38 protein-coding genes (1 of these 38 cut by a window edge) are annotated in these 54,837 nt (G+C 73.9%); 23 read left to right on the top strand and 15 right to left on the bottom strand.

From position 1 onward, the window contains the following. Window positions 1–888: 888 nt before the first annotated feature. The 9 genes from WMF26_RS51085 to WMF26_RS51045 all read left to right on the top strand — a co-directional run bounded on the left by WMF26_RS51085 (window position 889) and on the right by WMF26_RS51045 (window position 10,173). A complete protein-coding gene (locus WMF26_RS51085) occupies window positions 889–1,914 on the top strand; it encodes a hypothetical protein (RefSeq protein ID WP_437998617.1) in 1,026 nt (341 codons plus the stop codon). Between the two features lie 105 nt (window positions 1,915–2,019). Further along, window positions 2,020–2,616 (top strand): tRNA isopentenyl-2-thiomethyl-A-37 hydroxylase MiaE, encoded by a 597-nt coding sequence (gene miaE / locus WMF26_RS51080; protein ID WP_061623067.1) that lies wholly within the window; start codon window positions 2,020–2,022, stop codon window positions 2,614–2,616. 9 nt (window positions 2,617–2,625) lie between these two features. Beyond that, window positions 2,626–4,089, top strand: a complete 1,464-nt coding sequence (locus WMF26_RS51075; protein ID WP_437998616.1) for a hypothetical protein — start codon at window positions 2,626–2,628, stop codon at window positions 4,087–4,089. Between the two features lie 249 nt (window positions 4,090–4,338). After that, on the top strand, window positions 4,339–4,821 hold the full coding sequence (locus WMF26_RS51070) for an ATP synthase F0 subunit B (RefSeq protein ID WP_437998615.1): 483 nt from the start codon (window positions 4,339–4,341) through the stop codon (window positions 4,819–4,821). Next, window positions 4,818–5,840, top strand: a complete 1,023-nt coding sequence (locus tag WMF26_RS51065; protein ID WP_437998614.1) for a F0F1 ATP synthase subunit B family protein — start codon at window positions 4,818–4,820, stop codon at window positions 5,838–5,840. Before WMF26_RS51070 ends, WMF26_RS51065 begins: the two co-directional genes overlap by 4 nt. Then, window positions 5,837–6,379, top strand: a complete 543-nt coding sequence (gene atpH / locus WMF26_RS51060) for an ATP synthase F1 subunit delta (RefSeq protein ID WP_437998613.1) — start codon at window positions 5,837–5,839, stop codon at window positions 6,377–6,379. Before WMF26_RS51065 ends, atpH begins: the two co-directional genes overlap by 4 nt. Window positions 6,380–6,495: 116 nt before the next feature. After that, on the top strand, window positions 6,496–8,397 hold the full coding sequence (gene atpA, locus WMF26_RS51055) for a F0F1 ATP synthase subunit alpha (protein WP_437998612.1): 1,902 nt from the start codon (window positions 6,496–6,498) through the stop codon (window positions 8,395–8,397). Window positions 8,398–8,403: 6 nt separating this feature from the next. After that, the gene (atpG, locus tag WMF26_RS51050; protein ID WP_061625193.1) at window positions 8,404–9,372 is read left to right on the top strand and encodes an ATP synthase F1 subunit gamma; all 969 of its coding nucleotides are present in this window, start codon (window positions 8,404–8,406) and stop codon (window positions 9,370–9,372) included. A gap of 195 nt (window positions 9,373–9,567) precedes the next feature. Beyond that, window positions 9,568–10,173 (top strand): L-threonylcarbamoyladenylate synthase, encoded by a 606-nt coding sequence (locus WMF26_RS51045; RefSeq protein ID WP_063823771.1) that lies wholly within the window; start codon window positions 9,568–9,570, stop codon window positions 10,171–10,173. Between the two features lie 523 nt (window positions 10,174–10,696). Here WMF26_RS51045 and WMF26_RS51040 read toward each other — a convergent pair. Both WMF26_RS51040 and WMF26_RS51035 read right to left on the bottom strand, forming a co-directional pair. Next, a complete protein-coding gene (locus WMF26_RS51040) occupies window positions 10,697–11,632 on the bottom strand; it encodes a DNA-methyltransferase (RefSeq protein ID WP_437998611.1) in 936 nt (311 codons plus the stop codon). After that, entirely contained in the window at window positions 11,629–12,537 is a 909-nt protein-coding gene (locus WMF26_RS51035) for a penicillin-insensitive murein endopeptidase (protein ID WP_437998610.1), read from the bottom strand. Before WMF26_RS51035 ends, WMF26_RS51040 begins: the two co-directional genes overlap by 4 nt. A 304-nt stretch (window positions 12,538–12,841) precedes the next feature. Between WMF26_RS51035 and WMF26_RS51030 the strand changes: the two genes are divergently transcribed. Next, on the top strand, window positions 12,842–14,419 hold the full coding sequence (locus WMF26_RS51030) for a hypothetical protein (RefSeq protein WP_437998609.1): 1,578 nt from the start codon (window positions 12,842–12,844) through the stop codon (window positions 14,417–14,419). A 217-nt stretch (window positions 14,420–14,636) separates the two neighbouring features. Here WMF26_RS51030 and WMF26_RS51025 read toward each other — a convergent pair whose 3' ends face one another. Further along, entirely contained in the window at window positions 14,637–15,638 is a 1,002-nt protein-coding gene (locus WMF26_RS51025; RefSeq protein WP_437998608.1) for a hypothetical protein, read from the bottom strand. Between WMF26_RS51025 and WMF26_RS51020 the strand changes: the two genes are divergently transcribed. From WMF26_RS51020 to WMF26_RS51010, 3 genes are all read left to right on the top strand, one after another. Beyond that, entirely contained in the window at window positions 15,598–21,252 is a 5,655-nt protein-coding gene (locus WMF26_RS51020; protein ID WP_437998607.1) for a cellulose synthase, read from the top strand. The genes WMF26_RS51025 and WMF26_RS51020 overlap by 41 nt on opposite strands. 163 nt (window positions 21,253–21,415) lie before the next feature. Then, entirely contained in the window at window positions 21,416–22,861 is a 1,446-nt protein-coding gene (locus WMF26_RS51015; RefSeq protein ID WP_437998606.1) for a serine/threonine-protein kinase, read from the top strand. Between the two features lie 141 nt (window positions 22,862–23,002). Continuing rightward, complete coding sequence (locus WMF26_RS51010) at window positions 23,003–25,411, top strand: hypothetical protein (RefSeq protein ID WP_437998605.1); 2,409 nt, start codon at window positions 23,003–23,005, stop codon at window positions 25,409–25,411. A 138-nt stretch (window positions 25,412–25,549) separates the two neighbouring features. Here the strand turns inward: WMF26_RS51010 and WMF26_RS51005 are convergent, their stop codons facing one another. Next, on the bottom strand, window positions 25,550–26,692 hold the full coding sequence (locus WMF26_RS51005; RefSeq protein WP_437317179.1) for a Gfo/Idh/MocA family protein: 1,143 nt from the start codon (window positions 26,690–26,692) through the stop codon (window positions 25,550–25,552). A 160-nt stretch (window positions 26,693–26,852) separates the two neighbouring features. Continuing rightward, the gene (locus WMF26_RS51000) at window positions 26,853–28,094 is read right to left on the bottom strand and encodes a sugar phosphate isomerase/epimerase family protein (RefSeq protein ID WP_437998604.1); all 1,242 of its coding nucleotides are present in this window, start codon (window positions 28,092–28,094) and stop codon (window positions 26,853–26,855) included. 441 nt (window positions 28,095–28,535) lie between these two features. Between WMF26_RS51000 and WMF26_RS50995 the strand changes: the two genes are divergently transcribed. From WMF26_RS50995 to WMF26_RS50980, 4 genes are read left to right on the top strand one after another with little or no spacing between them, the layout of a single operon-like run. After that, window positions 28,536–30,617, top strand: a complete 2,082-nt coding sequence (locus WMF26_RS50995) for a serine/threonine-protein kinase (RefSeq protein ID WP_437998603.1) — start codon at window positions 28,536–28,538, stop codon at window positions 30,615–30,617. 58 nt (window positions 30,618–30,675) lie between these two features. Next, the gene (locus WMF26_RS50990; RefSeq protein WP_437998602.1) at window positions 30,676–31,779 is read left to right on the top strand and encodes a serine/threonine-protein kinase; all 1,104 of its coding nucleotides are present in this window, start codon (window positions 30,676–30,678) and stop codon (window positions 31,777–31,779) included. A 7-nt stretch (window positions 31,780–31,786) separates the two neighbouring features. After that, window positions 31,787–32,461 carry a hypothetical protein gene (locus WMF26_RS50985; RefSeq protein WP_437998601.1) on the top strand — a complete coding sequence of 225 codons (675 nt, stop codon included), beginning with the start codon at window positions 31,787–31,789 and terminating at the stop codon, window positions 32,459–32,461. An 8-nt stretch (window positions 32,462–32,469) separates the two neighbouring features. After that, window positions 32,470–33,471: an MBL fold metallo-hydrolase gene (locus WMF26_RS50980; protein ID WP_437998600.1), complete on the top strand. Its 1,002-nt coding sequence runs from the start codon at window positions 32,470–32,472 to the stop codon at window positions 33,469–33,471. A gap of 43 nt (window positions 33,472–33,514) precedes the next feature. On the opposite strand, the gene WMF26_RS50975 is transcribed toward WMF26_RS50980, so the two are convergent. Next, window positions 33,515–34,375 carry a Uma2 family endonuclease gene (locus WMF26_RS50975; RefSeq protein WP_437998599.1) on the bottom strand — a complete coding sequence of 287 codons (861 nt, stop codon included), beginning with the start codon at window positions 34,373–34,375 and terminating at the stop codon, window positions 33,515–33,517. A gap of 45 nt (window positions 34,376–34,420) precedes the next feature. Beyond that, entirely contained in the window at window positions 34,421–35,137 is a 717-nt protein-coding gene (gene mobA, locus WMF26_RS50970; protein ID WP_437998598.1) for a molybdenum cofactor guanylyltransferase, read from the bottom strand. Between the two features lie 173 nt (window positions 35,138–35,310). Here mobA and WMF26_RS50965 point away from each other — a divergent pair, with 173 nt between their 5' ends. Next, window positions 35,311–36,576 carry a CapA family protein gene (locus WMF26_RS50965; protein WP_437998597.1) on the top strand — a complete coding sequence of 422 codons (1,266 nt, stop codon included), beginning with the start codon at window positions 35,311–35,313 and terminating at the stop codon, window positions 36,574–36,576. Window positions 36,577–36,653: 77 nt separating this feature from the next. On the opposite strand, the gene WMF26_RS50960 is transcribed toward WMF26_RS50965, so the two are convergent. Then, a complete protein-coding gene (locus tag WMF26_RS50960) occupies window positions 36,654–37,145 on the bottom strand; it encodes an N-acetyltransferase family protein (protein WP_437998596.1) in 492 nt (163 codons plus the stop codon). Between the two features lie 107 nt (window positions 37,146–37,252). Further along, window positions 37,253–38,218 (bottom strand): NAD(P)-dependent alcohol dehydrogenase, encoded by a 966-nt coding sequence (locus WMF26_RS50955; RefSeq protein WP_437998595.1) that lies wholly within the window; start codon window positions 38,216–38,218, stop codon window positions 37,253–37,255. A gap of 133 nt (window positions 38,219–38,351) precedes the next feature. On the opposite strand from WMF26_RS50955, the gene WMF26_RS50950 reads away from it, so the two are divergent. From WMF26_RS50950 to WMF26_RS50930, 5 genes are all read left to right on the top strand, one after another. Continuing rightward, on the top strand, window positions 38,352–39,911 hold the full coding sequence (locus WMF26_RS50950; RefSeq protein ID WP_437998594.1) for an MYXO-CTERM sorting domain-containing protein: 1,560 nt from the start codon (window positions 38,352–38,354) through the stop codon (window positions 39,909–39,911). Between the two features lie 110 nt (window positions 39,912–40,021). Next, window positions 40,022–40,711 (top strand): helix-turn-helix domain-containing protein, encoded by a 690-nt coding sequence (locus WMF26_RS50945; RefSeq protein WP_437998593.1) that lies wholly within the window; start codon window positions 40,022–40,024, stop codon window positions 40,709–40,711. Between the two features lie 121 nt (window positions 40,712–40,832). Further along, window positions 40,833–41,993, top strand: coding sequence for an epoxide hydrolase family protein (locus tag WMF26_RS50940; protein ID WP_437998592.1), 1,161 nt, complete (start codon window positions 40,833–40,835; stop codon window positions 41,991–41,993). An 87-nt stretch (window positions 41,994–42,080) separates the two neighbouring features. Beyond that, window positions 42,081–42,701 (top strand): TetR/AcrR family transcriptional regulator, encoded by a 621-nt coding sequence (locus WMF26_RS50935; protein ID WP_061624763.1) that lies wholly within the window; start codon window positions 42,081–42,083, stop codon window positions 42,699–42,701. After that, a complete protein-coding gene (locus WMF26_RS50930) occupies window positions 42,698–43,183 on the top strand; it encodes an SRPBCC family protein (RefSeq protein ID WP_437998591.1) in 486 nt (161 codons plus the stop codon). Before WMF26_RS50935 ends, WMF26_RS50930 begins: the two co-directional genes overlap by 4 nt. On the opposite strand, the gene WMF26_RS50925 is transcribed toward WMF26_RS50930, so the two are convergent. The 6 genes from WMF26_RS50925 to WMF26_RS50900 form a co-directional block, all read right to left on the bottom strand. Then, window positions 43,172–44,041: a hypothetical protein gene (locus WMF26_RS50925; protein WP_437998590.1), complete on the bottom strand. Its 870-nt coding sequence runs from the start codon at window positions 44,039–44,041 to the stop codon at window positions 43,172–43,174. The genes WMF26_RS50930 and WMF26_RS50925 overlap by 12 nt on opposite strands. Window positions 44,042–44,106: 65 nt before the next feature. Then, window positions 44,107–45,942, bottom strand: coding sequence for a vWA domain-containing protein (locus WMF26_RS50920; protein ID WP_437998589.1), 1,836 nt, complete (start codon window positions 45,940–45,942; stop codon window positions 44,107–44,109). Window positions 45,943–46,183: 241 nt separating this feature from the next. Further along, complete coding sequence (locus WMF26_RS50915) at window positions 46,184–47,881, bottom strand: serine/threonine-protein kinase (RefSeq protein WP_437998588.1); 1,698 nt, start codon at window positions 47,879–47,881, stop codon at window positions 46,184–46,186. Window positions 47,882–48,028: 147 nt separating this feature from the next. Continuing rightward, window positions 48,029–52,108, bottom strand: a complete 4,080-nt coding sequence (locus WMF26_RS50910; RefSeq protein ID WP_437998587.1) for a kelch repeat-containing protein — start codon at window positions 52,106–52,108, stop codon at window positions 48,029–48,031. Beyond that, a complete protein-coding gene (locus WMF26_RS50905) occupies window positions 52,108–54,387 on the bottom strand; it encodes a Kelch repeat-containing protein (RefSeq protein ID WP_437998586.1) in 2,280 nt (759 codons plus the stop codon). Before WMF26_RS50905 ends, WMF26_RS50910 begins: the two co-directional genes overlap by 1 nt. A gap of 66 nt (window positions 54,388–54,453) precedes the next feature. Further along, window positions 54,454–54,837: the end of a kelch repeat-containing protein gene (locus WMF26_RS50900; protein ID WP_437998585.1), read on the bottom strand. It continues 1,893 nt past the right edge of the window; the window shows 384 of its 2,277 coding nt (coding positions 1,894–2,277); the start codon falls outside the window, past its right edge; the stop codon is at window positions 54,454–54,456.

The raw sequence follows: 54,837 nt of genomic DNA, 5'->3' as shown, positions 1-54,837 counted from the left end.
CGCTGCTCTGAAGTCCGCTCCACGAAAATAGGTTTCGGGGGCGACCGAAGAAACCGTCGCCCCCAACTTATCCACAGGTCTCCCAGCGAGGACTCGCCTCTAACTTCTGGAGATCACTGTGTTATTCTGAATGTAATCGAACGGCGTGTCGACTTTTCAACAGTCCGCCCACGTCCGCTTCGCCCTCGGGAAATCGTCCGCATGCCTCCATGGAATGCGGGGGGATGGTACGGCCCCACTGCACCGGCGCTCGGCTCGGCATCCGCCGAGCACACCGATCGAGGTGGGGGTGCAACCGTCGCGTCGAGGTCCATTGCATTGGAAGACAGATCGGCACAGCCGTCCCCCATACCGCCTCACAGAGCTCGGTAGCCCGCAGCGCCCCTTTCGGGGCCACCCTTTGGAGGACCCGGTGCGGCGCAGGACCGCCCCGAGGACGAATCCGAGGTAGCACCGGGTGAGTCCGGGCGTCTATGCCCAACTGCGAAACCTGACTCAAGTATCGAACTTCATTGGCTTAATTTCAGTCCCCGGCGCACTGCGAAAACAGCTTCGCGGCCCCCGCGCTCTGCCCTCCGGACACCAGGCGCCAAAACTCCCGACGCGGGTCGGTGATTTTCACGACGCGCTCACGATTGCAGAGCAAAACCCGCTCATCTCGTCGTCAAGAGGCTAAAGGTAGCTGATTTTCCAGCTTTTTTGGGAACGCGGAGGTCGTCCAGCACAGACCGACCGGCGCGAGGCGTTCTCGGGGGGCCGAGAATTTGTCCCCAGGGCCTCGGTCTGAGGTATGGCGAAGCGATGCGGTCGGGGATCCGGTTGACAAGGGGGGCCCTCCTGGCGCAGCGGCCGTCGCGCCGGGCGGCGTCGACGACCGCCGCGCGGGCCATGGCCTTCTCCGCTGCGGGCGCGCTCGCGCTGGCGGCGGCCGCGGGGCCGGCGGCGGCCGAGGAGCTGCCGCCGCAGCTCGCCTACGCCTACGGAGAGAACGAGACGCCCCGCGCCGCGGCCCTCGGCGGCGCGCTGCGCGCCCTCGGGAACGGGACGTCGGCCATCTTCCTGAACCCGTCCGCCATGGTGGAGACCCGCGTCTACCACCTCCAGGCGCTCTTCCAGGGCAGCCCGGAGGCCGAACGCCACGCCTACGGCGGCGTCGTCGTCGACTCGGTCACGGGGAACCTCGCGGGCGCGCTCTCCTTCGTCGGGGGCTACGTCGACATGGGCGAGGGCGGGCTCAGGCGCTCCTACCTCGACGCTCGGGCGGCCCTCGCCTACCCGATCACCGATCGCATCTTCGTCGGGGTCACCGGCCGCTACGCCAAGATCACGCAGGACGGCACCCTCGGCGGGCGGTGGCTCGACGCCGGCCCGGTCTCCGGCGGCCTGCGCGACAAGGACGACGCCGTCGTGAGGACGAACGCGGCCGGCGAGGCCGAGAGCGTCCCGGTGGGGCGCCACTCCTTCGTCAACGAGTTCACGTTCGACGCCGCGCTCACCGTCAAGGCGACCGACAACCTCTACATCGCCGCCGTCGGGCAGAACCTCACCTTCCCGGACCACGGGCTGCTCCCCACGACCGTCGGCGGCGGCGTCGGGTTCGGCACCAACGACTTCTCGATCGAGGTCGACGGGCTCGCCGACCTCCACTCCTACCGCGAGACCTCGTACCGCCTCATGGCGGGCGGCGAGTACCTCGTGGCCGATCGCTTCCCGCTCCGCGCCGGCTACCGCTTCGACCAGGGCGCGGGCCAGCACGCGCTGTCGCTCGGCGCCGGCTACGTGGGCACCCAGTTCGCCGTCGAGGGCACCGTGCGGCGGGCGCTCGCCAGCGGAGGACCCACCACGTTCGTGGTCGGGCTCTCGTACCACCTCGAGTCGAGCGGGCTGACCCGCGCGCAGTCCGAGGGCCTGTAGCCCGCCTCCGTCGCGAGGGCGCCGCGCCGGTGCGCGACGGCTGGCCGCCGCCGCCGCCCGCCTCCCCCTTCTCGCCGCGCCGCGCCTGCTCTAGGTCGGCCCTGCGTGCTGTGCCTGACCCTACCGACCGATCCACGCTGGGCTGACGTGGCGCTCGCCGACCTGCCGGCGCTCCTGACCGACCACGCCCACTGCGAGATGAAGGCGGCGTCGAACGCGCTGTCCCTCGCCGCGCGCTGGCCGTCGATGCCGCGCCTCGCGCGCGCGCTCGTCGACCTCGCCGAGGAGGAGCTCCGGCACTTCCGCGCGCTGCTCGACGTGATCGAGCAGCGCGGCCTCGCGCTCGGCAAGCCGGAGACCGACGTCTACGCGAGCGAGCTGCGCAAGGCGGCCTCCACCACCTGCGCGCGCAACGCGAAGGCCGCCCTGGTCGATCGGCTGCTCGTCGGCGCCATCATCGAGGCCCGCTCCTGCGAGCGCTTCCGCCTGCTCGCCGACGGGCTCGCCGCGCGCGCGCACGAGCTCGCGCCGCTCTACGAGGAGCTCTTCGCGTCCGAGGCGCGGCACTACCGGACCCTCGTCGATCTCGCCGTCGAGGTCGCCGGCGACGAGGTCGCGACGCGGGCGCGGCTGGCCGAGCTCGCGCGCGCCGAGGGCGAGATCGCCGGGCGGCTCGGCACGGCACCCGCGGTGCACGGGTAACGGGGGTAGATGCGCATGGAGATCGATCTGCTCCGCCTCGATCGGGACGTCGCTCGAGCGGCGCGCGCGCTCCGCGCGGCGCTCGGCGACATCACCCGGCGCGGTACGGCCCCGCCCGCCGAGGACGAGGGCGGCCCGAGCGCCGCCGAGGCGCGGGCCCGGCTCGAGAACCCGCTCGAGCCGTTCCGGCGCGCCAGCGCGCGGTCGACCTACCTCGAGCTCACCGGCAAGACCCCCGGCCTCGGCGCGGAGCTCGGGCTCGCGAGCCCGACGGCGGCCGCCGCGCCGGACCCGACCGGCCTCGCGTCCCCGCTCGCCGACTGGGTCTACACGCTCACGCTGGAGCGGGTCGTCTGGCCCGACCGCGTCCGGCTCGCCGCCGCCTGGCACGCGGCGTCGCTCACGATCGATCTGCCCGAGCCGGCGCGGGTGTCGCCGCGCGAGGCGCGGCTCCGGCTGCTCGCCGATCCGACCGACGCCGGACGGCAGACCTTCGCGGAGGTGCTCGCCCGCGGATCTGGCGCGGTCGCCGACGCCGCGCGCATCCTCGTCGAGCGGCGGCACGAGGCGGCGCGGCTGCTCGCGGAGGAGGGCCTGCGCGCCATCGAGATCCCCTGCGACCCCCCGGACGCCGCGATCGCCGCCGCCGAGGCGCTGCTGCGCCGGACCGAGTCGATGATGGAGCGCGCGCCGACCTGGTACGGCGCGCTCGGGCGCGCCGTCGGCCGCGACGCGGCGTCGGGGTGGCCGGCGCGGCTCGGCCCGCGGTGGATCGAGGAGCTGTTCCGCGCGACGAAGCTCACCGAGGGCCTCGCGATCGATCTCGGGCCGCTGCCGCGCCCGCTCGGCGCCGCCTCGTTCGCGCGCGCGCTCGCCCGCTTCGGCGCGGCGCTCGCGCGAGCGTCGGGGCGCGGGCCGTTCGCGCTCGCCCGCGCGCCGTTCGATCTCCGCGAGGCGCGCCGTGCCGCGCTGTTCGGCGGCCTCGTCGCCGATCCCGTCTTCTGCGCCCGCGCGCTCGGGCTCGGCCGGGGCCGCGCGCTCGATCAGGCGCGCGCGACCGCGCGGAGCCTCCTCCTCTCGCTCCGCCTCGACGCCGCGACCGTGGCGCTCGTGTTCCGCTCCGGCCAGGACGGAGGCGGGCACGTGCTGCTCCGGGGCGCGCGGGACCGCAGGGATCGCTTCGAGGAGGTGACCGCGCGCGCGCTCGGCGCGCCGATCCCGGGAGCGCTCGCCGGGGTCCTGCCGGCGCTCGATCCCGGCGCGGCCGCCCGCCTCGCCGGGGCGGTCCTGGCCGCGCGCGATCGCCGCGATCTGATCGAGCGCTTCGACGAGGACTGGTTCCGCAACCCGCGCGCGGCCGAGGCCCTCCGCGACGACGACGGCGCGCCGAGGTCGACGGCGTCGCGGCGCGCGAGCGAAGCCGATCTCGAGGCGGGCCTCGGCGAGCTCGCGCGCGCGCTCGCGAGCCTCTAGCGTCCGGTCCAGCGCGCAAAAAACGCGCGCTCGGAGCGGCCCGATCGCGCCGGCGAGCGGGCGCATCGAGCGGCGAACGCGAGCGGCGCGCAAGCGCTGCGCGCCGCGAAGAGGCGGGCCGGCGGCCCTGCCGAGAGCCCTTCCAGCTTTGACTGACACGTGCTAGGTGCCGGCTCGCGAAATCGCCCCCCTCCGGGGCGCGCGGCGAGCAGCTCCCGCTGCGCCGCCCTCGTCGCCGAACAAGCACCCGTGAATCCGAACGCAATGCACCCTCTCCTCGCGTCCGGCGCCAGCGCCATCTCCGTCGACTTCGATCTGACGTTCCTGGCGCAGGTCGTCCTGTTCTCGACGTTCGTCGTCGTGCTCAAGCCGCTGCTGTTCGATCCGCTGCTCCGCGTCTTCGAGGAGCGCGAGCGGCGCACCGACGGCGCCAAGCGGGAGGCGCGCGAGATGGACGAGCGCGCGGGCGAGCTGCTCACCCGCTACGAGGCCGAGATCGAGAAGGTCCGGCGCGAGGCCGGGGTCGAGCGCGAGCGGCTCCGCGCCGAGACCGCGAAGATCGAGGCGCAGATCATGGCCGAGGCCCGCGCCGAGACGGCGCGCATCCTCGAGGACGGCAAGGCGAAGATCTCGGCCGAGGTCGCCCGCATGCGCGGCGAGCTCGCCGCCGCCCAGCCCGCGCTCGCGGCGGAGATCGCCGCCAGCATGCTCGGCCGCGAGGTGCGCCAGTGAAAAAGACGCTCCGCCGCTCATCGCTCGCGCTCGGCCTGGCCGCGGCGCTCACCGCGGGCACGGCGCTCGCGCAGCAGCCGGCCGCGCAGCCGCAGCCCGCCGCCCAGCCCGGGCTGCCGCCCGGGCACCCGCCCGTCGGCGCGCAGCCGGCGCAGCCCGGCGCGGCGCAGCCCGGCGCGGCCCAGCCGACGCCCCGCCCGCGCGAGGCGCAGCCCGGCCGGCCGCTCGGCCCGGGCGGGCGCCCGCTCGTCCCGGGCCACGGGCTCCGGCCGCAGCCGGGCATGCAGCGCGCGCGCACCGCGCCGCCGGAGACCACGGAGCACGCCTCGCACGGCGAGGAGCACTGCCCCGGCCACGGCCCGACCGATCCGCCGCCCCACGTCAACTGGTGGCACGGCCTCATCGGCGTGAACAACGAGGCGGCCGCGAAGGGCGGCATCAACGCGCTGCTCTGGCGCTACCACAACGAGCAGAACCCCTGCGATCCGAAGAACGAGCCGCCGCCGTTCCTCGCCTCGGTCCTCAACGTCAGCCTCCTCGCGTTCATCATCTACCGCTTCGGGCGGAAGCCGATCGCCGAGGCGCTGAAGAAGCGCAAGCAGACGATCACGCAGGAGCTCGACAACGCCTCGCGCCTCAAGGAGGAGGCCGAGACGCGGCTCGACGAGTACGAGGACAAGCTCACGCGGCTCGAGGAGACGCTCGCGGAGCTCAAGGCCGAGCACGCGGCGCAGGCCGAGCGCGAGAAGGCCCACGTGCTCGCCGAGGCGGAGCAGCGCCGCGTCCGGATGCGGCGCGACGCCGAGTTCCGCATCGAGCAGGAGCTCAAGGCGGCGCGCGTCCTGCTCCTCCAGGAGGCGGTGCAGAGCGCCGTGGCCGCGGCCGAGGAGCTGCTCCGGCAGCGCGTCGGCCGGGAGGACCTCGAGCGGGCCAACGAAGAGTACCTGAAGGCCATCCCCGCGGCCGTCTCCGCCGGCGCGACCCGCCGCGGGGCCCAGACCACCGGAGCAGCGATATGAGCTACGAGGCCGTCGCCCGACGCTACGGGCGCGCGATCTTCGAGATCGGCAAGGAAACCGGCACCCTCGCGGCCCTCGCCAGGGAGATCGGCGACGCCAGCGCGACCTACGGGGCGAGCGAGGAGCTCCGCCTGGTCCTCGACAACCCGCTCATCCCCGAGGCGCAGCGCGAGGAGCTGCTCCGCGAGATCGGCGCCCGCGCCGGCTTCTCGGAGGTGACCAAGAACACGCTGCTGCTGCTCGCGCGCAGGCGGCGGCTCGCGGCGCTGCCCGAGATCTCCCGGCAGCTCGCGCTGCTCGTCGATCAGGAGCAGAACGTCGCCCGGGCCGTGGTCACGAGCGCGGGCCCGCTGACCGGCGATTACCTCGACCGCCTCCGGGCCGAGCTCGAGAGGGCGACCGGCCGGAAGATCTCGATCACCCACAAGCAGGATCCCTCGCTCATCGCGGGCGTGGTCACCCAGATCGACGATCAGGTGATCGACGGCAGCCTCCGGACCCGGCTGTCGGCGTTCCGTGAAAACCTGCTCCGAACCTGAGGGGACGCGAACACGCACCCCTGTTTCCCACGAGGTCGGGGCTCGGCGTTCGCCGACCCCTTGACCTTGACGACGTTGACTCCGAAGCCCAAGCGTCTCCGGACAGAGGACTCCGCATGCAGCTCCGCGCCGAAGAGATCTCTCAGATCATCAAGAAGCAAATCCAGAACATCGACAAGGCCGCCCAGGTCACCGAGACGGGCACCGTGCTCACGGTGGGCGACGGCATCGCCCGCGTGCACGGCCTGAGCCGCGCCATGGCCGGCGAGCTCGTTGAGTTCACCGGCTCGGAGGGCGCCAGCCTGATGGGGCTCGTGCTGAACCTCGAGCAGGACAACGTGGGCGCCGCCATCTTCGGCGATACGAGCCTCATCAAGGAGGGCGACGCCGTGAAGCGCACCGGGCGCATCATGGAGGTGCCCGTCGGCGAGGCGACCCTCGGGCGCGTCGTCAACGCGCTCGGCATGCCGATCGACGGCAAGGGGCCGCTCGAGACGAAGGAGCGCCGCCGCGTCGAGGTGAAGGCGCCCGGCATCATCCAGCGCCAGCCGGTCACCGAGCCGATGCAGACCGGCATCAAGGCGATCGACGCGATGATCCCGGTCGGCCGCGGCCAGCGCGAGCTCATCATCGGCGACCGGCAGGTCGGCAAGACCGCCGTCGCGGTCGACGCGATCATCAACCAGAAGGGCAAGGGCGTCATCTGCGTCTACGTCGCGATCGGCCAGAAGCTGTCGACGGTGCGCCAGGTCGTGGACAAGCTCGATGCGCACGGCGCGCTCGAGTACACGATCATCGTCGCCGCGACGGCGAGCGAGACCGCGCCGCTCCAGTTCATCGCGCCGTACACCGGCGTGACCATCGGCGAGTACTTCCGCGACAGCGGGCGCCACGCGCTGTGCATCTACGACGACCTGTCGAAGCAGGCGGTCGCGTACCGCCAGCTCTCGCTCCTGCTCCGCCGCCCGCCGGGCCGCGAGGCGTACCCGGGCGACGTCTTCTACCTCCACTCCCGGCTCCTCGAGCGCGCGGCGAAGATGGCCGACATCTTCTACGTCGTCACGAAGGGCACGAAGATCGAGGGCGGCGACCCGGCGTACCGCGGCGTCGACGGCAAGTCCCACGTCGGGGCGCACGGGATGCACTCGGCGAAGGACTCGCTCTGGAAGACGGTCGACGCGGCCCTCTTCGAGAAGCTCGAGCAGGCGCGCAAGGAAGAGAAGAAGGACGAGATCAAGAAGCTCGAGCAGCAGCTCTCGGACAAGGCGAAGGCGAGCGACTACGAGATCGTCCGCGATCCGAAGTCGGGCGGCTCGCTCACGGCGCTGCCGGTCATCGAGACGCAGGCCGGCGACGTGTCGGCGTACATCCCGACGAACGTCATCAGCATCACGGACGGGCAGATCTTCCTCGAGGCCGACCTCTTCTACTCCGGCGTCCGCCCGGCCATCAACGTCGGCATCTCGGTCAGCCGGGTCGGCGGCAACGCGCAGATCAAGGCGATGAAGTCGATCGCCGGCACGCTCCGCCTCGACCTCGCGCAGTACCGCGCCATGGCGGCGTTCTCGCAGTTCGCCTCGGACCTCGACGCGAAGACCCGCGCGCAGCTCGAGCGCGGCGCGCGCCTCACCGAGATCCTGAAGCAGGGCCAGTACGTGCCGCTCGCCGTCGAGAAGCAGATCCTCATCATCTACGCCGGCACGCAGGGGCTGCTCGACGACCTGCCGGTGAGCTCGCTCGCGCGCTTCGAGGACGAGCTCTACAAGTTCGTCGAGGGCAAGCACCCGCAGATCTTCGCGGACATCCGGGAGAAGAAGGCGCTCGACGACGACCTCAAGTCCCGGATGACGAAGGCGATCGAGGCCTACAAGAAGCGGTTCGTGGTGGACGCGCGCGGCGCCTCGGCCGGGGCCGCCGCGGAGGCCGCGGACGACGCGGGCGACGAGGACGAGGAGGCGCCGGCGCCCAAGGCGAAGTCGAAGAACGGGAAGAGCGCCTCGAAGGCCAAGGAAAAGTAGGCAGCCGTGCCCAGCCTCAAGTCCATTCGCAAGCGGATCTCGAGCGTCAAGTCGACGCAGAAGATCACCCGCGCCATGAAGATGGTCGCGGGCGCCAAGCTCAACAAGGCGCAGCAGCGCATCACCGAGCTCCGGCCCTACGCCGTGAAGGTGCAGGAGGTGCTCTGGCAGATCACGCGCGATGCGGTCGCGGCCTCCGCGGCGGAAGCGGCCGCGGCGGCGGGGACCGGGGCGGAAGGCGAGGCGGGCGCGCTCGCCGGGCGGGAGGGGGCGGCGCATCCGCTGCTCGTGACCCGCCCGGAGCGGCGCGTGCTGCTCCTCGTGCTGACGAGCGACCGCGGGCTCTGCGGCGCCTTCAACACGAACATCAACAAGCGCGCCGAGCGCGAGTGGAAGAGCCGGACCGAGGCCGGCCAGGAGGTCCAGCTCGCGATCATCGGCCGCAAGGGGCGCGACTACTTCAACCGCCGCAACGCGCCCATCCTCGAGTACCTGCCCGGCGTCTGGGACAAGCTCAGCCTGGAGACGGCGCAGGCGGTCGGCGCGAAGATCCTCGCCCCTTTCAACAAGGGCGAGATCGACGCGATCTACCTCGTTTACAACGAGTTCAAGAGCGCGATCACGCAGACCGTCGTCGTCGAAAAGCTCCTGCCTGCCGGCGGGGCGGCGCAGGAGCAGGCGGACGCGGGCGATCACGCCTCGCCCGGGGCGGCCGCGGAGTTCCTCTACGAGCCGGACAAGGGCGCGCTCCTGGAGCGGCTCGTCCCGATGTACGTGGACATCTCGATCCTGCGCGCGCTCTACGAGTCGATGGCCAGCGAGCTCGGCGCGAAGCTCACGGCGATGGACGCCGCGAACAAGAACGCCAAGGAGATGATCGACACCCTGACGCTCGAGTACAACAAGGCGCGTCAGGCGGCGATCACCAAGGAGCTCATGGAGATCATCGGCGGCAGCGAGGCGCTCAAGGAGTAGCGCCGCGCGTCCGCCGGGCCTGCCGGGCCCGGGACGGCTGCCTCGCGGCCGTCGCCGGCCTGCGGCCGGCTCGCCTCTCGGGGCGTCGCCCCGCCCTCTTCCGTCTCAGCAACCGCTCGTCGGCCCGGCAGCGCTGGTCGCTCCTCGCGGCCAGCACTGGCCGAACCGCCCGGGCGACCCCATGGTGTCGGTCCCGTGCTCCAGCCCATCAACCCCGATCATCCGGAGCCGCGCAAGATCGCGCGCGCAGTCGACCTGCTGAACAAGGGGGAGGTCATCGGCTACCCGACCGACACCGTGTACGGGCTCGGGTGCGACCTGATGAACAAGCAGGCGATCGAGCGCGTGTACCAGATCAAGGGGATGCGCCAGAACAAGAACCTCGCGTTCATCTGCCCCGATCTGAGCGACATCGCGCGCTACGCGATCGTCGAGAACCAGGCGTACCGGCTCCTCAAGCGCTACCTGCCGGGGCCGTACACGTTCATCCTGCCCGCGACGCGCGAGGTGCCGAAGTACGTGCACCTCAAGCAGAAGACGGTCGGCATCCGGGTGCCGAACCACCCGGTCGCGCTCGCGCTGGTCCGCGCGCTCGGGCGGCCGCTCATCAGCACCACCGCGGCGCCGCCGGGCGAGGATCCGATCATCGATCCGGGCGAGATCGACGACCGGTTCCCGGGGCTCGCGCTCGTGCTGGACGCCGGGACCGGCGGGTCGGTGCCGACCACCGTGATCGACCTGAGCCAGGGCGACGTGCAGGTCGTCCGCGAGGGGGCGGGGCCGACGGACGAGCTCGTCTGAGGCGGAGCCAGGGGGCGCGCGGGGATCCGAGCGGATCGGCCCCCTGGGAGGGAGGCGGTCGCGCGGCACGGCGCGGGGGCCCCGCCGAACTCGCCTGGAACCTCATCCGTCCGGCGCGAGCGCCGGACGAATGAGGTTCCAGGCTCAGACATCGGCCCATCCCCCGCGCCGTGCCGCGCGACCGCCTCCCTCCCAGGGGGCCTGCGGTCCTAGGGGGGAAGCCGGGCGAGGCGGTTGCAAGGGTTGATGCAAGCGTTGAAACGGGCTTCTCGGTGGGCGAGTTGGCCATTTCAAGCCTTGAGATGGGTCACTGGGCGGCCGAGTTGGCCATTTCAAGCCTTGAGATGGGTCACTGGGCGGCCGAGTTGGCCATTTCAAACCTTGAGATGGGTCACTGGGCGGCCGAGACGGCACTTCAAGCGTTGAAAGAGGCGGCTGCGCCTTGAGGCGCGGCCTTGCAAAGGGGCGACGCCGCGGCTGAGCGCGATCCGTGCGTCGCGCCAGGACCTCCCGACACGCGGAGCTACGGCTCAGCCCCATCGCGAAGCGCTTCGGGCACCTCGAGCAGGCTGTACGCGATCCCCTCCCGGTCGAGCCGCTCGCGCGCCGTCGCGAACGCGAGCTGGCTGCGGTCGCCGCCGACGAAGCGGCGGCCGAGCCGCGCCGCCGCGACGAGCGTGGTGCCGCTGCCGCACATGAGGTCCGCGACCGTCGCGCCAGGCGCGGACGAGGCGCGGACGATGCGCTCCAGGAGCCGCTCCGGCTTCTGCGTGGGGTAGCCGGTGCCCTCGCGGCGCAGCGGGGTGTTGGCGACCATCCCGGGGATGTCGGTCCACACGCTCCCGAGCCGGCGACCCTCGTCGGCATAGTACCGGTACGCCTTCCCGCCGAGGACCCGCTCGCGGTAGAGCCGGCCGTCCTCGTCGCGGTGCTTGAAATGCATCGCGAGGCTCGTCTCGGCGAACGGCTCGCGGAGCATCGGATCCGCGGCGTTGTAGACCACCTGGCCGCGCTCGCTCGCCGCGCGGGCATAGAGGAGGATCGTCTGGTGCGTGACCGAGAACCCGCGCGCGCCACGGCCGCCGTTGCCCGGCGCCCAGATGATCTCGCCGAGGAACGCGCCGCGGCCGAAGAGGCGATCGCACGCGACCTTCGCGTCGTGGACCGCGCGGTGATCGAGGTGCAAGTAGAGCGTCGCGCCCTCGGACATGCGATCGCGGATGGCCTCGAGGCGCGGGGCGAGCGTCGCGACGAGCGCCTCGGCGCCGGCGCGATCGTCGTAGGCGTCCGGGCCGCTCTCCGGCCGGCGACGCCCGCGCGCCTGCCCGCGCGCCGCCCGCGCGGCCATCGTCGTGCCGACGCCGAAGGGAGGGTCGAGGTAGACGAGATCGAACCGCACGTCGGCAGGGAGCGCCGCGCAGACGTCGGCCGCGTCGCCCAGGGCGAGGAGGTGGCTCACAGCGCGCTGTCGGGGGCGGCCACGCGGGAGCCCGCAGCGGCGCCCCCGGGCAGGAGGTCGTCGAGGATCGCAGCGGCGAGGTCGACGTCCGGCGGCGGGACGAGCTGCGGTACCGCAGGCAGCCACGGCCAGTACGGGCCGCCGCCGAGACAGCCGGAGAGGAACGCGTCCGGCGTGCACGCGACGCGGAGGTGGAGGTGATCGGCGTGCGCCGTGCTGTCGCCCGGCTGGAGCAGCACGCTCTCGGCGACCCAGACGAGCTCCGGGTCCTCGCCGAGCGCGCGGGCGTACTCGATGATCAGCGCCTCGAGCCAGCGGGCCACGAAGAGCCACTGGACGTGCGCGTCGGGCGAGCGGACGAGCGACTTCACGAGCAGCCACTCGCGCTCGACGTCGAGGCGGACGTACTCGTCCGCGCCGGACGACGCGGACGACATCGGCGCCTCGCCGCCGCCGATCCGCGCGAGCCCGTCCGGCCCGAAGTCGATGAAGCCGGGCGAGCGCACCGGGCGGCCGTCCGGGGTGAGCGCGTAGAGCAAGAGGTCCGCGTCGCGCCCGGTGCGGTGCGACCGGTGCCCACGGGCGGCGCCGCCGTAGCGCGCGGAGAGATCGCCGACGAGGAGCGGCTCGCCGCCCGGCCGCGCCCGCGCCACCTCGGCGGCGGCGCGCTGGACGGCGGCGACCAGCCCGGCCGTCCCCCACCGGACGCCGTTGCTGCGGAGCAGCCGGTAGCCCTCGCCCTGCCTCGGGAGCTCGACGGCGTCGGTGATGACGCCGTGGTGCGGCACGCCGATGGAGCCGCGGAGCGCAGGGGCGAGCGGCGTGGGAGACGCGCCGACGCAGGCCGCGCAAGAGAGCGCGACGAGCGACAGCAGGAACAGGGTGAGGAGGGCACGGCTTCGCATGACGAGACGACGATCGGACGCGCCGCCGGCCCCCGCCGCGCCGGCCCGCGCTTGCGGCCCGCGGCGACGCCCCGGCGTCGCTCCTGCCGCGATACCCTCGCCGGCGCCGGAGGGAAAGTTCTCGAGGACGCGGCCCCGCCCGCCGCGCCCGCGCGCTCCGGGCCGGCAGCAGGGGCGGGGCCGGACCCGCGCCGCAGCAGGGGCGGCGCCGGACCCGCGCCGCAGCAGGGGCGGCGCCCGTCCGGCGCGCGCCCCCTCGCGCCCCCTGCCCTCACGCCGCGATCAGCGCTAACACCCACCGCCCATGGAGCCCAACCACCGCGCCCCCCAGGGGAACACGAGCGCGGATCGACGCCCGCCCACGCAGGATCGACGCCCGCCCACGCCGACGGGGGATCGGCGGCCGGACGCGGAGGAAGAGCCCGAGGGCGTCGCCTGGAAAGGGGCGCTCGCCGTCGCGCTCGTCGTCGGTGGCCTCGTCGTGTGGCGCGCCTGCTCCACCCCGGATCGCGCCGCGAGCGACGCCGCCGCGCGGCCCGGCGCGAGCGCCGCGGCGCCCGCGGCGAGCGATCCGGCCGACCCCGCGGCGGCGCCGCAGCCGTCTTCGCCGCGCTGCGCGGCCGCGGGCGCGGCGCCGTTCGTCATCGGCGACGCGCCGCCGGCCCCGCGCGCGCCCGACGGCGCGGGGGGCGGCGAGGCGGAGGGCGCCGAGGACCTCGCGCCGTTCGCCGTCGAGGTCGGCCGCGGGACGACGTTCTCCGGCGGGTTCGCCGTGGGCGCGCAGCGGGAGGCGGAGGGCGGGACCGTCGCGATGGTGGCCACGCTGTCGGCCGACGGCGCGCAGGGGAAGCTCGTCCGGCTCGCGCGATCGCGCGGCGACATGGATCCGCCGGTCGTCACCGGCGCGGGCGGCGCGATCCTCGCCGCGATGCTCGAGCCGAACGCCGGCGGGCGCGCCATCAAGGTCGCCAGGATCGAAGGGGAGCACGTCACCTGGGGGGCCGAGCTCGCCGAGGGGCGCGACGAGTCGCTCGCGCTCGACATCGCGGCGTCCGGCGAGCGCGCGGTCATCGTCTGGGACGACGTGACCCGCGACGGCAAGCGGTCGCGGATCATGCTCGCCTCCGCCGACGTGGGCACGCTGCGCTCGGTCACCTCGGCCCGCCCCGTCTCGCAGCCGAGCACCGACGCCGAGATGCCGCGCGTGATCGGCCGGCCCGGCGGCTACTGGCTCGCGTACGTCGCGCGCGCCGAGGAGCCGGCGCGAAAGGCCGCGGAGAAGCCGACCGACGGCAACGAGGACACCGAGGCGGCGGGCGAGACGATCACCCACCAGTGGCTCGAGGTGGTCCCGCTCGACGAGGCCGGCGCGCTCACGTCCACGCCGCGCGCGATCACGCCCAAGGACGGGCACGTGCTCGCGTACGACCTGACGCTCGCCGGCGACGACGGCCTCCTCCTGGCCTTCCGCGACGACGACACCCCGAGCGGCTCGATCGGCGGGCGCATCAGCGCCGTGCTGGCGCGGCTCGGCGGCGCCAGCGAGCCGCGCGTGCTCGTCGGCGGCGATCGCGAGCAGGACGCCCCGCCGGAGGCGGCGCTGGGCGTGGGCGCCGGGGTCCCGGCGCTCCTCCCCGGCGTCCGGGGGCAGGGCGACGGCGCCGCCGCGTGGCTCGCGATCGCGAACGCCTCGGGGCCGACGCTGCTCGCGGCGCTCACCGCGCGGGGCGAGCTCGCCGGCGGGCTGCACGCGGAGCCGGCGCTCGGGCGCGGCGAGCCCATCGCGGCCTCCCAGGAGGCGCTGCTCGTGGCGCACCCGGCCGGAAAGGCGATGAAGCTCGGGCTGCTGCGCTGCGGCTCGACAGCCCCATCCAACAAGTAAACCCGCGCCGGATCGGGGAGCGCGCCGGCGCTCGAAAGAGGAGCGCGCGTGGCTCGCGCAGGCACCTGGACTGTGGATTGAGGGCGCGTGGATGTGTAGCATCCGCGACGGTGGCCCACGGGGACGATCCGCAAGAGGGAGCGTCGCGCCGGCCTGGCTTGCCCAGCTTGCCCGGAATGCCGGACCAAGCTGGCTGGGAAGCCAACGCCGACAACGCTCAAATGACGCGCGCGAGCGCGCAACCTTTGTCCGGCGCGAAGACGCTGCTCGTCGGCACAGGCACGCCGAAGCTCGGCGCGCTGCCGAACGCGAACGCGCCGCCGGGCGGTGAGCCGTCGCCGGGCGCGAGCGCGCCGGCGACGGCGACGCCGCTGCCGAACGCCAGCGCGCCCGCGACGGCGACGCCGCTGCCGAGCGCGAACGCGCCCGCGACGGCGACCCCGCTGCCGAACGCCAGCGCACCCGCGGCCGCGAGCCCGCTGCCGAGCGCGAACGCGCCGGCGACCGCGACCCCGCTGCCGAGCGCGAACGCGCCGGCGACCGCGACCCCGCTGCCGAGCGCGAACGCGCCGGCGACCGCGACCCCGCTGCCGAACGCCAGCGCGCCCGCGACCGCGAGCCCGCTGCCGAACGCGAACGCGCCGGCGACGGCGACCCCGCTGCCGAACGCGAACGCGAGCGCGCCCGCGACCGCGAGCCCGCTGCCGAACGCGGGCGCGGGCGCGCTGCCGCCGCCGAACCCGCTGCCGCCGCCGAGCGTGCCGCCGCCGGGACCGAACCGGACGCCGGTCCCGAGCGCGCCCCCGCCCGTACCGAGCCGGCCGCCGCCGCTGATCCGCCGCAAGGACGGCAGCGTCGCGACCGGCCCGCTGCCGCCGCCGCTGGCGCCGCCGTCGAGGCCACCGCCGCCGCTGCCGAGCAGCGCCCCCAAGGCGCCGGCGTCGGCGCCCGGCTCCACCCGGACCGGCGCTCCGCCGCCCGCGCCGCGCGGCGACGTGCCGCCGCCGGCCCGCGTGCCGCGCGTCCCGGGCCAGCGGCCGCCGAGCCCGAACCGCCCTCCCGGCAAACCGGCGCCGGGCTCGCAGCCGGGCGCGCCCACCCAGACGTCGCCGGCGACCGTCAACTTCGACGCGAGCACGACGCCGATGCCGATCTCGGTCGACCCGACCGCGACGCCGATGCCCATCTCCGTCGAGCCGAGCTCGTCGCCGACGCCCATCTCGGTCGAGTCGATCGAGCCGATCGCGGTGCTCGAGCCCGCGCCCGACTCGGCCGCCGCGCCGGCGCCCCCGGCTGCGCCCGCGCCGGCCGCGCCGTCGGCTGCGTCCGCAGCGTCCGCGCCGGCCGCTCCGGCCGCGCCGTCGGCTGCGTCCGCGCCGGCCGCTCCGGCCGCGCCGGCTGCCCCGCCCGCGCCCCCCGCTGCGTCCGCTCCAGCCGCCGCGTTCGCGCCGGCCGCCCCGCCCGCGCAGGCCATCCCGCCCGCGACTGCGTCCGCGCCGGCCGCCGCGCCCACGCCCCCCGCCCCGCCCGTCCAGCAGCCGTCTCCGGCGACGGCGCGCTCGGCCGCCAGCCCGCCGGCCCCCGCGACGCCGCGCTCGGCCGCGAGCGCGCCCGCGCCGGCCCCGCAGAGCCCTCAGGCCGCGCACATCGCCGCGCCGGACCCCGTCGCGGAGCTCCAGCAGCGCGCCGAGCGGCTCAAGGCCAGCGATCCGGTCGGCGCGGCGCGCGCCCTCGTGGAGCTCGGCATCCACGAGGAGCGGGTGCTCAGGGACACCGCCGCCGCGCGCCGCTCCTACGAGCAGGCGCGGCAGCTGTCCCGCACGCTCGAGCCCGCGGTCTCGCGCGTCCATCGCCTGCTCAACGCGCGCACCGAGCTCGCCTTCGCGCTCGAGGTCGTCGAGGACAAGCTCCGCGTCGCGGACACCGACGCCCTCCGGGCCGACCTCCTCGCCGAGCGGGCGCGCCTGCTCCAGGCGCTCGGTCGCACGTCGGAGAGCTGCGACGCCTTCACCGAGGCGCTGCGGCTCGTCCCGCTCCACGCCGCGTCGCTGCGCGGGCTGGAGATCGCCCTCCGCCGCGAGAGCGCGCGCGGCTCCGAGCAGGCCGGAAAGGACCTCGCGGCGCACCTCGATCGCCTCGCCGAAGCCTACGCCCCCGGGCGCGGGCGGCCGGACGGCGACGCCCAGCTCACCGCCTGGGTCCACGTCGAGCGCGCCGCCGTCCTCGATCGGAAGCTCCACAAACCGGAGCTCGCCCTCGCGTCCCTCGAGGGCGCGATCGCGTTCGATCCAGGGCCCGGCCCCGTGCGGGAGGCGCTCCGCCGCCACCTCGTGCACCACGACGGCATCGTCGGCCTCGTCAGCGCGCTCTCCATGGAGGCCGAGCACGAGCGCGACGACGAGCGCGCGTCGCGGCTGCTCTACACGGCGGCGCGGCTGCTCATCGACAAGATCCGCTCCCCCGCCGACGCGGTGCCGCTCCTGACGCGCGCCTCCTTGCGGGCCCCGTCCGGCTCGCCGACGGCGCGGCGCGTGGTCAGCGAGCTGATCCGCCTGCTCGAGGCGAGCGGCGCGCTCGAGCTCGCCGCCAGCGTGCGCCAGAAGGAGCTCGCGCTCCTCACCGACAACGAGGCGATCGTCCACGAGCACGTCCGCCTCGCGGAGCTCTACGACACCCTCGGCAACGCGGAGCAGGCCGCCCTCCACGCGACGCGCGCGCTCGCGCTCGACCCCGAGGACAGCTCGACGCGGGAGCGGCTCGACCGCGCCCTCCAGCGCCTCGGCCACCACGCCGAGCGCGTCGAGGTGTGGACCGCCGTCGCCAACGCGGACCGGCCCACGCACGTCCGCGTCGCGGCGCTCCTCCGCGCCGCCGACATCTCCGAGCACCACCTGAAGCGGCGCGACGAGGCGCTCGCCATCCTGCGCGCCGCGTGGGCGATCGACCCGGGCAACGGCTCCGTCTTCGACGCGCTCTCGGCGCTGCTCGCGCCGGATCCGCTCGCCGTCGAGGAGGATCCGCGCGGCGTGCAGGCGCGGCTCGACCTCTACACGCAGGCCGCCAGCGCGACGGACGACCCCGCGCGCAAGATCGGGCTGCTCGAGAAGCTCGTCTCCATCTGGGAGGACGAGCTCGCCCAGCCCGCCCGCGCCATCGAGGAGATCGAGAAGATCCTCGAGATCGACCCGGAGCGGCGCGCCGCGATCCTCGCGCTGCAGCGCAACGCCATGCGCGCGGGCGACGCGCAGCGGCTCGCGCGGGCGCTCTGCGCCGAGGCCAACCTCACGGGCAGCCCGGTCCAGCAGCGCCGGCTCCTCCTGCGCGCCGCCGAGGTCACCGAGCTCAAGCTCGGCGACCGCGATCGGGCCTCGTCGCTCGTCGACCGCACGCTCGCGATCGATCCGGCCGATCCGGACGCGCTCCGCGCGCGCTTCCGCCTCGACGAGCGCGCCGGCCGGTACGAGGAGGCGCGGCGCGCGCTGGTCAAGCTCATCCAGCGCGACCCCGCGGCAGACGCGGCGTTCAGCCTCTGGATCGAGGTCGCGTCGCTCGACGAGCGGCGCCTCAAGCGGCCGCACAGCGCCGTCGAGTCGTACCGGGAGGCGGCGCGGAAGCGGCCGTCGCACCCGCTGCCCCGGATCGAGATCGCGCGGCTCCTCCGCGAGACCGGCAACTACGAGAAGCTCGTCGAGGTGCTGAGCTCGCTCGCCGACGAGGCGCAGCGGCCCGACGACCACGCCCGGCTGCTCTTCCAGGCGGCCGAGGTGCAGGAGCTCGCGCTCGGCCGCGATCAGGACGCGCTGCGCCTGCTCGCCCGCGCCGACGCCGCGCTCGCCGGGAGCCAGCCCGATCCGGCGATCCTCGACGCCATGGAGCGCATCTACGTGCGCGCCGGGGGCGCCGGCTTCGGCGTGGGCATCGGCGCGCCCGCCGCGCACCGGCCGACGACCGGCGCGCGCGCGCCCAGCCTGCCGGGGATGTCCCACTCCATGATCGCGAGCGAGCTCGCGGGGCTCTACGCGCGCTGGCTCGAGCGCAAGCCGCCGGCGCTCGTCGATCACGCGCTCCGGATCTCCCTCGCGCTGGTCCTCGCGGAGAACAGCCCGCGCCAGGCCATCGAGATCCTGGAGGGGCTCGTCGCCGTCGTGCCCAACCACGTCCCCGCGCTCCGCATGCTGGAGCAGCTCTACCGGCTGCTCGAGGCGCCGACGTCGCTCGCGACCGTCCTCCGCGCCGAGGCCGAGGTGTTCACCTCCGCGTCGGCGCGCGGCGGCGCGCTCTGGGAGCTCGCGTCGCTCGAGGAGCAGCTCGGGCCGGGCGCCGCGCTCGAGGCGCTCGCGCGCATCGTCAAGGAGGCGCCGCGCGACGCGGCCGCGCACCTGTCGATCCTCCGCATCGCCGGCAAGAACGGCCCGTCCGATCCGGCCGGGGCGCGGGTCGAGGCCCTCTTCGCCAGCGCCATCCGCGACAGCCGGGAGCTGACCGCCGATCCCACCGCGCGCGCGCTCTACTTCATCGAGGAGGCGCTCCTCGCGGAGGCGCAGGCCGACGCGGACCCCGCCGCCGCGCGCGCCGCGCTCGCCGGCTTCCAGAGCGCCCTCGCGCTCTGGCCGGAGAGCCTCCTCGCGGCCCGCGGGCTCGACCGGCTCGCGCAGCGCCTCGGCGATCGCGCGAGCGTCATCGCCGCGCAGCTCGCGCTCGCCGACCTCGTCCTCGGCGAGCCCGCGCGGGCGATGCACCTCGTGCGCGCGGCGGAGCTCACCGCCGAGGAGGCGTCCCCCGAGGGCGCGGCGCGCGCGCTCGAGCTGTACGAGAGCGCGCTCCGCGCGGACCCGGGCTGCGTCGCCGCGGCGCGCGCGCTGGCCCAGCGGCTCGCGGGCGACCCCCAGCGGCTCACCGACCGCCTCGGCGAGGCGCTCGGCAAGGCCACGAGCCGCGAGGCGATCTCGCTGCTCGGCACCGAGATCGCCCGGTCGGTGCTGCAGCACCACGGGCGCCCGGGCGCGATCGACCCGGGCGTGGGCATCGCGGCCGTCCGGCGCGTCATCGCGACGATCCCGAACGACGCGTCGGCGCAGCTCCTCCTCGCCCGGCTGCTCACCGCGCAGCGCGTCTGGCTGGAGGCGCGCGACGCCCTGAAGCGCGCCGTGGGCGCGGCGGCCGACGCCGAGACGAAGATCGCGGCGCAGTTCCTGATCGCCGATCTGTACGAGGGGCCGCTCGCGAACCCGGCGCTCGCCCAGGACGCGCTCCAGGCGGTCCTGTCGATCGACGCGCAGAACCGGCCCGCGCTGGAGCGGCTGCACAAGCTCGGCGTCGCGCGCGGCGATCACGCGCTCGCGCTGCGCGCGCTCGGGCGCCTCGTCGAGCTCTCGACCGACCCGGGCGCGCGCGTCGAGGCCGCCCTGCGCCTCGCCGACGCCTACCGCGACGCCGGCGACAACGCGGGCATGGTCCGCACGCTCTGCGAGGCGATCGTGAGCTCGCCGAGCAGCGACACGCGCGGGTGGACGGCGCTCGCCCGCCTCTACCGCGTCGACACGAGCGAGGGGGCGGCGGCGTACGCCAAGGCGCTCGCGCAGCTGATCGAGCTCGCCGGCGCCCGCCGGGTCTCGCCCGATCCGCGCTGGCTGACGACGCTCGGCCTGCTCGAGTCGACCCTGCTCATCCGGCCGCGCGACGGGCTCGCGCACCTCCAGCAGGCGGTCGCCCTCCCGGGCGCCCCGCCGGAGTCGCGCACCGCCCTCGGCCGCGGCCTCGAGGCCGCGGGGCGCAACACGGAGGCGGTCCAGGTGCTGCGGGACGTCCTCACGTCCGACGCGGAGGTCTTGACCCGGCTGCCGGATCTCGGCCCCGCGCTCGCCGCGCTCGAGGCCGCGCTCGCCAAGGACGGGCGCGCCGAGGAGCGGGTCACCGTGGAGGAGGTGCGCGCCTGCCTCGGCGAGGTGTCGCCCGACCGCATGGCCCGGCTCAGGGGCCGGCGCGTGCCCTCGGAGGCGCCGTACGCCGGGGCGTTCGCCGGCCCCGAGATCGGCCGGCTGCTCCTGCCGGAGGCCCGGAGCCCGTGGATCGACGTGGCGCTCGCGATCGCGCCGATCGCCGCCAAGGCGATCCGCTTCGAGCTGAGCAACCTCGGCATCAGCTCGCGCGAGCGGGTCAGCCCGCGCGACAACCACCCGACGCGGCAGCTCGCCGAGCGGGTCGGCCGCGCGCTCGGCATCGAGGCGTTCGAGCTCTACCTCGTCCCGTCGTGGCAGGGCGCCGCCCGCGTCTTCCCGGGCGATCCCCCCGCCATCGTCGCGCCGACGTCGTTCACCGAGCTGCCGGAGCTGGAGCAGACCTTCGCGCTCGCGCGCCTGTTCGCGCGGGTCGCGGTCGGCTTCACGTTCCTCGACGAGATCCCGGCCGAGGCCACCGACGGCCTGCTGCTCGCGTCGCTCCGCACGATCGACCCCGGCTTCGGCTCGGGCGCCGTCTCGCCCGCGCGCGAGCACGCCACCCAGCAGATGCTCCCCGGCGTGCAGCGGGCGATCGGCCGCCGGCAGCGCAAGATGCTCGAGGAGGTCGCGTCGACCGTCAACGTGTCCTACGACGCGCGCGCGTTCGTCATCGGCCTGCGCCGGAGCGAGTACCGCATCGGTTACCTGCTCTCCGGCGACGCGCTCGCCGCGATCGACTACCTCCGCCGGTACGATCGCGACATCGCCCGCTCGACCGAGGAGCCGCGCCTGCTCCTGCAGCACCCGGTCGCGAACGAGCTCCTGCGCTACGCGCTCTCGGCCGACGCCTACGCCGAGCGCCGCCGCGCGGGCTCGGTGTGGCCGGCCGTCTAGACCTCACCACCTCATCTCCGACGACAGCGGCGCACACGGGCGCTGCGCCCCTCTCGAACAAGCCCGCTGCGTCTCTCGCGTATTTGTCCGACGTGAGCGGCGTTATCGCGTCCGAGGCGCGCGGCGCCGGCCGCGCGGGCGGCGCGTGGTATCCTGTCTCCGCGTGACCAACAACCTGGTCCCGGGCGCCCTGGTGGCGAGTCGCTACCGGGTCGATCGCCAGCTGGCCGAGGGAGGCATGGGGGTCATCTGGGCCGCCACCCACCTCGCGAGCGGCGAGCGTGTCGCGTTGAAGCTGCTGCGTCCCGGCGCGACGGAGGACGCCTCGACCCGCCGGCGCCTGCTCCGGGAAGCGCGCGTGGCCGCCGCGGTCGATCACCCGAGCGTGCCGTCCATCCACGACGTGCTGGAGCTCGACAACGGGACCCCGCTCCTCGTCATGGACCTGCTCGAGGGGGAGTCGCTCCGCGACAGGCTCGTGCGCGAGTCGCAGATCCCCCTCCCCGAGCTGTCGCGCATCCTGCTGCCGGTCATCTCGGCGGTCGGCGCCGCGCACGCCCTGGGCATCGTCCACCGCGATCTCAAGCCCGACAACATCTTCCTGCTCGCCCCCGACGTGGCCGCGCCGCCGGGCGCGCCCGAGGCCGACCCCGGCGCCGGCGCCGCCGACGAGAGCTGCAGCGTCGCGCCGGCGCCCTGCGTCCCGGACGACGACGCGGGCGCTCGGGTCAGGGTGCTCGATTTCGGCATCGCCAAGCTCACGACGGCGCACGGCGTGACCGGCTGGACCTCGGGGCGCACCGGGACCGGCGAGATGCTCGGAACCCCGTATTACATGTCGCCCGAGCAGATCCTCGGCGAGCACGACGTCGATCACCGCGCCGACCTCTGGTCGCTCGGCGTCATCCTCTACGAGTGCCTCACCTCGGTCCGGCCCACCGAGGCCGAGAACATGGGCAAGGTGCTGAAGCGGATCCTGACCGGCGCGATCCGGCCGATCGGGGAGATCGCGCCCGCGCTGCCCGCCGACGTCGCGGCGATGATCGATCGCATGCTGCGCCCGGACCGCGCGCAGCGCCCCGCGGATCTCCGCGAGGTCGGCGCGCTGCTCGCGCGCTACGCGGGCGTCGCGCTCCGCCCCTTCGGCCCCCCCGCGGCGCCGAGGGAGCCCGAGGGCGACGCGCTCGCCCCGAGCGCCCGCAACAGCGACGCGCTCTCGGCCGGCGCCGCCGAGCTGGACGGGGAGGCGTCGACCGCGACGCTGCGCGCGGGCAGCCTCCTGCCGGCGCCGCCGTCGAGCGCTCCGATGTCCGCGCGCCGCGCCGCGGCGGTCGCCCTGGAGGCGCACGGCGGCGCGTCGCCCTCCGCGCCGCCCGCGGCCGCCTCGCCGGCGAGGGCGCGCGCCGCGAAGAGCGCGGGGCTCAAGCTGCTCGCCGCCGGCGTGCTCATCGCCGCAGGAGCAGGCCTGTCGCTGCTGCGCTGTTCGACCTCCCGGGCCGAGGAGGCGCCGCGCCTCGTCGCGCCGGCCGCGGGCGCGCCGAGCGGCACGGACGCGCCGTCGCGCGCCGAGGTGCGCAAGCCAACTACGGATCAGCCGGAGATGCCTTGAAGGGAACACCCGAATAACGCGCGTACGGCTCGTCCTGACTGCTGTCGTGACGCGTTGAGACGGCGTTCGGGCAGGGTCGGATTCCTGTTGCGCCGCGCTCCTGAACAGGGTGACGCTCTCTCACCTTCTTAGGAGAGAGGCATGCCTACCGAAGTCATCGTCCGGATCCGTTCCCCCCGCGGGATCGTCGACCTGCCTGGCACGGTGGACGCCGTCGGACCGGCCGCGTCGCCCGCGTTCGAAGAGCGCAAATCCACGCCGGGCATTCACCTGCTGGCGGCGGCGACGAGCGACAGCGACTATGCCATCTCGCTCCAGGCGCCGGTGCCCGCCGAGAGCCTCACGGCGCTGCGGGAGCGCGAGGGCCATGCGGTGCTCGTGATCTTCCCGGGGCGCACGCCGGTGCGCCGGCGGCTCCAGGCCGTGTCGGTCTCGACGGTCGAGGTCGTCCCGGATCCGGGCGTGGCGTCGCAGGCGGCCCCGCTCGATCTGACCGCCGGGCGCGAGGGCGCCGCGCCGCTCTGGCTCCTCCCCGTCGGGGTGTTCAGCACGAGCCCGGCCCTCGGCCCCGACGGGCCCGCCGCCCGGGACGCCCTCGTCACCGCCGCCCGGTGGATCTCGTCGCGGCGGACGAGCACCTTCACCCAGCTCTTCCCGCCGAGCGCGTTCCATCCGGAGGAGCCGGTGCGCAAGGAGCGGCTCTCGGCGGGCCGGGGCATGGCGCTGCTCGATCAGGCGCGGGCGGCGATCGAGGTGGCGGCCGTGGGCGGCGAGGAGGCGAAGCGCGATCCGGTCGGGGCCGCGACCCTGCGCTCGGCGGCGGCGACCGTCCTGTCGCACCTCATCGCGACGTCGCTGGACGACCGCGGCTTCGCGCCGGTCGCCGAGCGCGCCGCCGAGGAGCTCTTCGCGCTGATCGAGAAGGAGGCGGGCGACGAGACGGCCCGGCCGGCGCTGCGCGCCCACGCGATTCACCTGCTCCAGCTGCGCGCCCCGGCGCTCACGGCGGCCCAGCAGGAGCGCGCGCGGGGGCTCGTCCGCGGGCTGCTCCGCGAGGCGCCGCCCTACGACGAGCTCACGGGCCCGTGGAGCTTCGCCATCTGCAGCGCCTCGGAGTTCCACGAGGGCGAGTGCCGCATCCTCGTGTCGAAATACGGCTTCAAGCAGATCCCGCTCCCGCCCGAGGCGCCCCCGTCGCCGAGCGGCTGGAGCCCTTACCGCGCCTTCGAGGCCCCCTTCAAGACGCCCGCCGGCGAGCCCATCCGCGTCTTTGCCCGCACGGCCATGCCGCGCGACGAGAACCTCGAGATGGGGATGAAGTTCTTCATCGGGCTGCTCATCAACCGGCACGCCCAGCTCGGCGCCTTCGATCTCCGCGCGGCCGCGGTGAAGGTGCGGCAGGAGGGCTACAAGCTGATGATGAACTCGCAATGCGCGGGGCTCACCACGCGCTTTGCCATCTCCCAGATGTTCCCTGACGCGGACATCTATTCATCGTGGGACTCGACGTATTTCCGGGTCGGGTCGGACGGGGCGGTCAGCTCCTCCGAGGGGGTCGATTGCTTCGTCGCCGCGCTGCGCGGGATGAGCGAGCGCGCGTCGCACGCCGAGCTCGACGCGCGCATCCGGCAGGCGCAGTGGCACCACCCGCAGGCGCAGGTCCCCGGCTTCTCGCAGTTCGTCGGGCCCTCGCACCCGCTCGTCGTCGCCCGCTACTCCGACGTGAACCGGGACGGGCGCGCCGATTATTACGACGGCTTCCTCGACTTCCAGCTCACCGAGATCGCCGAGGACATCGGTGCGTCGATGACGCCGCGCGACCCGGGGGTGAGCGCGTCGCAGATCAGCGGAGACGCCGCGGCGGGCCTCAACTGGGCGGCGGGCAGCATCAACCGCGTGGCGCAGTACTCGGACATCTGGGCCGGGCTCGCGGGCCACAGCGAGCTCTATTATGTCTTCCAGTCCGGCGGCTTTTACAGCCACCGCGAGCCGCCGCACGACGTGCCCACCGGCAAGGCCGCGCAGCAGGATCTCGGGCGGCTCCCGGCGGTCACCCGCTATCAGGAGACCAAGGACGCGCTCGGCGGCCTCTCGGTCGAGGTCATGTTCCACAGCCACCTGAGCCACGCGGCCCAGGAGCTGAAGCGCCTGCTCTGCGCGGCCGACGCGATGCGCCGCGCCTTCGATCTCGGCTACCTCTCGGGCGGAGAGGCGCTGTCGACGCCGCGGGGCCAGCGCTGCGCCATGCTCCTCACGATGGCCGGTCTCCTGGAGTTCCCCGCGGATCAGAACTTCATCGACGGCCTGTGGTCGATGGCGCTCAAGGCGCTGCGGCTCCCGGAGGTCTCCCGCAGCGCGGTGCGCGCCTGCATCACCGACGAGGATCACGAGATGTCGAACTACTACGGTTCGCGGCGCGGGCTGGGCCAGCTCCTGGCGGCGCTCGAGAAGAGCGATCCGGTGACGTTCGAGCAGCTCGGCACGGACGATCCGCTCGTGGGGAGGCTGGCGGAGCTCGATCTGGAGGCGGGGGAGCGGCCAGTGGGCTGAGGGAGGCGTGGAATGACCCCGGGCGCCACCTCGTCGAGCGGCGCTCGGTGAAGGTCGGACAGCCGAGCTCCCGGGCGGGAGCGAAGGGAGCGATCGAGAAAAGCCTCGCTGGGGCGGTGCCCACCGGGGTGTTTCCGTCTACAGATCAACCCAGATCGCGCCCTTCCTGGAGCTCTCCACCGCCTTGACGACGAACTGGATACCCCGGACGCCGTCGTGGACCGTGGGATAGCCGCCCTGGGGCGCCTGCCCGGACTTCGCCCGGCGGATGTCTGCGCAGACGTTCTTGTAGATCGTCGCGAAGGCCTCCAGGTAGCCCTCGGGATGGCCCGAGGGCGTGCGGGTGCACTCCTTGGCGGCTTCGCCCATGTAGCCCTGGCCGCGTCCCCAGGTCTCCCATCCCTTGCCCTTCGGCTTCACGACGAGGTAGTTCGGGTTCTGCTGGTGCCATTCCAGGCCCGCCTTGGTGCCGTAAATGCGGATGTTCAGGTTGTTCTCCTCGCCGCAGGCCACCTGAGAGCAGGTGAGGACTCCCTTGCCGCCGTTCTCGAGGCGCAGCAGCATGTTGGCGTCGTCGTCGAGGGTGCGGCCCGGGACGAAGGAGGTGAGATCGGCGCACAGGGACGTGATCTTGAGCCCGGTGATGTATTCCAGCAGGTTCTCGCCGTGGGTGCCGATATCGCCCACGCAGTTGGAGACGCCGGAGCGGGCCGGGTCCGTGCGCCAGGCCGCCTGCTTCTGGCCGGTCTGCTCGATGGGGTCCATCAGCCAGTCCTGGATGTACTCCACGAGCACCTTGCGGATCTCGCCGATCTCGCCCTTTTGGACCATCTCGCGCGCCTGCCGCACGGCGGGATAGCCGGTGTAGTTGTGGGTGAGGCCGAAGACGAGCTTGCTCTTCTCCACGAGCGTGGCGAGCTCCTGGGCCTCCTCCAGGTTGTAGGCGAGGGGCTTGTCGCACACCACGTGGACGCCGGCCTCGAGGAAGGCCTTGGCCACGGGGAAGTGCATGTGGTTGGGCGTGGCGATGATGACGAAATCGATGCCGTGGGGGTGCTTGGCCTCCTCCACCGCCATCGTGCGGAAGTCGTCGTAAGAGCGATCGAGGTACCACGCCTCGGCGCTGGCCTTGGCCCTGGCCGGGTCGGAGGACATGGCGCCGGCCACCACGAGGGCCTGGCTGTCGAGCTGGGCCGCGATGCGGTGCACCGAGCCGATGAACGCCCCGGCGCCGCCGCCGACGATGCCGGCCCGGAGACGTCGCTTGGTGATGTCGGACATGGGAAGGACCTTTCCTTGGTTTCGATTCTTCGAGGGTTCTTCGTCCTTGGTGCTCGGCTCTTCGCCGTGGCCTCGCGGGCCGCTCTTCCACCAGGAATGAACGACTGCGGCCCGAGAAGCTATCTCTGAGGACCGAGGGCCGGCAGCTCCCGGCGAATCTTCAAGTCCTGTACGCCTGCCGCCCGAAGCCCTGCACCGGGATGCCCTGGGCCGGCATGACCTCGTTCTGCAGCGCGAACATGCAGGCCGCGGCCTCGTCGATCTTGCGCGTGAACGCGAGGGAGCCCTTGAGGATGGGCTTCAGCTTCTCCTTGTCCTGTACGCGCGCCGGCGGGAACTCGTGCTCGACCACGAGGGGGGTGTTGGCGACGTCGAGCTCGAGCAGCTCGCGGGCGGCCAGCTGGTGGTCGAGCCAGTCCACGGTGCGGTTCTGGAGGTAGCCGAGCGGGTCGTGCCTGGCCGTGCCCGGCAGCTCGTGCATGCTGTAGGCCACCTGCTTCTTCCAGGCGTTGACGAGGTCGGACGCGTCGCCGGAGACCTCGCCCTGCTTCCAGTCGCCGCGCTGCATCACCTGGCCCTGGTAGCCCCAGGCCGCCACGCCCTTGGCATCGATCACCTGGCCCTTCACGTGGAAGCCGGCGATGAGGAAGGCGTAACCTGCGTCCTTGAGGTACTGGAAGACGGAGCGGGTGTCCTGCCCCATGAGGACGGCGTGGGAAGGATCGTAGTGGATGCGGAGCTGGTCCCCCACCCCGTGCTTCTCGGCGATCCGGTGGAGGGCGATCCAGGCCCCGGGCACGTGTGCGATGTTGTTGACCCAGAGATCGGTGGGGTTCCAGCCGGGCATGGGACACTGCTCCACCCGGTACTGCAAGCCGCGGTCCTTGGCCGCCTTGAGGAGCGGGACGAACTCCTTCTCGAACATGACCAGGTTCTGGTCCATGCTGAGCTTGATGTTCCGGCCCACGAAGCCACACACCGCCCTCGCGCCCAGGAGGACCGCCGCGTCCATGGCTTTGACCATGAAGTCGTGCTTCTTCTTCCGGTTGGCGTCATCGTCGGTGAGCAGGTTGTCGAAGTAGGCGACGTCGGTGATGCCGATGCGCGCCTCCTTCATGGCGGCGAGCACGCGGTCCGCGCGCTTCCTGTCGAGGGGCTTGCGCAGGTCGAGGGTGTTGGCCACCGGGTCCAGCATGGCCTCGGCGGGCACGTCGCTCTCGGTCGGGTGCAGGGCCGCGGAGAGCTGGATGTTCTCCACGTCCAGCTCGCGGGCAAACTGCAGCCAGTCCTCGATGGCCCGGTCCGGGTCCGCGTCCCGCGCCTCCCGGGGAGTCAGCTCCTGGAGGGCGGCGGTGAGGACGCTCATCTTCATGAACTTGGGCTCGAACGCTCTGGCGGCCATGGTAGGATCCTCCTTCTGCGGGCTCCGCTGCCCCGGAGCCCAAGGTAGCGGTTGCCCGTGATCGCGGTTGGGGATCTATAGCTATCCGGCCAGAGCGCCCCAAGGGAAGCCCCGCTGACGATCGAACGGACGAAGCTGGCGATGGCCTGGCGCAAGGACTCCTCGCCGGGAGGCCCGCCATAGGCACCCGCGAACGCCTTCGCGTAGGCGTCATCGCCGGCGACACGAGCGACCCGCAGACACGGGTCGAGGCCAGTCGCGTAGGACTCGATGCACCGCTCGATCGCCGCCGCGGCCCACGCGAGAGGGCGGCCCCCTTCAGCCGGAACGGTCCCTTCAGGAAGAGGAACATTCCAATTTGGGTGTATTCAACCCCCTCGCGCGTGTGGGTCCGATTGCTCGACGCCCCTCGGGGACGATGTCGTACACTCGCTCAGAACGATGTTTTCGGAGGCGGTCGCGCGGATCGGGCTGCAGCCGGGGGACGATCCGGGGCTGCGCCAGCACAAGGTGATTCTCACGGTCACGGCCGCGCTCAAGGCGGGCGCGTGCCCCGTCTGGGCGATCGCCTATGCGGCGAGCGGGGATGTCCGCTCGGGGGCGATCCCGCTCGGCTACGTGGTTTGCACGATCCTCAGCCTTGTCCATTTCGCCCGGACCAAGGCGTTCTCGGGCTTTCGCTTCCGCCAGGCGCTGCTCATCTTCGTGCTGCCGTTCCTCATGCACGCGAGCCGGGGCGGGTTCGTCGCCTCGAGCGGCGTCGTCCTGTGGGCGCTCCTCGCGCCGCTGACGTTCTTGCTGTTTCACGGGTCGCGCGCGTCCATCCCGTGGTTCACCGCCTACGCGCTCCTCGTGGTGCTCGCCGGCGCCGTGGATCCGCTGCTCGCGGCGCGCGCGCCGCCCACGCCCCCGGCCCTCATCGCCTGCTTCTTCGCGATGAACATCCTCACGGTGTCGGCCATCGCCTACGCCGCGGTGCAGTACTTCGCGCGCCAGCTCGCGGAGGAGCAGGACAAGCTCGCGGAGCTCGTCGCCTCCTCGGCGCAGGCGCTCGACGACGTGGCGACGTGGTCGTCCGCCGCCGCGGCGCAGGTCGCGCAGGCTATCGGGGCGCGCGAGGTCGCGGTGTGGAAGGCCGAGGAGCAGCGGATGGTCAGCCTCACCGAGACCGCGACCGAGGCCCCGCCGGCCGAGGCGCTCCGGAGCGCCGCGCTCGCGAGGCGCTTGCTCCCGAGGTCGTCGGACGTCGTGGTCCCCGTCGTCGGCCTGTCGGGCGACGTCCACGGCGCCCTGGTCGTCGTCGGGAGCAGGGCCGTGTGGAGCGACACGACGAGGCGCCTCGTCGACTCGTTCGCTCACCACCTCGGCAGCGCGCTCGAGCTGTCGCGCCTGCGCAAGGAGCTCGCCAGCGCGGCGGAGCGACGGAGGGCGACCCTCGAGGACATGGTGGGCCGCGGGATCGACGTCCTGCACATGTGCCCGAGCTGCCACCGCTGCTACGACCAGAACGCGCAGCAGTGCAGCGACGACGGCGCCCCGCTGACCATGCCGCGGCCGTTCCCTTACCGCGTCGCGGGGCGATATCGCCTGACCCGGGTCGTCGCGGAAGGCGGCATGGGCCGCGTGTTCCAGGCCCACGACGAGCGGCTCGGGCGCAAGGTCGCCATCAAGGCCATCCGGACAGAGCACTTCCACAACGACGACGTGCGCGCGCGCTTCGAGCGGGAGGCGCGCCTCGTCGCGCGCATCCAGCACCCGTCGGTCGTCGAGGTGTACGACTCGGGCGAGCTCGAGGACGGCTCGCGCTACATCGTGATGGAGTGGCTGGACGGCTGCAATCTGGCGCACGCCATGCGGCACAACGGGCCCGGGACGCCGCCTCAGGTCGCGCTCCTGCTGCGCGAGGGGGCGTCGGCGCTCGCGGCCGCGCACGCGGCGGGGCTCGTGCACCGCGACGTGAAGCCGGAGAACATCCACCTGGTCCCGTCGACGTCTCCGGGCGGCTTCCGCGTGAAGATCCTCGATTTCGGCATCGCCAAGGAGATGTCCGCCGACGCCTTCGCGACGTCGACGGGCATGTTCCTGGGGACGCCGCTCTACATGGCGCCCGAGCAGGCGAGCGGCAGGCCGGTGGACGCGCGCTGCGATATCTACTCCTTCGCGTCCGTCGCCTATCAGGCGCTCACCGGGCGGCGCGTCGCCGGCGGAGAGGAGATCTCCACGGTCCTGTCGAGCCTCTCGCGCGACGTCCCGCCGCCGGTCTCGTCGCTGCTCCCGGGGACGCCGCCGGAGGTCGACGACGCGTTCGCCAGGGCGCTCGCGCTCTCGCCCGCCGAGCGCCCGGACAGCGTCGAGGCGTGGGTGAGCTCGTTCGTCGATCGGCTCGACGGGCTGCCCCGGCGCTGCCGGGGCTGGCGCATCTCGGGCGTCACCCACGATCTGGACGACTTCGGCTGCGTCGACACGGTCCGGATCAACGAGCCCGCGGCGAAGCTCCCGTCGGCGGCGCCGCGCGCGTCGTAGCGGAGGTGGGGCCTTGCAAAGAGGGCCGCGGTGGGGCTATGCCCGGAAAGGGACCTCCATGCTGTGCCCTCGCTGCCACCGGCGGTACGCGGACGACCACCGCTTCTGCCCGCACGACGGGGAGAGGCTGGTCCAGAGCCTCGACATCCGGCGGATCCGGGCGAAGCCCACCGAGCACGTGGGCACCGTCGTCGCCGATCGGTACCGGGTGCGGGGGCTGATCGGCAGCGGCGGCATGGCGCAGGTGTTCCTGGCCGAGGACACGCAGGGCGGCGCGCCGGTCGCGCTGAAGCTCCTGGAGCCGAGGTTCCGCCGCGAGCCCAAGGTGAAGGCGCGGTTCCTCCTCGAGGCCAAGGCCGCGGCCACGGTGGCGCACCCGAACATCGTCGAGGTCCTCGACATCGGCCTTCACGAGGGGTCTCCGTACCTCGTGATGGAGTTCCTCTTCGGAGAGTCGCTGAGCTCGCTGCTCCTGCGCGAGAAGCGGCTGTCGCCGGAGGCCGGCCTCCCCATCCTCCTGCAGGCCGCCGCGGGCCTCGGCGCGGCGCACCGCGCGGGGATCGTCCACCGCGACGTGAAGCCTGCCAACGTGTTCCTCGTGGGCGAGAAGGGCGACGCCTGGGCGGCCAAGGTCGTCGACTTCGGGTTCGCCAAGCTGTACGAGCACTCGGGGCTCACCCAGGCCGGGGTGACCGTCGGCACCCTGGAGTACATGGCGCCGGAACAGACCATCAGCGACCCGCCCGACGCGCGCACGGACGTCTACGGCTTTGGCGTGCTCATGTACCGGATGTTCTCCGGCCGGCTCCCCTTCAGCGTCACGCGGGGCTCCTCCCCGGCGCTCTCGCCGGCCATGGAGGAGGCCATGGTGCTGGCCAATCAGCTCATGACGCCGCCCCCGCCGCCCAACCTGGGCGCGAGCTCGACGGCGAGGTCGCTCGAGGCGGTGATCCTGAAATGCCTGCGCAAGCGGCCGGAGAACCGGTATGCCTCGATGGAGGCGCTCGTCGAGGATCTCGGCCGGCTCGGCCGGCCGGGCGCGCTCGCGGCGGACGCGCCGATCGCCTCGCCCGACGTGTACGCCGCGCAGACGCCGTATGGAGAGCACGCGGCGCGGTTCCTGTACAAGCAGCTCGGCGGGGTGTACGGCGCAGCGCCGTAGCCGCGACATGCCCCGATCGCGCCGCTCCGCACGACGCCGCGCCCCCGCGCTGGCCGCCTGCGCCGCCCTCCTCGGCGGGCCGCTCGCCGCGGGCGCGGCGCCGGAAGGCCCGCGCCAGGCCGCCGCCGCCGCGGCGCCGGAAGGCCCGCGCCAGGCCGCCGCCGCCGCGGCGCCGGAGGGCCCGCGCCAGGCCGCCGCCACGGAGCCCGATATCCGCCTCACCCTGCCGTGGCTCCTCGTCCAGCTCGTGCCGAGCCCCGAGCTGTGGATCGGCTCGGGCGAGGCGCATTTCGGGGTCCGCTGGCAGGTGACCCCGCTTCTTTACTCGTTCGGGATGAACCGCAAGCTCTCGCCGTGGCGCGCGTTCGTCGTGGAGCCGCTCACGCGCCACGCCGGCTCGCTCGAGCTCTTCGGCTCTCCCGAGTACATCGCCCGTCCGGGCGCGTTCGGAGAGCGCTGGATCTTCCGGGGCGGCGTCCGCGCCTATTTCCCGCTCCTTCACCGGGGGGATTACCTGTCCTGCTCGCTCGGCGGCTCGGCGATCTACGCGCGCGAGCGGCTGGGCGCCGCGTACGAGGCGGGGATCTATACCCTCTTCGGCGCCCTGGGCGCCCAGGTGACGACCACGCCGACAGCCGCCTTGCGATCGACCACGATCACGCTCAGCATCCGTTATTTCTGACGCCGCGCATGGCTCCGCGCCCCTCCTCGACGCCTGCTCGCCTGCTCGCCGCGGCGCTCCTCGCGCTCGCGGGCCTCTCGTGCAGCGTGCCCGCGCGCATCCTCCAGAGCAACGTCGCCCGGCTGTTCGCGACCCCGAGGCCCGTGCCGAACAAGGTGCGCGCCCCATACCGGCCCGAGGCGCGGCTCGCCGTCCTCTGGGTCGGGCACGCGACCGTGCTCGTGCAGATCGACGACAAGCTCATCCTGACCGATCCCGTCTTCACGTCGACCGTGGGTCTCATGGTGCCACGCCTCGTCGAGCCAGGGCTCGATCCAGAGGATCTGCCGCCCATCGACGCGGTCCTCATCTCGCACATGCACCTGGACCACCTCTCGCTCGGCTCGCTATCCATGATCGAGCCGAAGGTCCGGACGCTGCTCGTGCCCCGGAGCGGGCTCGTCTACGTGCCCAATTACCGCTTCGATTCGGTCGAGGTCCCGACCTGGACGACATGGCGGCAGGGCGATCTGAAGATCACCGCGGTGCCGGTGCGGCACTCCGGTTATCGCTACGGGCTCGACCGGAACTGGATGACCGAGAGCTTCACGGGCTATGTCGTCGAGTACCACGGGATCACGGTCTATTTCGGCGGCGATACCGCCTATGATCGCGATCTCTTCGTCGACACGCGCGCGCGGTTCCCCGCCATCGATCTGGCCCTCATGCCGATCGCGCCGGTGGGGCCGCGCGATTTCATGGAGTCCAAGCACGTCGACCCGGCGGAGGCGGTCCAGGCCTTTTTCGACCTCGGGGCGCGGCGGATGATGGCCATCCATTTCGACACCTTCATCAACAGCACCGACACGTTCGGCCAGGCGCCCCGCGAGCTCCGGCGCGTCATGGCGGCGCGCGGGCTCGGGCCGGATCAGGTGATCCTGCCCAGGCACGGCGAGCAGCGGGTCCTGATCGCGAGGGGCGATCCCGGCGGCGCGGCGGCGGCGAGCGCCCCGGCGCCGCAGCGGAGATAGCCGGCTCGGCGGCGCCCGCCGCGCCCGGGCGGAGGCGCGCGCGTCACGACCCGCGCCTCTTCAGACGCTCGATCTCGGCCAGCGCCTCGGCGAGGCGATGCTCGAGCTCCTTGCGCAGGCGCGCCTCCTCCTTGCGCCTCCGCGCCTCCTCCTTGCGCCTCCGCGCCTCCGCCGCCGCGCGTTCCTCGGCCGCGCGAGCGCGCACCTCCAGGCTGTCGAGCATGCCCTCGAGCGTGCTGATCATCTCATCCGCCTCGAGCAGCGCCGAGCTACCGTGGAAGAAGCGGAGGCGCTCGTCCTCGATCGCCAGGTCGAGCCCGAGCACCTGGGAGATGTACCGGCCGCCCTGCGGGATGATCCGCTCGTACCGGCGCAGCCCCGCGCCGGACCGCGCGCTCCCCAGGGGCAAGCGGAACCCCGAGAGCTGGAGCCGGGGCCGATCGAAGACGTAGTACTCCGGGATGCCGAGGCGCGCGTACCGCTCGACGTTCTCGGCCAGATCCTTGCGGCGGCGGCCGGAGACGAGGACCTCCAGCGCGAAGTCGAGCCCGCGGCCCTCCACGCCGACGATCCACTTCTCGCGCCGGTGCGCGGGCACGTCGAGCACCGCCATCACGTCCGGCGCGAACATCCGCTCGCCGGGGTAATACACGGGGAGCTCGCACGCGAGGTACACGCGGCGCCCGATCCGGGCGAAATAACTGCCGAGCGCGGAGCGGGCGCCGATCTTCGCGTTGAAGTGCTCGTCGCCCTCCGGCGGCGTCGCCTCGGAGACGGGGAACTCGGAGGGGAGGCTCGCGATCACGCGCGCACGGCCGGCCGGGCTGAGCCGCGCCCAGACCTCCTCGGTGGGCGCGCGCGGGTCGTCGGGATCGACGCGGTACACGAGAGCTGGCTGGCGCATCCCCGCAAGAATAGCCGGCGCCGGGGGTTCATCCCAGGCCGGGGTTCACGGGCGGCCGGCGCCCTGCCCCGCAGCTTCCGCCGCGCCGGAGAGCTCGCGCAGGGCCGCCGCGTACTCCTCGGGTGTGTTCACGTTGCGCAGCGAGCGCAGCTCCGGATCGGCGGCGCGGAGCGCGGGATCGTCGAGCAGCAGCTCCGGCCCGGCGACCAGCGTGCGCGCCCGCGCGAGCAGGGCGGTCAGCCGCAGCTGGTCCTCCGCGAGCAGGGCCGCGGCCTCGGCGCGCACCGCGCAGGCGTACACCGCGACGAGCGGGTGATGGCGCCCGTCCGCCTGCGGCATGGCGATGGCATGGCCGCCTGCCTGGAGCTCCGCGAGGCGCCGCACGAAGGCGGGGTGCAGGAAGGGCGCGTCGGTCGAGGTTACCACCGCCCGCTCGGCGAGCGGCGCGACCGCGTCGAGCCCGGCCGCGATGCCCTGCATCGGCCCGCGGCCCTCCACCGGATCGCGCACGAGCAGCACCCCGTCCGGCAGCGGCGGCAGCGCCTGCCCCGGCGCCGCGACCACCGCGATGGGCCAGGCCGCCTCGCCGAGGCGCCGCACGACCCGCTGGAGAAGCGCCTCGCCCCCGAACGGCAGCCACGCCTTGGGGCGCCCCATCCGGCGGCTCTGCCCGCCGCACAGCACCACGCCCGCCAGCCCGGCCACGCGGCCCGCCGCGCCGGGCTCGGCGCCCTGCGCCACGAGGAGCTGCTCCCGCTGCATGGTCACCTCGGCCGCAGCATGGGCGCGCCCGCGGGCGCCGGCCACCGGGATCGCCGCGGCGCGCGCGACGGCGGCGACGGCGGCAGCGACGGCGGCGTGCCCGGATTGTTGCGCCCAGATTGTTGGGCGCGGGCGCGCGCCCGTGGATAATGCGCGCCGAGAAGCCGCTCGAGATGCGCTCCGCCCCTTTCTTCCTCGCGATGTGCGCCGCGGCCGCGCACATCGGCTGCGAGCGGCCCGCGAACGTGGGCGCCGGTCTCGCCCCGCCGCCCGCCGTCGCGGCGGTCGCGCCCCGCGACGCCGCGGCGCCTCGCGATACGCCCGCCGCCTCGGCCGCGCCGGCAGCCGGCGCGCCGGCCGCCTCCGCCGCGCCGGCCGCCTCCGCCGCGCCGGCCGACGCGATCACGCTCGTCGCGGGCGGCGACGTCTGCCTCGGCAAGGCGCTCGGCCAGGAGCTGCTCCGCAATCCGGCGCACGATCCGTTCGCCCCCGTCGCGGCGCTGTTCGCCTCCGCCGACGTGCGCTTCGTCAACCTCGAGAACCAGCTCAGCGACCAGGGCGGGGAGACCCAGCACCGGCTCCAGCCGCTCGTGTTCACGGGCCCGCCGGCCGGCGCGGACGCGCTCGCGCGCGCCGGCATCAGCGTGGTGTCGCTCGCGAACAACCACATGTGGGATTACGGCAAGAAGGCGTTCCTCGAGACGCTCGACCACCTGGAGCGCGCGGGCGTCGCCTACGTGGGCGCCGGCCGGACGCGGCAGAAGGCGTACGCGCCGGTCGTCATCGAGCGCCGCGGCTTCCGCGTCGCGGTGCTCGCCGTGACCGGCATCTGGAACCAGGGCTCGCTCTGGGAGCACCCGGCGCGGGCGTTCGTCGCGGCCGCGGAGCGGGACGGGCTCGCCGCCGCGGTGCGCGCCGCGCGCAAGCAGCCCGGCGTCGACGCCGTCGTGGTGAGCTACCACGGCGGCACCGAGTACCTGGACACCCCGCTGCCCCCGGCGCGCGCGCTCGCGGCCGCGGCCATCGACGCCGGCGCCGACGCCTTCCTCGGCCATCACCCGCACGTGCTCCAGGGCATCGAGCTCCGCCGCGGCCGGCCCATCTTCTACAGCCTCGGCAACTTCATCATGAAGGTGAAGCGGACCGGCCCCGCGGTCGAGCTCGGGATGCTCGCGCGCCTGCGCCTGCGGCGCGGCGCGCCGCCCCTTGCCGAGATCTGCCCCGTGCGCAGCGAGGGCCTCGGGACGGTCCCGCTCGCGGCCGACCCGCGGCGCGCCGAGACGGAGGCGGCGTTCGCCGAGCGGATGCGCCGCGTCTCGGCGTTCGTCAAGGGGGAGCCGGCGATCGGCCCCTTCGACGAAGGCGGCTGCGCGCGGCTCGAGCCCGCCGCGGAGGCCGCCCCCGCCTCGCCGCCGAAGGTCGCCGGGCCGATCCGCTGAGCGACGCCCTCACCGTTGGCCGGCCCGCGCGCGCGGCGATCGCGGTCCTGTCGCGCAGCGGACGGGGTGCGGCCAGCTCAGAGCTTGCGGCACATCCACACGCTGGAGATCTCGACGTCGAACCCCGCCTTCCGGTACGCGCGTCGCGCCGGGGCGTGGCTCGGGTCGCCGCCGGTGCCGACGGTGGCGACCCGCATCCCTGCCTGCTTCATGCGCGCCACCGCGAAATCGTACATCGCCGTGCCGATGCCCTTGCCGGCCTGCGCGGGGTCGACGGCGTTGAGGCCGATCTCGCCGACGAGCGTCTCCGGATTGAGCTGGACCGCCACGAAGCCGGCGACCTCGTCGCCGGATTGCGCCACGTACACCTCCCAGCCCGAGCCGGCCGCCATCAGCGACGTCAGCAGCCCTTCCTGCGCTTCGTCTGTCCGCCGCTGCGCCAGCTCGTAGATCTCGTCGCCGAGGATCGCGCGGAACGACGCGAACACGGGCGCAAAGGCGGCGCGACGGATGGCCTGGAGGCGGGCCGCGTCCTCGGGGCGGGCATGGCGGAAGTGGAGATCAGGCATTGGACGTTCTCCGATTCGGCGCCCTGTCCAAGCATGGCGGCCGTGAAGCTTCAACCTGCACACGACCATGCCGCGCGGAGCGGGCGCGGCCCGCGCGCACAGGCATCTTACTCCGCGAGCTTCAGCACGACGCTGCCCGTCTTCTGCCCAGACGCGGCGTAGGCGTAAGCCTCCTGGACCGCATCCAGGGAGACGGTTCGGTCGATGACGGGCCGGAAACGCCCCTCCGTAACGAGCCGGCCCATCGCCTCGAGAAACACCTTTCGGTCGATGGGTATCGGGAACACGACCCGCTGTCGGCCGAGCACGGGCGTGAGGAGCGCCAGGAATGGATTCTGCCAGCCAGGTCCGGGCTCCGAGGAGACGTACACGCCCCGGGGCGTCAACAGGCGCTTGCAGGCGCCGAACGTGCTCTTTCCGACCGCGTCGAACACGTAGTCATAGACCTGGTCGTCCCGGGTGAAGTCTTCTTGTTCGTAGTCGATGACCCGGGCCGCCCCGAGCGACCTCAACAGCTCCAGGTTCTTGGTGTTCCCCACCGCGGTCACGGAGGCGCCCAGGTGAACGCAGATCTGCAGAAGCGCGGATCCGATCGCCCCGGTGGCCCCGTTGATCAGCACGCGGCTATCCTTCTCGAGGGCCGCTCGCTGGGTGATGCTGTAAGCATACCAGGCGCCCTCGATGGAGGCTGCGGCCTCTTCGAAGCTCAGGCCGCTGGGCATGCGCGCGACCGAGTCGTCTGCGGAGATGACGAGGTACTCTGCATGAGACCCGGCCCCGAGATCGTTGATTCCCCAGACGTCGTCGCCGACCGAAAAGCCGCGTACGCGCGAGCCGATCGCCTCCACCCGTCCCGCGAAGTCGGTGCCGAGCGCCTTGTTCCTGGGCCTGCGAAGGCCGGTCATGAACCGCAGGATGAACGGGCTGGCCGAGAGCAAGGCACAGTCGGTGCGGCTCACCGTCGCCGCGTGGACCCGAACCACCATCTCGCCATCGGCCGGCGTGGGCACTGCCACGTCTTCGATCCGAATGACGGAAGGCGTGCCGTACCGTTCCCGTCGGGCGGCTCTCATGGTTCAGCCATACCGGGAATGGCTGAACATGTCCATGTCGTCGGGACCATTCGGCCTGGCCATCTCCGCCGGGAGATGGGGATCACCCATCTTTTGCTGGAGGCGACGAGCGCACAGGCGCATTCTGGCAGCCATGACGCTACGCCGCGCGCCCATCGCTCCGCTCGCCCTGCTCACCTCCCTCCTCCTCGCCGCCCCCGCCGCGGCGGCCGTCGTGCCGGTCGGCACCACCGACGAGCTCGTCGCCGCGATCGGCGCAGCCAAGGCCGGCGACGAGATCGTCCTCGCCTCGGGCACCTACGCCTTCGACGGCGTCTCCTGCGCGGCCGCAGGCACCGAGGCCGCGCCGATCGTCGTGCGCGCCGCCGAGCCGCTCGGCGCGATCCTCGAGCTGTCGGGCCTCGAAGGCTTCAAGGTCAGCGGCCCGAACTGGCACTTCGAGGACCTCGACATCCGCGGCGTCTGCGCCGACGACTCGGACTGCGAGCATGCCTTCCACGTCGTCGGCGCCGCGAGCCGCTTCGCCCTCCGCCGCTCGAAGGTGCGGGACTTCAACGCCCAGCTCAAGATCAACGCCGCGCAGGTGGACGGCGTCTGGACGGCCCCCGACGACGGGCTGATCGAGCGATCGGAGCTGTTCGACACCCACCCGCGCAGGACCAGCAATCCCGTCACCAAAATCAACATCGACGGCGGCAAGCGCTGGCGCGTGCGCGACAGCTACCTGCACGACTTCCAGAAAGACGGCGGCGATGGTGTCAGCTACGCCGCGTTCATGAAGAGCGGCGGCTCGGACGGGCTCTTCGAGCGCAACCTCGTCGTCTGCACCACCGCCGGCTCGCCGGACGGTGTGCGCATCGGGCTGTCGTTCGGCGGCGGCGGCACGGGCGCGCAGTACTGCGCCCCGGCCTACGACCCCAACGTGCCCTGCGAGGTCGAGCACACCGGCGGAACGATGCGGAACAACATCATCGCGAGCTGCTCGGACGTCGGGATCTATTTGAACCGCGCGACGGACACGCGGCTTCATTTCAATACGCTGATCGCGACGAGCGGGATCGACTTCCGCTTCGCGACGACCAGCGGCGTCGCGCGCGGCAACGTGCTCACGGGCAAGATCCGCGACCGCGACGGGGCCACGCATCAGGAGAGTGACAACCTGGCCGAGGTAGGGCTCGCGACGTTTCAAACGTGGTACGAAAATCCAGGTCTCGGCGACCTGCACCTCAAAGGGGATGTGGCGTCGCTCGTCGGCAAAGCGCCCGCCGAGGCCGCGGTGACCGACGACTACTGCGCGCGCGGGCGGCCGGGCAGCGGGGGCTTCACGCTCGGCGCGCTCGAACATTCGCTCGGCGACTGCGCGACGGTGCCACCGCCGGGGCCCTCCGGCGAAGGGGGCGCGGGCGGCGGCACCACCGGCTCGGGCGGGATGGGCAGCGGCACCGGAGCCGCGGGTGGGATGGGCAGCGGCACCGGAGCCGCGGGCGGGGGTGAGGCGGGCGGCACAGGCGGCGCGGGCAGCGGCACCGGCGCCGCCGGCGGGGGTGACGACGCCTCCAGCGACGGCGAGGGCTGCGGCTGCCGCGTCGCGGGCGTCGGCGGGGATGACACCCTTGGCCTCCTGACGGCGGTCCTCGCCGCGTTCGTCCTCCGGCGACGACAGGCCTCCTCATCGCGGAGCGACGCCAGGTAGGTGGCGTTACAGCTGGTGTCGGGCCGAGCCGTCCGCCCGCGCCCGGCGTGGGAATTCCCCTTGCGGCGCGGGCCGGCCATACTGCGCAGCATGACGAAGGGAAGCTGCCCATGAGGACCACGCGAGCCATCCGCGGCAGCGACCATGCGCTGGTGCAGCGGATCACGCGCGTCGCCTATGGCGACGACACGCAGGACCAGTCCCTGCCCGACGGCTGCTGGGACCTGGTGTTCATGAAGCGCCGCGGCCGGCTGCAGGTGCTGCATACCGGTCTGATCACGCACCCGGTGACGCTGGGCTACGAGACCGGCGACGAATACCTGAGCATCGCCTTCCGGCCAGGCGTGTTCATGCCGGGGGTGCCGGCGATGGGCATGCTGGACCAGGGCGTGCTGCGCCCGCTTCCGAACCCGCGCTCGTTCCTGCTGGGGCCGCGAGCCTTCGAGGTGCCCGACTTCGAGAACGCCGACGATCTCGTGAAACGCCTCATCAGGGCCCGCCTGCTGGTGGCGGACCCGGTGGTGTTCCGCGTGCTGCGAGGCGATCCCGCCGGCACCAGCCTGCGCTCGGTGCAGCGCCGGTTCCTGAGCGCCACCGGCCTCACGGCGAAGCAGCTGTCACAGATCCACCGTGCGCAGGCGGCGCTTCAGCAGCTGATGCATGGCGATGCGCCGGCCGACGTGGCCGCCGCCTGCGGCTACGCCGACCAGGCGCACCTGGGCAATTCGCTGAAGCGGATCATGGGCAGGACGCCCGGCGAGGTGGCGCGGGCTGCCGCCCGGCCCGGGCCCAGGCGCTGAGGGCCGAGGCGGTCCGTCGAGGCCTGAGGCTGTCGTTTTCTTCCAAGACCGGGCCCTACCCCGGTGGATACGGTGGCGCCGCCGGCTCGCACCGGCGAGTTCGACCAACCCGAGGGCCCCCATGCACCGCGACGCCGAGATCCACCCCTTCCGCATCGACATTCCGCAAGCCGACATCGACGACCTGCGCGAACGCCTGGCGCGCACGCGCTGGCCGGCGCAACTGCCGGGCGGCGACTGGGTGAGGGGCGTGCCGGTGGCCTATCTGCAGCGGCTGGCCGCGCACTGGCAGCACAAGTACGACTGGCGACGCTGCGAGGCCCACCTGAACAGCCGCCCGCAGTTCACCACCAGGATCGATGGCCAGACGATCCACTTCGTGCACCTGCGCTCGCCCGAGCCGGACGCGCAACCCCTGTTGTTGCTGCACGGCTGGCCCGGCAGCTTTGCCGAGTTCGACCGCGTGGTGGACGCGCTGTCCGATCCGCGCCGCCACGGCGGCGACCCCTCGCGGGCTTTCCACCTGGTGATCCCGTCGATCCCGGGTCACGGGTTCTCGATGCCGCTGGCCGACGCCGGCTGGAACCACGGCCGCTGCGCCCGTGCGTTGGCGGCGCTGATGCAGCGCCTGGGCTACACGCGCTACGGCGTGCAAGGCGGCGACGTGGGCGCGTTCATCGCGGTGGAGCTGGGCCGCGTCGACAGCGAGCATGTCAGAGGCCTGCACTGCAATGCGCTGGTGACGTTTCCCTCCGGCGACCCCGCCGAGCTGGAAGGCCTGACGGCCTCGGAGCAGCAGCGCCTGGAGCGGCTGCAGAGCTTCCGCGACCGGATGATGGGCTTCGCGCATATCCAGGGCACGCGGCCGCAGACGCTCAGCTACGGGCTGCACGATTCGCCGGTGGGCCAGCTGGCCTGGATCGTCGAGAAGTTCAAGGAATGGACCGATCCCGCGGCCGCGCTGCCGGAGGATGCGGTGGGCCTGGACGCGCTGCTGGACAACGTGAGCCTGTACTGGTTCACCGGCACCAGCGGCACCTCGGCCAACCTGTACTACGAAGCCTTCAACGACCCGTCCGCCTGGGCGCCCAAGCCGCGCGGCACCGTGCCCATGGCCGTGGCCGTGTCGCTGACGCAGGACGTGGCGGTGCGCCGGCTGGCCGAGCGCGATCACCACATCGTGCGCTGGACCGAGCTGGAGCGCGGCGGGCATTTCCTGGCGACGGAGACGCCCATGGCGCTGACCGTCGATGTGCGGGAGTTCTTCGGTTCGCTGTGCTAGGGCCGGTGGCCCGTCGCCCGCGCGCACCGTGACGCCGGCGCGCCCGTCGAACTTGACACAGTGTAAACTGTGCCCCAAGTTGACACCGTGTCAAGCAAGGACGGGGAGACCCGCGCCGTGATCCTCGAGGCCGCGCGCCGGCTGGTGACCGAGCCGGGGCGCCGCGGCGTCTCGATGGCGGAGATCGCGTCGGCAGCCGGGGTGTCGCGCCAGGCGGTCTATCTGCACTTCGAGACCAGGACCCAGCTCTTGGTCGCGCTGGTGCGTCACGTCGACGAGGTGCATGGGTTCGCCGACCTGGTCCGAAAGTGCGAGCGCCTCCCCGACGCGCGCGCGATCCTCTCCGAGTTCATCGGTGCGTGGGCGGGCTACGTCGCCCACATCACCGACGTGGCGCGGGCCATGCAGGCGGCGCGGGCCACGGACGAGGACGCGGAGCTCGCGTGGCGCGACCGCATGCGCGGTTTCACGGGCGTCTGCGCGGGCTTCGTGGCGCGGCTTCAGGCCGAAGGCGCGCTGGCCGACGAATGGTCGGCGTCGGATGCGGCGGACTTCTTGGCCACCCTCCTGTCGATCGGGAACTGGCAGGAGCTCATCGAGGAGCGGAGTTGGTCCCGGCCGCGCTACGTCCGCGCGATGCGCCGGAGCGTGGAGCAGAGCCTGCTCAGGCCGATGGAGATCAAGACGGCACCGAGGAGGCGCTCGTGAGCGGCGCGCAGCCGGAGCTCTTGGCGCAGGGTTCGGTGGAGATCGGCCGGCCCCTGCGCGAAACGTTCGCGTACGTGTCCAACCTGGAGAACTTCCCGGCGTGGTTCCCGGGCGTCGCAGCCATGCGCGAGCTCGACACGCTGGAGCACGGGCAGGTCGGCAAGCGCTACCGGGAGACCCTGCGCATGCCCTTCGGGCGCACCGGCACGATCGACATCGAGGTGAAGGAGGCGCGCGTCGGGGAGCGTCTGCTGACCGAAGGCGAGGGCTTCCTCTTGCCCCGCATGAGCGTGGGCTTCGCGGCGCTCTCCGGCGACTCGACGCGCGTCGAGTGGCGCATGGTCAGCCGCAATCAGCGGTGGTGGTTTCGCTGGCTCGTGGTCCCGCTCCTGCGCCCCGTGATGCGCGGCCGAGCGCGCGACGGACTGCGTAAGCTGCGCGAGAACCTGGAGCGCGAGCCGTCGGCCAGCTCACCCGGATGAGCCCCCGGCGCGCCTCACGCCCGCCCCCCGCCGCGCGCCCCCCACCTCGTCGACCGCCTCGAGCGCGCTCTCGATCTCGCGGACCATCTCGTCCGCCGCCTGCTGCTCCCGGTCGGCGCGCGCCTCCAGGGCCGACGTGTCGAGGCGCATCTCCACCCGCCGCAGCACCTCGGCGACCCGCTGGCCCTCGGCCGAGGCGGCGTCCACGCGCCGCCGCTTCAGCGCGCCCAGCGCGGCGTCCACGGCGGGCAGGAGCGGCGCGGCCACGACCGGATCGGCCGCCTTCAGCTTGGCCCGCGTGCGGTTCGCGAGCCCGATCAGCTGGCCGAGCGGCGAGCGGGCACGCCGGCGCTGCACCGCCCACCCGACCGCGGCGAGCGCGCCAAGACCGAACAGCACGGCCGCGCCCTGCACATAGGGAACGGCCGCGGGCGCGACGGGCGGGATCACGGCGTCCGGCACCTCGACGGTGATGCCCCCCTGCAAGCAGCTGGTCAGCTCCTGCGCCGTCTGGAGCCGCGCGCGCGCGAGCGGCAGGAGCCGGAGCGGCAGGCACGGGGCCTCGACGCCCGCGAGCGCGCACGCGGGCGCCGGGTCGCCGGTCGCGATGGCGTGGACCTCGTGGGTCACCGGGTCGCGGCTCGTCACGTGGAAGCCGCCCTGCGCGAAGTCGACGAGCCCGCCGCTGTCCACCGAGGCGCCGCCAGGCGCCCCCGCGGGCCACGTCGTCGTCGCCGCGTCGACGACCGACGCGTCGGTCGAGCACACGAGCTTGCCGCGAAGGACGATCTCGCCGCCCGGCGGCACGTCGACGTGCTGCGCCGCGCGATCGCGCCGGAGAGGGAAGGTCTGCGTCATGTCCGCGCCTCGGAGGTGCCGACGGCTCGCCGCGCTCGGGGCATCATGGCCATCGTCATGCGCCCTCAGCGGAGGTGCGACCGCGAGGCGGTCTCGAGGAGCATCGCGAGCACGAGCGGGTCGCCCAGGCCGTCCGCGGCGCCCGCGTGGCCGCGGAGGCGCGCGAGGCGGTCCGCGTCCTTCAGGAACAGCGGCTCGCCGAGCGCGCCGGCCGCGACGCGCAGGATGCCCTCCCGCTCGGAGAGCAGCGCGACGGCGCGGGCGCGATCGCCGAGCGCGATGTGCCGGGCGGCCTCGGCCAGCGTCTCGCCGGCGGCGAAGCCCTGGATCGTCTTGCCGACCGACAGGTCGACGCTCGCGGCGCTGTCGGCGTCGCCGGTCGCGTACGCGACCTTGAGCGGCGCCTCGTCGACGACGTTCTTCTTCGTCACCCGGTCCTTGTACTTGAGCTCGATGGACGCGACGGTCCGCGCCTGCGCGCCGGCGGGGAGGCCGAGCTTGAAGAGCAGCGCGTGGCCGTCGTCGCGCGAGAACGCCGGGATGAAGAACCGCATCCCGCCCTCGGCGTCGTCCTCGCGGTCCCTCGCGATGCGATCGCGCCGCGCCGCCTGCGCGTCCGCCGCCACCTCGATCGCCCGCACGCGCGCCGCCTCGGCGTCGCTCAGCCGGCGCGAGCCGTAGACCTGGAGCAGCTTCACGTCCGGCTTCAGCCGCACCCGGAGCTCGACCGCGGTCGCCACCGGATCGAGCCGCTTGTCGAGCTCCGTCGCGAGCGCCGGGGCGATCTGGTCCGGATCGCGCAGGTAGTAGTACCCGCCGGCCCCGTCGCTCGCGATGCCGCTCATCAGCGCGCCGTCGTAGTCGGCGCCGAGCCCGAACGTGCTCGTCTGGACGCCGGCCTGGAAGGCGTCGAGCGCGAGCCTCGAGAGCCGCTCCGAGCTCATGATCCCGGCGTTCGCGCGCCCGTCGGAGAGCAGCAGCACGACCCGCACGGCGCCGTCGGGGATGCCCGGCTGGGCGGCCTGCGCGTAGCCGAGCTCCAGGCCGCGGCCGATGTTGGTGCCGCCGCCCTCGGCGATGCCCGCGATCGCGGCCTTGATCGCCGCTCGCCGGGGCCCGACGGGGCCGTCGGGGATCCTCACCGCGGCGTCGCTCGAGAAGGTGACCAGCGAGAAGTCGTCGCTCGCGTCGAGCCTGTCGACGAGCGCCTGCGCCGCGTCGCGCGCCCGCGCCATCGGCTCGCCGCTCATCGAGCCGCTCACGTCGAGCACGAGGTGCACCGACAGGTGCGGCCGCGCCGCGGGCGCCTGCGCCGTGGAGCGGAGCGCGACGCGCACGTGCACCGGGCCGCCGCCCGGCGGGACCTTCGCCCGCTCGAGATCGGTGCGCAGGGCGAGGGTCACGCCCTTCGGGACGTCGATCGCGGGCGCGTACCGGGCGCCGACGTCGCTCACGAGCTCGCGCTCGCCGGCCGGGACGATGCCGCGCGCGACGGCCGACTCGAACGCCGCGAGGTGGCCGCCGCCGGGGCGGTACGTGGTGGCGAAGCGGCCGTTCGGGTCGAGGGCCGCCTCGGGGGCCGCGCCCTCGACCGCCGCGGCGACGGGGGGCGGGGCGGCGGGCGCCGGCAGGCCGCCGATGCCCGCGCGCCCCTTGCTGGCCCCCGCGCCGTCCCCGGGCGCGGCGGTCGCCAGCGCCGCCTCGCGCTTGGCCCCGACCGCCGGCGCCCCGAGCGACACGTCCGCGGTCTCCCCCGACGCCGACGCCGGAGACACCGTCGATGACGCTGTCGACTCGGATACCCCCCTGTTGCTGCACGCGAGCCCTCCCGCCGAGAGCCCCAGCAGCAGCGCGCCGCCGAGGAGCGCGCGCCTTGCCCACACCATCCCGAGTTCGCCCATGCTCTTCTCCCTCCCCGCGGACCGAGCGGGTGCTCGGTCAGACGGGCCAGCGCCGCATCCGTTGTGTCACGCCGCTCTCCGCGGCGCCGGCGCGGGGGCGGCGAGGTGCTCCGGGGCAGACAACGCCGGGCGAACGAGGTTCGCCCGATCGCGCAGGCGCCCGCCGCGGCGACGCGCGCCGCCGCCGGTCTGGGGCGCCGCAGGGCCGCAGGCACGCGGCCCGGCCGGACGAGGGCGGTGGCTACTCGATGAAGCGCGGGGGCATGAGCGGGTCGTGCGCGAGCGGGGCGGTGGGCGCGGCGCTCGGCGCGCCCGCCGGCGCGGCGCCCGCACCCCTGGAGGGCGCCGCGCTCGACGCGTCGGCGGGGGCGGCGGCAGGGACCGCGCTCGCCGCCGCGGGCCGGGGCCGCCTCTCCGGAGCGCGCTTCCGGGGCAGCGGCAGCTGCAGCTTCGGGGGGAGCGAGCCCGCCTCGGTGATGGCGACCTCGCGCTCGATCTCGGAGCTGCCCTTGAAGACGCGCACCTTGTGGCTGCTCCCGAGCGCGCCCGTGAGCTCGACGGTGCCGTCCTTCAGGGGCGCGGGCACCCCGTCGACCTCGACCGAGGCGTCCGCGGGGACGATCGCCAGCTCGACCCGGTGCTGGACGGGCGCCTGCACGGCCGCCGGGGGCGCCGCCCACTGGACGGTGGGGAGCGCCCTCGAGAGCCCGCGAGAGACGAGGTGCATGCCGGTCATCGCCGCGCCCGCCGGGGCGCGCGCGCGGTGCGTCACGCCCCAGCCGAGGCCCGCCACGAGCAACGCGGCGAGGGCCACGTGCGCCTTGCTCCGGGGGCGCTGCGGCGCCCGCGCCTCCTCGCTCACCCGCGGCGTCTCGTCCGCCTCGAGCGCGGGCACCGTCGCGCAGTCGGTCGACTGGTCGCGCCAGCGCTTCGCGGCGCTCCCCGCCGCCGCGCCCGCGACGCTGCCCCGGCGGTGCACGCGCGGGCTCGCCCGGACCTCGAGCCTCGGCGCCGCGGTCTGGCGCTCCGACGGCGAGAGCGGGACCAGCATGCCCTCGTCGAGCGAGAGCGGGTCGTTCCCGAGGAGCGGCCTGATCGCGTCGAGCATCACCGAGGCGTACGGGTACCGGGCGACGGGCTGGTACTGGAGCGCGCCGTCGACGACCGCGGCGATCTCGGGCGGGACCCACGGCGCGAAGTCCTGGACCGGCGGCGGGAGGTCGGCGACCAGGGTGGCGATGAGATCGCCGAAGGCCTCGACGTCCTCGGTCGGCGTGCGCCCCGCGAGCGCGTGGTAAAGGACGATCCCGAGCGCCCAGATGTCGGTCCGGTGATCGATGTCCTTGATGCCCCGCGCCTGCTCCGGGGACATGTAGCGGGGCGTCCCGAGCATGCTCCCGGACCGGGTGAGCCCCGTCGTGTCCCGGCGCGGCTCGTGGGCCGGCTTGATCTTGGCGATGCCGAAATCGAGCAGCTTCACGATGAGCCCGGCGCCCCCCTCGCGCTGGGCGAGGAACAGGTTGGCGGGCTTGATGTCGCGGTGCACGACGCCGGCCTCGTGCGCCTTCTGCAGGCCGACGCAGGCCTGCGCCACGATCCGGAGCGCGACCCGCGGGGGCAGCGGGCCGAGGCGCGAGAGGAGCTGCGCGAGATCTTCGCCGCGGAGCAGCTCCATCACCAGGAACGGCGAGCCGGTCTCGCGGTCCACGCCCGTGTCGAGCACGCGGACGATGTGCTCGGTCTGGATGGCGCTCGCGGCCCTCGCCTCGCGCTCGAACCGCTCCAGCGCAGATCGGCTGTGGACGATCTCGCCGTTCATGACCTTCACGGCCACGCGGCGCCCCTGCTCGGCGTCGTCGGCCTCGTAGACAGCCCCCATCCCTCCTCGGCCGAGGAGGCGGACCAGGGTGTACCGTCCGCTCAAGGTCTTGCCGTCCACAAGAAAGCTTTACTCTAGAAGATGTAGGCGGGGCCTCAATCGCGATGCTACCTCGACCCGCGAGCCCAGGGCATCCGTGCTGCCACGCCGGATTGTTGCGCTCCCACAGGACGGGTCGGGCCAGCCAGACCGGCCCCCCACGCCACGTCAGAACGTGTAGCGCATCCCGATCTTGGGCGCGATCACGACCATCACCGTGCCGGCGAGCGACTCTTGCTCGAACCTGGCAAAGTACCCGCGATCGAGGTCGACCCGGCCGTAGGCGCCCTCCGGGGGGTTCGTCCATACGGGCTCCTTCAGCCGGACCAGGACCGCCGCCGCGAGGCCGGCCGTCACCGCGAGGTGATCCCCGAAGCGCAGGCCCCCGCGCACCTCCGGCGTCATCACGAAGAACCTGGCGGGGTCCTGCGCCACCGTGGGATCGAGGTGGAATTCCATGGCGCTGGCGGAGGTGAACGTGCCGGTGCGCTCGTCGCGCACGGTGCCGAGCAGGGCGCCGGCGCCGAGCCGGACCGAGAAGCGGTGGCGGTCGCCGAGCGACAGGCCGGCCCAGCCGCCCGCCAGGAAGCCGCGGAGGACGAGGGCGTCGTCGGCCGCGCCGGAGCTGTCCGGCAGGCTGTCCTGGATCTGCAGCGACATGCGCCGGGCGGCCACCGTCTGGTGCACCTGGAGGTAGCCGGTCGTCACGCCGAAGCCGAAGCCGGACCAGAGCTCGTAGCCGGCGTGGATCGCGCCGACGCCGCCTGCGCCGACGCCCATCGAGCACGATCCCGTGCACTGGACCGCGGCGGCGCCGCCGAACGACGGCAGGAACGCCGGGCCCGCGTCGAGCTCGACGAGGAACCGCCCCGGAGGGCGCCCGAGCCGCACGCGCTCGAGCGGCACGGACACGACCGTGCGCGCGCCGCGGGCGAGGACCGCCTCGCGCTGCGCGGTGACGAAGCCGCCCGCGGCGACCTCGATCCGGTGCCGGCCGGGGCTCAGGCGCCCCTCCCAGATGCCGCTGCCGAGCGCCACGCCGTCGACGGTGACGCTCGCGCACACCGGCGTGGGCTCGATCCGGAGCGTCGCGCTCAGCTCCTCGGCGAAGAGGGCGAGGGGCGTCGTCTGCTTGAGCCGGATGATCACCGAGGCGGGCATGGTCCCGAGGTCGCCCGAGCCGCGCAGCACCACCGTGTGATGGCCGGGCGAGAGCGGCCCCTCCCACGGCGTCTTGCCGACGGTGTAGCCGTCGACGAGCACGTCGAGCGCCTTGCCGTTCCGCTCGATGACGCGCAGGCGCCCCGACTCGACGAGCTTCTGGAGGCGCGACAGGATGCGGACCACCTGCCCTCCGGCGACGTCGACGCGGGTCTCGAACGGCTCGAAGCCCTCCTTGTAGACGCGGATCACGTGGCTGCCCGCGCCGACGCGCAGCGGCGCGGGCAGCGGATAATCGCCGCGGCGCTGGCCGTCGACCATGATCGAGGCGCCGATCTCAGCGTCGGCGACGTCGACGGTGCCGACCAGCCCGCGCAGGCGCACGACGGCCTGCTGCGCGGCGTTCCTGGTCTCCGGCGGCAGCCGCTGCGCGAAGTCGCCGAGCAGGGTCTCGAAGAGCGCGAGCGCCTCGTCGTAGCGGCGGAGCTGCTGGAGGCACAGCGCCGCGCTCGAGGTGGCGCTCCAGGTCGGATAGTCCTGCCGCGAGGCGAGGAACTCGGCGAGCGCGGCCTCCCAGGCGCCCTGGCGATACAGATCGAGGCCGCGCTCGAAGTGGGCGCGCGCCTCGGCGACGGGATTGGCGGCGGGCGGAGGCTCGACGGCGTCCGAGGGCGGCGCGGCGGCGGGCGGCGGCGGCGCGGCGGCGGGCGGCGGCGGCGCGGCGGCGGGCGGCGGCGGCGCGGCGGCGGGCGGCGGCGCCGGAGCCGCGGCGGCGGGCGGCGAGGACGCGGGCGGCGCGGGGGAGGCCGGAGCCGCGGCCGGCTGGGCGAGCGCGGCGGCGTGCGCGAAGGCGGCGGCGAGCGCGACGAGCGTGCCGAGAGCGCTGGCGGCGCGGCGTCGACGGCGGCGCGCGACGCCGAGCGCGAGGACCAGCGCACCGGCGGCGCACGCCGCGACGGGGGCGGCCCGGCCCGGCCCGGCGCTGCAGCCGGACGCGGGCTCCGGCGCGGGCGGCGCCGGGACGCAGTGGCCGCGCAGGTTGCAGGCGTAGCCCGACAGGCAATCGTCGATCGAGGCGCAGCTCTGCCTGCAGGCGCCGCTCTGCGGATCGCATCGATAGGCGACGCAGCGCACGCTCACCTGCGCGGGACACGCGGAGGACGCCGTCGTGCACCGCACCGCCTCGAAGGTGTTGAGCTCGTCGGCGCACCTGGCCGGCGCGCAGATCGAGCCGGCCTTCTCCGGGCTGCCCGTCTCGCCGCAGCGCCCCTCGGTCCCCGGGGCGCCGCAGGTGCCGCAGGGACACGGCACGTCACAGCAGGTGCCGTCGACGCAGATATCGGGGGACAAGCAAGCGGTCGTCGCGGTGCACGCCTCCCCCCGGGACAGGCCGAACCGCTCGGTCTCGGCGAGCGTGATGTCAGAGTAACTCCCCCCTGCCACCAGCACCTCGCCGCTCGACAACACCGTGGCGGTGTGCCCGACGCGCGGGGAGCTCATGGAGGTCGTGAAGGCCCAGGAATCTGTCGCCGGGTCGTACCGCTCCGCGCTGCTCAGGTAGAAACCGCTGTCGTTCACTCCGCCCGCGAAGAGGAGCATGCCGTCGGGTAGCAGCGATGCGCTGTAGCCCGCCCGCCGGCGGTTCATCGGGCTCGTCAGCGTCCAGCGCCCGGCCTCCGGCTCGTATCGCTCCGCGCTCGCGATCCAGCCGCCCGTCACCAGGACCTCTCCATTCGGCAGTGACGTCATCGTGATACCGCTGCGCGCGTGGTTCATCGGCTCCTTCGTGAACTCCCACCGATTGGCCTCGGGGTCATACAGCTGCGCCGTGGCGTACGCGCCGGGAACGTAACGTCCGCCCGCCACGAGGACCTTGCCGTTCGAGAGCAGCGTTGCCTTGTGCCCAGCGCGCGGGTCGTCCATCGGAGCCATGAGATCCCACCGGTCGAGCTCGGGGTCGTACAGCTCCACGCTGTCGGTAAAGAAGGTATTCTTGCCCCCGCCCACCACGAGGACCTTTCCGCTCCGGAGCAGCGTGGCCGTGTGCGCGGTGCGGGCGAGTTGCATCGGCGCCGCTTCGGTCCATGTGCCCGTCTCCGGCTGATAGCGCTCCGCGGTCTCGAGATCGACGTCGTCAATGTCGTAGGCACTCTCCACGTCACCGCCCACGACGAGGACCTCGCCGCTCGAGAGCAGCGTCGCCGTGTGCCGGGCGCGCGCGTGCTTCATGCTCCCCGTGAAGCTCCAGGCGTCGGCCGCCGGGTCGTACAGCTCCGCGCTGTCGAACGTGGTGCTCGTCGCGTCGAGAGGGCCGTCGTCCCGCCCCCCCGCCACGAGGACGAGGCCGCTCGGCAACAGCGTCGCGGTATGGCCTTGCCGCGCGACGTTCATCGCGCCGTGGGTCAGCACCCACGCCGGGTCCACGAGCACCGCCTCGCCGCCCGCGTCCACCGTGAGCTCGATGCGCGAGCCCCGCGCCCTGAGCGCCATGGCCACAGGCCGCCCCGAGAGCGCGTGGGCCCGCGGCGCCGAGACCCGCAGCACCGCCGTCCCCCTCCCCTCCTCGACGAGCTCCACCGCCTCGCCGCGCTCGCGCAGCGTCGCGCCCTCCACCTCCCACGCCGCCACCGCCTCGCCGCCGCGCGCCACGCCCTCCTCGAGCAGCAGCCACTCCTCCACGCCGCGCTCGGTCGCCGACCAGAACGATGTCCCCCCGCTCCGCCGGTAGGCCACGGCCTGCTCCACCGCCATGCCCTCCCCCGCGGCCCCGAGCTCTCGCACCCGCACCTCCACCCCGGCCGGCGTGCGGATCCGGATCGGCTCGCTGCCCTCGCGAGGCAGCACCACGTGCGGCCGCGAGGGTCTCCCGCTCACCTCCGCCGAGCCCAGATGAAACCCCTCCCCGTCGGCGACGAACGCCTCGCGCGCCTCGAGCACGGCCGCGGACTGGTCCGGGAACTGGCGGCGCAGGGCCGCGGCGGACGCAGGCGGCTCCACCTCGCCGCTGCAGCCGGAGAGCCACGCGGCGGCCCAGAGCAGCAGGGTGAGGCGCGGCAGAACGCGCCTGAGGGAGCCGCGCGGGGACATCAGGAGCCTCCCCGCCGCCGTGGGAATCGGCCCCGGAAGAGCGAGGCGCTCCGCTGCCCGACGGCGAGGAGCGCAAGGAGCGCGGCGCCGAGGCCGGCCTTGGAGGCGCTCGCCGCCGCGGTGGCCGGCCCGGCGCTACAACCCGGGCTCGCGGCGGGCGGAGGGAGCACGCAATGGCCGAAGAAGTCGCACACATGGCCCGGCGCGCAGTCCTCCCACGAGCTGCACTCGACCTTGCAGGTGCCGCTGACCTGATCGCAATCGTACGGCGCGCAATCCACGACCTCCCGGCCATCGCTGCTCGCGCCCGCGCAGCTGGCTCCATCGGCGGGGCAGAGGACCTGCGCCACGCTGTGCGTCTGGTCGCGGCACTGCGCCGGGGCGCACACGCCGTCCTTGGGCACGGCGAAGCAGGCGCCGAGCCCGTCGCACGATCCATCGCAGCCCTCGCGCGCACAGTCGCCGCGGGCATCCGAGCCCTTCGGCTGGAGCACACAGCGGCCGAGCGACGAGGGCATGGCGCACGAGTGACAGGGCTCGGAGCACCGCGACTCGCAGCAGACGCCGTCGACGCAGGCGCCGCGCCCGCACTCGGCGTCCAACGCACACCGGAGTCCGACGATCGAATACCGCTCTGGGTACACGGATTCGCCGACCAGCAGCACATCGCCGGTCGGCAGCCGTGTCGCGGAGTGGTCGTCGTGCAAACCGTTCGTGGGCGCCGTCTCGGTCCAGGCGTCGGTCTCCGGGTCGTACAGCTCCACGCTCCTGTAGGACGCGCTGTCCGAGGAGGAGGGCTCACCCGCGACCAGGACCATGCCGTTCAGCAACGCCGTCGCGCTGGGCGAGGGGCGCCGTCCGACCATCGGGCCCGTGGGGGACCAGGTGCCGGCTGTGGGATTGTACCGCGCCGCTCCCAGCGTGCCCACGGCCAGGACCTCGCCGCTCGGCAGCGGCGCCATGACAAGGGCGTCCGAGGAGAACGTGTTGCCTCCGGGCAGCGACCCCGTGGGCGTCCAGGTGTCGGTATCCGGGTCGTACAGCTCCGCGCTCCTGAGCTCACCGCTGAGTCCCCATCCTCCCGCCACGAGGACCTTGCCGCTCGGCCGCAAGAGCACCGCAGCGTGGGCCTCGCGAGCGTCGTTCATCAGTGCCGCGGAGGTCCAGATGCCGGTCATGGGGTCGTACAGCTCCGCGCTGGAGAGAGCCCAGCTTCCCGTCGCTCCGCCCGCCACGAGGACCTTGCCATCCGGCAGCAGCGTCGCGGTGTGCTCAGTCCGCGGCGTGGCCATGGATGCTCCGGATTTCCAGGTGCCGGCCTCCGGGTCGTAGAGCTCCACGGTGTCGACGGGCGCGTCCCCGGAGAGGTTGTTCTGCCCCCCGAGCACGAGGACCTCGCCGCTCTCCAGCAGCGTCGCGGTGTGACGGTAGCGCGCTACGAGCATCTGGCCCACGAGGCTCCAGGTGTCGTCTGTCGGGTCGTACAGCTCCGCGTCGGCGAGCTCCTCGGGCCAGTCGCTACCGCCCGCCACAAGGACCTTGCCGCTCTGCAACAGCAGCGTCGCGGTGTGATCTCGCCTGACCGCGACGTTGCTGCGCCCCGCCGGCTCCCACGCGGGATCCACGAGCGCCGCCTCGCCGTCCGCATCCGCCGACAGCTCGATCCGCGCCCCCCGCGCCCGGAGCGCCACGGTCATGCGCCGCCCCGTGGCCGCATAGGCGCGCGGCGCCGTCACGCGCAGCAGAGGCGCGCCGCGCGCCTCGTCCACGAGCTCCACCGCCGCGCCGCGCTCGCGCAGCAGCGCCCCCTCCACCTCCCACGCCGCCACCACCTCGCCCGCGCGCGCGACGCCCTCCTCGAGCAGCAGCCACTCCTCCACGCCGCGCTCGGTCGCGGACCAGAACGACGTCCCGCCCGCGCGCCGGTAGCTCACCGCGCGCTCCGCCATCGCGCCCTCGCCCTCGGCGCCGAGCTCCCTCACCCGGATCTCGCCGCCGTCCGCGAACCGGAACCGGATCGCGCCGCTCCCGTCGCGGGGCAGCTCCACCTCCGGCCGCGCCGCCCGCATCCAGGCTCCGCCGGGCTCGGTCGCCGCCAGCCGGAACCCGTCCGCCGCCGGCGCGAACGCCTCGCGCGCCGACAGCACGGCGTCCGCATGCGCCGGGAAGCGCTGTCGCAGCCCGGCGGCCGCCGCGATGTCGTCGGGCTCTGCCCCGCAGCCGCCGACGAGCAGCGCGGCCGCGAGCAGGGGGGATGGCGTCGGAAGCGATCGTCTCAAGGAAGCGGGTATTGCCGGCACGGCGCGTCTCGTGGCGCCGAGTAGAGCAGCGTTGCCCCGGCCCGCCTAGCCTCCCGGCTGCGACGGCGTCATGCGCGCTCGCGCCGTCGCCGCGGCGGGCCTCCCGGCGCGGCGCCGCCGACGGCGCGCGACGCCGAGCGCGAGGAGCAGCGCGCCGGCCGCGCACGCCGCGACAGGGGCGGCCCGGCCCGGCCCGGCGCTGCAGCCGGGCGCGGCCTCCGGCGCGGGCGGCGCCGGGACGCAGTGACCGCGCAGGTTGCAGACGTAGCCCGACAGGCAATCGTCGATCGAGGCGCAGCTCTGCCTGCAGGCGCCGCTCTGCGGATCGCATCGATAGGCGACGCAGCGCACGCTCACCTGCGCGGGACACGCGGAGGACGCCGTCGTGCACCGCACCGCCTCGAAGGTGTTGAGCTCGTCGGCGCACCT

The organism is Sorangium sp. So ce185 (genome assembly GCF_051526825.1).
Taxonomy (GTDB): Bacteria; Myxococcota_A; Polyangia; order Polyangiales; family Polyangiaceae; genus Sorangium; species Sorangium cellulosum_D.
This window is presented reverse-complemented; position numbering and strand designations above follow the sequence as displayed.

Excerpts from the sequence above, each read along its gene's own strand:
- WMF26_RS51085 (WP_437998617.1), top strand. The coding sequence starts at position 889 with ATGGCCTTCTCCGCTGCGGGCGCGCTCGCGCTGGCGGCGGCCGCGGGG.
- WMF26_RS51075 (WP_437998616.1), top strand. The coding sequence starts at position 2,626 with ATGCGCATGGAGATCGATCTGCTCCGCCTCGATCGGGACGTCGCTCGA.
- atpH (WP_437998613.1), top strand. The coding sequence starts at position 5,837 with ATGAGCTACGAGGCCGTCGCCCGACGCTACGGGCGCGCGATCTTCGAG.
- atpA (WP_437998612.1), top strand. The coding sequence starts at position 6,496 with ATGCAGCTCCGCGCCGAAGAGATCTCTCAGATCATCAAGAAGCAAATC.
- WMF26_RS51035 (WP_437998610.1), bottom strand. The coding sequence starts at position 12,537 with ATGCGAAGCCGTGCCCTCCTCACCCTGTTCCTGCTGTCGCTCGTCGCG.
- WMF26_RS51030 (WP_437998609.1), top strand. The coding sequence starts at position 12,842 with ATGGAGCCCAACCACCGCGCCCCCCAGGGGAACACGAGCGCGGATCGA.
- WMF26_RS51020 (WP_437998607.1), top strand. The coding sequence starts at position 15,598 with ATGCCCATCTCCGTCGAGCCGAGCTCGTCGCCGACGCCCATCTCGGTC.
- WMF26_RS51025 (WP_437998608.1), bottom strand. The coding sequence starts at position 15,638 with ATGGGCGTCGGCGACGAGCTCGGCTCGACGGAGATGGGCATCGGCGTC.
- WMF26_RS51010 (WP_437998605.1), top strand. The coding sequence starts at position 23,003 with ATGCCTACCGAAGTCATCGTCCGGATCCGTTCCCCCCGCGGGATCGTC.
- WMF26_RS51005 (WP_437317179.1), bottom strand. The coding sequence starts at position 26,692 with ATGTCCGACATCACCAAGCGACGTCTCCGGGCCGGCATCGTCGGCGGC.
- WMF26_RS51000 (WP_437998604.1), bottom strand. The coding sequence starts at position 28,094 with ATGGCCGCCAGAGCGTTCGAGCCCAAGTTCATGAAGATGAGCGTCCTC.
- WMF26_RS50995 (WP_437998603.1), top strand. The coding sequence starts at position 28,536 with ATGTTTTCGGAGGCGGTCGCGCGGATCGGGCTGCAGCCGGGGGACGAT.
- WMF26_RS50990 (WP_437998602.1), top strand. The coding sequence starts at position 30,676 with ATGCTGTGCCCTCGCTGCCACCGGCGGTACGCGGACGACCACCGCTTC.
- WMF26_RS50985 (WP_437998601.1), top strand. The coding sequence starts at position 31,787 with ATGCCCCGATCGCGCCGCTCCGCACGACGCCGCGCCCCCGCGCTGGCC.
- WMF26_RS50980 (WP_437998600.1), top strand. The coding sequence starts at position 32,470 with ATGGCTCCGCGCCCCTCCTCGACGCCTGCTCGCCTGCTCGCCGCGGCG.
- WMF26_RS50975 (WP_437998599.1), bottom strand. The coding sequence starts at position 34,375 with ATGCGCCAGCCAGCTCTCGTGTACCGCGTCGATCCCGACGACCCGCGC.
- mobA (WP_437998598.1), bottom strand. The coding sequence starts at position 35,137 with ATGCAGCGGGAGCAGCTCCTCGTGGCGCAGGGCGCCGAGCCCGGCGCG.
- WMF26_RS50965 (WP_437998597.1), top strand. The coding sequence starts at position 35,311 with ATGCGCTCCGCCCCTTTCTTCCTCGCGATGTGCGCCGCGGCCGCGCAC.
- WMF26_RS50960 (WP_437998596.1), bottom strand. The coding sequence starts at position 37,145 with ATGCCTGATCTCCACTTCCGCCATGCCCGCCCCGAGGACGCGGCCCGC.
- WMF26_RS50955 (WP_437998595.1), bottom strand. The coding sequence starts at position 38,218 with ATGAGAGCCGCCCGACGGGAACGGTACGGCACGCCTTCCGTCATTCGG.
- WMF26_RS50950 (WP_437998594.1), top strand. The coding sequence starts at position 38,352 with ATGACGCTACGCCGCGCGCCCATCGCTCCGCTCGCCCTGCTCACCTCC.
- WMF26_RS50945 (WP_437998593.1), top strand. The coding sequence starts at position 40,022 with ATGAGGACCACGCGAGCCATCCGCGGCAGCGACCATGCGCTGGTGCAG.
- WMF26_RS50940 (WP_437998592.1), top strand. The coding sequence starts at position 40,833 with ATGCACCGCGACGCCGAGATCCACCCCTTCCGCATCGACATTCCGCAA.
- WMF26_RS50925 (WP_437998590.1), bottom strand. The coding sequence starts at position 44,041 with ATGACGCAGACCTTCCCTCTCCGGCGCGATCGCGCGGCGCAGCACGTC.
- WMF26_RS50920 (WP_437998589.1), bottom strand. The coding sequence starts at position 45,942 with ATGGGCGAACTCGGGATGGTGTGGGCAAGGCGCGCGCTCCTCGGCGGC.
- WMF26_RS50910 (WP_437998587.1), bottom strand. The coding sequence starts at position 52,108 with ATGTCCCCGCGCGGCTCCCTCAGGCGCGTTCTGCCGCGCCTCACCCTG.